At 59.0% G+C, this 57,671-nt stretch carries 45 protein-coding genes, 3 tRNA genes and 1 pseudogene (2 of these 49 cut by a window edge); 29 read left to right on the top strand and 20 right to left on the bottom strand.

All coding sequences use genetic code 11. From position 1 onward, the window contains the following. The 6 genes from LHW45_01335 to LHW45_01310 form a co-directional block, all read right to left on the bottom strand. Nucleotides 1-424, bottom strand: partial view of a hypothetical protein gene (locus tag LHW45_01335; GenBank protein MCB5284224.1) — the 5' portion only. 266 nt of this gene lie to the left of the window's left edge; 424 of the gene's 690 nt are visible here — the first part of the coding sequence; the start codon lies at nucleotides 422-424; its stop codon lies beyond the left edge, outside the window. Beyond that, nucleotides 421-1,077 (bottom strand): HAD family phosphatase, encoded by a 657-nt coding sequence (locus LHW45_01330; GenBank protein MCB5284223.1) that lies wholly within the window; start codon nucleotides 1,075-1,077, stop codon nucleotides 421-423. The genes LHW45_01335 and LHW45_01330 overlap by 4 nt, the downstream gene beginning before the upstream one ends. Before the next feature lies 1 nt (nucleotide 1,078). Continuing rightward, the gene (locus LHW45_01325) at nucleotides 1,079-3,001 is read right to left on the bottom strand and encodes a hypothetical protein (GenBank protein ID MCB5284222.1); all 1,923 of its coding nucleotides are present in this window, start codon (nucleotides 2,999-3,001) and stop codon (nucleotides 1,079-1,081) included. After that, complete coding sequence (locus tag LHW45_01320; GenBank protein MCB5284221.1) at nucleotides 2,992-3,960, bottom strand: NAD-dependent epimerase/dehydratase family protein; 969 nt, start codon at nucleotides 3,958-3,960, stop codon at nucleotides 2,992-2,994. The genes LHW45_01325 and LHW45_01320 overlap by 10 nt, the downstream gene beginning before the upstream one ends. Nucleotides 3,961-3,990: 30 nt before the next feature. Beyond that, nucleotides 3,991-4,066: transfer RNA gene (locus LHW45_01315), tRNA-Val, on the bottom strand. An 18-nt stretch (nucleotides 4,067-4,084) separates the two neighbouring features. Next, nucleotides 4,085-4,162: transfer RNA gene (locus LHW45_01310), tRNA-Pro, on the bottom strand. A gap of 239 nt (nucleotides 4,163-4,401) precedes the next feature. Between LHW45_01310 and LHW45_01305 the strand changes: the two genes are divergently transcribed. The 5 genes from LHW45_01305 (at nucleotide 4,402) to LHW45_01285 (ending at nucleotide 9,637) form a co-directional block, all read left to right on the top strand. After that, a complete protein-coding gene (locus tag LHW45_01305; protein MCB5284220.1) occupies nucleotides 4,402-4,890 on the top strand; it encodes a hypothetical protein in 489 nt (162 codons plus the stop codon). Nucleotides 4,891-4,991: 101 nt separating this feature from the next. Next, nucleotides 4,992-5,067, top strand: a tRNA-Ala gene (locus tag LHW45_01300). A gap of 76 nt (nucleotides 5,068-5,143) precedes the next feature. After that, entirely contained in the window at nucleotides 5,144-7,039 is a 1,896-nt protein-coding gene (locus LHW45_01295; GenBank protein MCB5284219.1) for a transketolase, read from the top strand. A 68-nt stretch (nucleotides 7,040-7,107) separates the two neighbouring features. Further along, on the top strand, nucleotides 7,108-7,500 hold the full coding sequence (locus LHW45_01290) for a 4Fe-4S binding protein (GenBank protein MCB5284218.1): 393 nt from the start codon (nucleotides 7,108-7,110) through the stop codon (nucleotides 7,498-7,500). A 1-nt stretch (nucleotide 7,501) separates the two neighbouring features. Beyond that, nucleotides 7,502-9,637, top strand: a complete 2,136-nt coding sequence (locus tag LHW45_01285) for an aldehyde:ferredoxin oxidoreductase (GenBank protein ID MCB5284217.1) — start codon at nucleotides 7,502-7,504, stop codon at nucleotides 9,635-9,637. A gap of 48 nt (nucleotides 9,638-9,685) precedes the next feature. Here the strand turns inward: LHW45_01285 and LHW45_01280 are convergent, their stop codons facing one another. Together LHW45_01280 and LHW45_01275 are read right to left on the bottom strand one after the other, a co-directional pair. After that, the gene (locus LHW45_01280; GenBank protein MCB5284216.1) at nucleotides 9,686-10,399 is read right to left on the bottom strand and encodes a hypothetical protein; all 714 of its coding nucleotides are present in this window, start codon (nucleotides 10,397-10,399) and stop codon (nucleotides 9,686-9,688) included. Beyond that, nucleotides 10,399-12,006, bottom strand: coding sequence for a hypothetical protein (locus LHW45_01275; GenBank protein ID MCB5284215.1), 1,608 nt, complete (start codon nucleotides 12,004-12,006; stop codon nucleotides 10,399-10,401). Before LHW45_01275 ends, LHW45_01280 begins: the two co-directional genes overlap by 1 nt. A gap of 375 nt (nucleotides 12,007-12,381) precedes the next feature. On the opposite strand from LHW45_01275, the gene LHW45_01270 reads away from it, so the two are divergent. From LHW45_01270 to LHW45_01260, 3 genes are all read left to right on the top strand, one after another. After that, nucleotides 12,382-13,035 carry a hypothetical protein gene (locus LHW45_01270; protein MCB5284214.1) on the top strand — a complete coding sequence of 218 codons (654 nt, stop codon included), beginning with the start codon at nucleotides 12,382-12,384 and terminating at the stop codon, nucleotides 13,033-13,035. Between the two features lie 433 nt (nucleotides 13,036-13,468). Continuing rightward, nucleotides 13,469-15,274, top strand: coding sequence for a hypothetical protein (locus tag LHW45_01265; protein ID MCB5284213.1), 1,806 nt, complete (start codon nucleotides 13,469-13,471; stop codon nucleotides 15,272-15,274). Nucleotides 15,275-15,417: 143 nt separating this feature from the next. Beyond that, entirely contained in the window at nucleotides 15,418-15,750 is a 333-nt protein-coding gene (locus tag LHW45_01260) for a hypothetical protein (GenBank protein MCB5284212.1), read from the top strand. Nucleotides 15,751-16,963: 1,213 nt separating this feature from the next. Here LHW45_01260 and LHW45_01255 read toward each other — a convergent pair. From LHW45_01255 to prfB, 6 genes are all read right to left on the bottom strand, one after another. Then, complete coding sequence (locus LHW45_01255; protein MCB5284211.1) at nucleotides 16,964-17,182, bottom strand: hypothetical protein; 219 nt, start codon at nucleotides 17,180-17,182, stop codon at nucleotides 16,964-16,966. A 629-nt stretch (nucleotides 17,183-17,811) separates the two neighbouring features. Further along, complete coding sequence (locus tag LHW45_01250) at nucleotides 17,812-18,750, bottom strand: DMT family transporter (GenBank protein ID MCB5284210.1); 939 nt, start codon at nucleotides 18,748-18,750, stop codon at nucleotides 17,812-17,814. A 94-nt stretch (nucleotides 18,751-18,844) separates the two neighbouring features. Beyond that, entirely contained in the window at nucleotides 18,845-20,572 is a 1,728-nt protein-coding gene (locus tag LHW45_01245; protein MCB5284209.1) for a chitobiase/beta-hexosaminidase C-terminal domain-containing protein, read from the bottom strand. A 5-nt stretch (nucleotides 20,573-20,577) separates the two neighbouring features. Continuing rightward, on the bottom strand, nucleotides 20,578-21,375 hold the full coding sequence (locus LHW45_01240; protein MCB5284208.1) for a phosphatidate cytidylyltransferase: 798 nt from the start codon (nucleotides 21,373-21,375) through the stop codon (nucleotides 20,578-20,580). Continuing rightward, nucleotides 21,372-22,115 carry an isoprenyl transferase gene (locus tag LHW45_01235; GenBank protein MCB5284207.1) on the bottom strand — a complete coding sequence of 248 codons (744 nt, stop codon included), beginning with the start codon at nucleotides 22,113-22,115 and terminating at the stop codon, nucleotides 21,372-21,374. Before LHW45_01235 ends, LHW45_01240 begins: the two co-directional genes overlap by 4 nt. 7 nt (nucleotides 22,116-22,122) lie before the next feature. Beyond that, nucleotides 22,123-23,236 (bottom strand): peptide chain release factor 2 gene (gene prfB / locus LHW45_01230; protein ID MCB5284206.1). Its coding sequence is split into 2 segments (ribosomal slippage): nucleotides 22,123-23,163 and nucleotides 23,165-23,236, totalling 1,113 coding nucleotides; the frame shifts between segments, so codons are not numbered across the junction. 192 nt (nucleotides 23,237-23,428) lie between these two features. On the opposite strand from prfB, the gene LHW45_01225 reads away from it, so the two are divergent. Then, a complete protein-coding gene (locus LHW45_01225) occupies nucleotides 23,429-25,822 on the top strand; it encodes a sodium-translocating pyrophosphatase (GenBank protein ID MCB5284205.1) in 2,394 nt (797 codons plus the stop codon). Nucleotides 25,823-25,846: 24 nt separating this feature from the next. After that, a complete protein-coding gene (locus tag LHW45_01220) occupies nucleotides 25,847-27,706 on the top strand; it encodes a T9SS type A sorting domain-containing protein (protein MCB5284204.1) in 1,860 nt (619 codons plus the stop codon). A gap of 425 nt (nucleotides 27,707-28,131) precedes the next feature. On the opposite strand, the gene LHW45_01215 is transcribed toward LHW45_01220, so the two are convergent. From LHW45_01215 to LHW45_01200, 4 genes are read right to left on the bottom strand one after another with little or no spacing between them, the layout of a single operon-like run. Beyond that, nucleotides 28,132-28,677, bottom strand: coding sequence for a 2-oxoacid:acceptor oxidoreductase family protein (locus tag LHW45_01215; GenBank protein ID MCB5284203.1), 546 nt, complete (start codon nucleotides 28,675-28,677; stop codon nucleotides 28,132-28,134). After that, on the bottom strand, nucleotides 28,674-29,423 hold the full coding sequence (locus LHW45_01210; GenBank protein ID MCB5284202.1) for a thiamine pyrophosphate-dependent enzyme: 750 nt from the start codon (nucleotides 29,421-29,423) through the stop codon (nucleotides 28,674-28,676). The genes LHW45_01215 and LHW45_01210 overlap by 4 nt, the downstream gene beginning before the upstream one ends. Before the next feature lie 4 nt (nucleotides 29,424-29,427). Continuing rightward, entirely contained in the window at nucleotides 29,428-30,516 is a 1,089-nt protein-coding gene (locus LHW45_01205) for a 3-methyl-2-oxobutanoate dehydrogenase subunit VorB (protein MCB5284201.1), read from the bottom strand. Between the two features lie 7 nt (nucleotides 30,517-30,523). After that, nucleotides 30,524-30,727: a ferredoxin family protein gene (locus tag LHW45_01200; GenBank protein ID MCB5284200.1), complete on the bottom strand. Its 204-nt coding sequence runs from the start codon at nucleotides 30,725-30,727 to the stop codon at nucleotides 30,524-30,526. 446 nt (nucleotides 30,728-31,173) lie between these two features. Here LHW45_01200 and LHW45_01195 point away from each other — a divergent pair. From LHW45_01195 to LHW45_01170, 6 genes and pseudogenes are all read left to right on the top strand, one after another. Continuing rightward, nucleotides 31,174-31,455 (top strand): annotated as a pseudogene (locus tag LHW45_01195) (septal ring lytic transglycosylase RlpA family protein). A 161-nt stretch (nucleotides 31,456-31,616) separates the two neighbouring features. Further along, complete coding sequence (locus LHW45_01190; protein ID MCB5284199.1) at nucleotides 31,617-32,552, top strand: pseudouridine-5'-phosphate glycosidase; 936 nt, start codon at nucleotides 31,617-31,619, stop codon at nucleotides 32,550-32,552. Further along, nucleotides 32,549-33,385: a M55 family metallopeptidase gene (locus LHW45_01185; protein ID MCB5284198.1), complete on the top strand. Its 837-nt coding sequence runs from the start codon at nucleotides 32,549-32,551 to the stop codon at nucleotides 33,383-33,385. Before LHW45_01190 ends, LHW45_01185 begins: the two co-directional genes overlap by 4 nt. A gap of 9 nt (nucleotides 33,386-33,394) precedes the next feature. Next, nucleotides 33,395-34,186, top strand: coding sequence for an orotate phosphoribosyltransferase (gene pyrE, locus LHW45_01180; GenBank protein MCB5284197.1), 792 nt, complete (start codon nucleotides 33,395-33,397; stop codon nucleotides 34,184-34,186). 4 nt (nucleotides 34,187-34,190) lie between these two features. After that, complete coding sequence (locus LHW45_01175) at nucleotides 34,191-35,663, top strand: methyltransferase domain-containing protein (protein MCB5284196.1); 1,473 nt, start codon at nucleotides 34,191-34,193, stop codon at nucleotides 35,661-35,663. Next, complete coding sequence (locus LHW45_01170; GenBank protein ID MCB5284195.1) at nucleotides 35,660-36,262, top strand: ribonuclease HII; 603 nt, start codon at nucleotides 35,660-35,662, stop codon at nucleotides 36,260-36,262. The genes LHW45_01175 and LHW45_01170 overlap by 4 nt, the downstream gene beginning before the upstream one ends. Before the next feature lie 403 nt (nucleotides 36,263-36,665). Here the strand turns inward: LHW45_01170 and LHW45_01165 are convergent, their stop codons facing one another. Together LHW45_01165 and LHW45_01160 are read right to left on the bottom strand one after the other, a co-directional pair. Further along, entirely contained in the window at nucleotides 36,666-37,298 is a 633-nt protein-coding gene (locus LHW45_01165; GenBank protein ID MCB5284194.1) for a transposase, read from the bottom strand. A 479-nt stretch (nucleotides 37,299-37,777) separates the two neighbouring features. Next, on the bottom strand, nucleotides 37,778-38,821 hold the full coding sequence (locus LHW45_01160) for an SUMF1/EgtB/PvdO family nonheme iron enzyme (GenBank protein ID MCB5284193.1): 1,044 nt from the start codon (nucleotides 38,819-38,821) through the stop codon (nucleotides 37,778-37,780). A 341-nt stretch (nucleotides 38,822-39,162) separates the two neighbouring features. Between LHW45_01160 and LHW45_01155 the strand changes: the two genes are divergently transcribed. From LHW45_01155 to LHW45_01095, 13 genes are all read left to right on the top strand, one after another. Then, a complete protein-coding gene (locus tag LHW45_01155; protein ID MCB5284192.1) occupies nucleotides 39,163-40,770 on the top strand; it encodes a thiamine pyrophosphate-dependent enzyme in 1,608 nt (535 codons plus the stop codon). Beyond that, on the top strand, nucleotides 40,767-41,336 hold the full coding sequence (locus tag LHW45_01150) for an indolepyruvate oxidoreductase subunit beta (protein ID MCB5284191.1): 570 nt from the start codon (nucleotides 40,767-40,769) through the stop codon (nucleotides 41,334-41,336). The genes LHW45_01155 and LHW45_01150 overlap by 4 nt, the downstream gene beginning before the upstream one ends. 57 nt (nucleotides 41,337-41,393) lie before the next feature. Further along, a complete protein-coding gene (locus tag LHW45_01145; protein ID MCB5284190.1) occupies nucleotides 41,394-44,363 on the top strand; it encodes a CapA family protein in 2,970 nt (989 codons plus the stop codon). A gap of 49 nt (nucleotides 44,364-44,412) precedes the next feature. Then, nucleotides 44,413-45,765, top strand: coding sequence for an exodeoxyribonuclease VII large subunit (gene xseA, locus LHW45_01140; protein MCB5284189.1), 1,353 nt, complete (start codon nucleotides 44,413-44,415; stop codon nucleotides 45,763-45,765). Next, nucleotides 45,758-47,215 carry a family 10 glycosylhydrolase gene (locus LHW45_01135; GenBank protein MCB5284188.1) on the top strand — a complete coding sequence of 486 codons (1,458 nt, stop codon included), beginning with the start codon at nucleotides 45,758-45,760 and terminating at the stop codon, nucleotides 47,213-47,215. The genes xseA and LHW45_01135 overlap by 8 nt, the downstream gene beginning before the upstream one ends. Continuing rightward, nucleotides 47,212-48,678 carry an oligosaccharide flippase family protein gene (locus LHW45_01130; GenBank protein ID MCB5284187.1) on the top strand — a complete coding sequence of 489 codons (1,467 nt, stop codon included), beginning with the start codon at nucleotides 47,212-47,214 and terminating at the stop codon, nucleotides 48,676-48,678. The genes LHW45_01135 and LHW45_01130 overlap by 4 nt, the downstream gene beginning before the upstream one ends. A gap of 177 nt (nucleotides 48,679-48,855) precedes the next feature. Then, entirely contained in the window at nucleotides 48,856-49,401 is a 546-nt protein-coding gene (locus LHW45_01125; protein MCB5284186.1) for a class I SAM-dependent methyltransferase, read from the top strand. A 5-nt stretch (nucleotides 49,402-49,406) separates the two neighbouring features. Next, the gene (locus LHW45_01120; GenBank protein MCB5284185.1) at nucleotides 49,407-50,741 is read left to right on the top strand and encodes a hypothetical protein; all 1,335 of its coding nucleotides are present in this window, start codon (nucleotides 49,407-49,409) and stop codon (nucleotides 50,739-50,741) included. Then, nucleotides 50,738-51,919, top strand: coding sequence for a glycosyltransferase (locus tag LHW45_01115; GenBank protein MCB5284184.1), 1,182 nt, complete (start codon nucleotides 50,738-50,740; stop codon nucleotides 51,917-51,919). Before LHW45_01120 ends, LHW45_01115 begins: the two co-directional genes overlap by 4 nt. 260 nt (nucleotides 51,920-52,179) lie before the next feature. After that, complete coding sequence (locus LHW45_01110) at nucleotides 52,180-54,738, top strand: M6 family metalloprotease domain-containing protein (GenBank protein MCB5284183.1); 2,559 nt, start codon at nucleotides 52,180-52,182, stop codon at nucleotides 54,736-54,738. A 120-nt stretch (nucleotides 54,739-54,858) separates the two neighbouring features. Further along, nucleotides 54,859-56,025, top strand: a complete 1,167-nt coding sequence (gene dnaN / locus LHW45_01105) for a DNA polymerase III subunit beta (GenBank protein ID MCB5284182.1) — start codon at nucleotides 54,859-54,861, stop codon at nucleotides 56,023-56,025. A gap of 3 nt (nucleotides 56,026-56,028) precedes the next feature. Further along, nucleotides 56,029-57,105, top strand: a complete 1,077-nt coding sequence (recF, locus tag LHW45_01100) for a DNA replication and repair protein RecF (protein MCB5284181.1) — start codon at nucleotides 56,029-56,031, stop codon at nucleotides 57,103-57,105. Continuing rightward, on the top strand, nucleotides 57,102-57,671 hold the beginning of the coding sequence (locus LHW45_01095) for an MFS transporter (protein ID MCB5284180.1). 669 nt of this gene lie beyond the right edge of the window; 570 of the gene's 1,239 nt are visible here — the first part of the coding sequence; it begins with the start codon at nucleotides 57,102-57,104; its stop codon lies beyond the right edge, outside the window. The genes recF and LHW45_01095 overlap by 4 nt, the downstream gene beginning before the upstream one ends.

The following is a 57,671-nucleotide window of genomic DNA, read 5'->3' as shown; positions in this document are numbered from 1 at the left end:
CCTTCATCCGCAGCACCTCTTCCACGCTGGAGGTGAAGGGGCGGAAGGTGTTCACCACGAAGAGCATCTCGTAGCCGCGCAGGCTGGCGGCATCAACGAAGCGGCCCAGAGTGCGGCAGCCGGCGAGATCGCCGCCGACGTCCAGGATCACGGTTTTGGCGGGGTTTTCGATGGCGCCTTTGATCCGCGGCGAGAGCATGGGCAGATCGGCGTGCTTGAACTGGCCTTCGGGCGCGATGACTTCGATGCCCAGGGCGGCGAATTCCTCCTGCACGTCGCGGGAACGGAAATAGGGATTCACCACGTCCATGTCCGCCAGCACCACCTCGTGCTCAGGGGTGTTCAGGCTTTGGGCCAGGTGGAGGGAAAATTCGCTTTTTCCGCTGCCATAGGCGCCGATGACTATGTATAAGGGTTTGTTCATATCTCAAGTAACTCGCTTAATTCTATGTAGTTGTGGGCGAAGGCATCGGCCATGGCCCGGATCCGGGGCTGGAATTCCTCGCTGTCGGGGTCGTAAATGGCCACAGCGCGCATTCCGGCGGCTTTGGCGGCCTGGATCCCGGTGAGGGTATCCTCCACCACGATGATGTCCGCGGGCTCTAAATCCAGCTCCTGAGAGCCTTTCAGATAGATGTCCGGCCAGGGTTTTCCCAGCAGCTGCTGGTCGCCGGTGACCACAGAGACAAAGTAGTTCCAAATGCCGGTCTGGACCAGCACTTTTTCCGCCAGTTCGCGGGAATTGCTGGTTCCGAGGCCGAGAGGGACCCCTTTTGCGTTCAGCTTCTCCACCAGCTTTTTGGCCCCGGGTTTTAGTTTCACGGAGTTGGCGTAGTGCCAGCCCACCATCTGGGTCCATTCGGCCATGATGGCTTCGGCGCTGTCGGGCAGGCCAAAGCGGTCCTTGAAATACTGGGCGGTCTGGATGAAGGAATTGCCGGAAGGCAGATGGTGAAAGAGGTCGCGGGGGACGGCAAGGCCTCGTTTGTGGAGGAAATCACGGTCCACCTGGCGCCAGAGTCCCATGGAATCGATCAGGGTGCCGTCGAGGTCGAAGATAACCGCTTTATAGCGCATTTTAGTTCAGGAAATACCAGCGCAGGGCGGCCTGCAGCGACCCGGGCAGGGGATCCGCGCCATAGATGCCGGAATTGAGCAGGTTTTTGTAGGTGATCTGGAACTCGAAGGGCTTGCCGATCCGCACTCCGGCCCAGAGATCGATGATCAGCGCTTCCTCTCTGAGGGTCCAATCGCGGTCGGGAGTGACGAAGGAACTGTGGCCGAGCAGGGAAAATCCGGCGAAGAGAGCGTTGTGGTGGGAAAGCAGGCGGCTGAGGTTCAGGTGGCTCTGCCAGCGCAGCTTCGGCTCGTTGAAAAGATCTTGATAGCCACCCTGCCAGACGATTCCCGGTTGCCAGTCCAGGTTCCAGTTGTTCCAGGTTTGATCGATGCGGGCGCTGAAGCGGAGATAATTCACGGGCTGAGGACTGGGCACCAGAGCGATGGTGGGCTGGGTGGAAACCACGCGCCGGCCTCCGGAGATGTTCAGCAGGGAGTTTTGGCCCCAAAGCCAATTCAGATAAAGGCCCAGATGGGCGTTGTCGTGGATATCCACCTGGACCAGCGAATCCTTGGGGCTGAAGGGGTTCGGCGCCCACAGCAGCGGCGCGGGAAGGGTGTTGCGGTAATATCCCAGCAGCCCAAAGCGGAACTGGCCCAGGCGATAGCCCAGATCGGCCAGGGCCCGGAAGCGCTTGAAGTCTTTCAGTTCCAGCTTCGCTTCCGCCTTGATCCGGGCTGTGTCAAGGCCGAGGTCCAGGCCCAGCAGGTCGGTGTGGTCGTCTGTAGCCAGGCTGAAACTCCGCCAGACGAACATCCGCTCGTAGAGGGGTGTGAGGCTCAGGCCGCCGGTCCGCAGGGTTTTTGAGGCCCGCAGGCGGAGGGCGTCGTCGCGCAAAGTATCCGCGTAAACGGTCTCGATGGAAAGATCGTGTTCATGCAGCAGGGCCAGATCCAGCCAGGGAGAACGCCAGGCGGCGAAGATGTCGCGGTGGCGGCGCTCCACGCGGTATTCTGGGTTCGACCAGTATTCAGGGCGGAGATAGAATTGCGAAAGATCGGCGCGGTGATCGGCCACAGCCAGGTCCAGCGTGGTTTTGCCCAGCGGCAGGCTGAGATCGAAAAACAGCGCTTCGCGGCCGGAATCCCGCCCCAGCCAGTCCCCGTCCTGGATCAGGAAGCCGAACCCGGCCTGGAGGCTGTCCACCCCGAAGAGGCGGTTTTTCCTCAGCAGCCCGCGCGCGAACAGCTGTTCATAGTCCCCGATGCCCACCTCGATGGCGCTGAGGGCCACCGGATAGGGATAACTGATCTGTCCGTAAGCCTGTTCCAGAGAGCTGTTCCGATCTCTCAGAAAGCCCAGGGCGAAAAGGTCCTGATAGACCGGGGAGTAGAAGGAAATCCGCTGCTCAAAGCCATGCAGGGAACGGCGCACAGAGTTATCCGGCAGTCCATAAAAATAAAACCCGGAGCGGTAGGGCTCAGTGGCACCGTTCAGGGCCGTCTCCGTGGCCGGGGAATGCGCCGGAGAGCGGAAGTTGAGGCTGGCAAAATCTTGCTGGATCCAAGCCTCGATCTCCTCCAGCAGCTGGTCCTGCTCCTGCTTGCTTTGGAGGGTGGGCGCGTCAGGCGGGGGCAGGATATCCAGGATGGCGTCGAATTCGGCCAGGGAATCGCCGCAAGGAATGTACGCGAAGGTAAGCAGATGCTGCCTGAGCAAGGATTCCAGTTCCGTTTTGCCGTCCAGGACGCTCACCAGGCCCAGGGTGCTGTCGGCATTCACCTTCACCCGGATCAGCACTTCCGGCGGCTCGTAGCTTTGGGACCAGCCTGAAGGCAGCACAAAGGCCCTGCCGCCCAGGCGGAGGGGGGTCGGCTGGGCCGTCAGCATTCCCGCGAGGATGATCAACAGCAGCCCCAGAAACCAGTTCTTTATAGCCATCCGTGCTCCCTGTACCAGGCAAAGGTCTTGCGCAGATTGGCCTCCAGGTCCGGCCGGGGATCCCAGCCCAGCAGTTCGCGGGCCTTGGCAATGCTGGCCACCCAATTCACGTTGATCAGCTCTTTCATCTTTTGCTTATTCACCAAAGTCACTTTGCCGGTGAGGGTTTCGAACAGCTCTCCGGCATAAAAGCCAGCCATGGCCAGGGGTATCGGGATGGCGATATTCAGGGTTTTCTTTCTGCCCAGAGCCTGAGCGCAGGCGGCCATGAACTCGCGGTGGGTGTAAGTTTTGCCATTGGAGGCGAAAAAGACCTCGCCCTCGGCTTGGGGATGGGTGCAGCAAAGCTCGATGAACAAGCAAAGCTCTTCGATGTAGATGAGGTTCAAATACTGTTCACGGGGGCCGATGTGGAAACTGAGGCCGGCTTTGACGGCTTTATAAAGCTGCAGAAAGTCCTTCTCCCCGGGACCGTAAACCGGCACGGGACGCGCCACCACCCACTCTTTGGCACACCCGGCCCGGATGACCCGCTCCGCCAGCAGCTTGCTGCGGCCATACCAGTCCACCGGCGCGGAGGGTTCGGCTTCGGATACCTCTTCATTGCTCCGGGAAGGGTGGGAAGCAGCCTGGGAACTGATGTAAACCAGCCTGCGCGCTGTTTCCAAGCGGTTGAAGGCTTCCATGAGCTGCCGGGTGGCGCCCACATTCGCGGCCACCATCTGGGCGAAGCTGCGCGTGCGGATGGCGCCGGCGTTGTGGATGAGGACTTCCACGCCTTCCAGAGCGGGGTCCAGATCGGTCTGATAATCCGTCCGGCGGATGGCGACGTCGGGATCGAGCAGGTCAACAGGAGATTTTGGACGCACGATCGCCACCACTTCATGCCCCAGGCGGTGGAAATGGTTCGCGAAGTTGCTGCCCACAAAGCCATTGGCCCCGGTCACGGCGATTTTCATTGTCCTTCCCAATTGCTGTAATCAAATGAATGGTGGGCGCTAAGGGACTCGAACCCCCGACATCATGCGTGTAAGGCATGCGCTCTTCCAGCTGAGCTAAGCGCCCACGTGGCAATACTTAAAGTGGTCGGGGTGAGAGGATTTGAACCTCCGACTCCTGGTTCCCAAAACCAGTGCGCTAACCGGGCTGCGCTACACCCCGCAGACTTGCCATGAATTTACGCGGCCTGTTTCTGTCAAGCGAATTGCATGGCCGGATGGTAACAAGGCGCCGGGCAAGCTCTTCCCGCAAATCCAGCTCAGTTGGCAGCAATCTGCCGGTTCTGATGCGGTCGTCTTTACGCCAGAGCAGGAAAACCGGGCCTGGACACCAGCCGTGGAAAAGTTCCATTGACAGAAACCCCTGCCAACGGGAAGTTGCGAACCGCAGAGGAGATGGTTATGAAAAAGCCAGTCTATTTGTTGTTGCTGATCGGGCTGATGTTCACCGCGGCCTGCAGCGTGCCCCAGGAAGCAATTGAGGGCAGGGCGCCGGACCAGGACCGCCCCAGGATAGTGGTGGCCGTGCTCAAGAACGCGGATACCCCCCACAAGAAAGCCCTGACAGAGATGATAAGGGCGGATTACTCTGAGTTCTACGATGTATCGGTGCTCGAAGTAGCCAAACCGGAGGACATCGCGGGCCAGACCTATGATGCCCTGGTGGTGATGGAAAGCCTTAAAGCCTGGCTGTTGTTCAACCGGGGTTTGAAGCAATTTACCGAGCTTCCGGACCAAAGCAAGATCGTGTACTTCGTATCCTCCGGCGACGGAAAATGGCGCTGGAAAGGCAGGGACATCAGGATCGTGACCGGTGCCTCAAGCAAGGCCAGACCCGAGGATTCATACATCCGGCTGAAAGAGGAATTGGACAGCATCCTCTGTCCCTGATCACCGCGCCGCCGGTCCCGCCGCGCGCGGAAGTCCGGAAAGTTTTTGTCTTGACAGAAAAGCCGGCCCTCAGGAATTGTCGCCAAAGCTATCCAGCATGTGGGGCATTAGCTCAGCTGGGAGAGCGCATGACTGGCAGTCATGAGGTCAGGGGTTCGATCCCCCTATGCTCCACCAAGCTTTCAGGCGGTTTGCTCAAAAGTCCTGTGGGACAGATATGGGGGAACCGCCATTTCTTTTTTGGAGAACCACTATGACCGACAATGAGACCATTATCCGCCTGCAAACCCAGGCCAACCAAGCCCGGGCCGCCATCCTGAGCATGACCACCCTGGCCGCCTCCGGCCATCCCGGGGGCTCGATGTCCAGCATCGATCTCCTCCTGGCACTCTACAACGTTATCCGCCACGACCCCTCCGCTCCGCAAAAGCCAGACCGGGACAGGATCGTGGTGAGCAACGGCCACATCTCCCCCGCCGTCTATGCCGCCCTGAGCCTCAACGGATACCACGACCTGGACGAGGCCGTTTCGCAGTTCAGGCTGGCGGGCAGCAAATTCGAAGGCCATATCGAGCGTGAGGTGGCGGGCGTGGAATGGAGCAGCGGCAACCTGGGACAGGGGCTTTCCGCCGCGGCCGGCATGGCCCTGGCTTCACGCATAAACAAGGTTCCCTACATGGTTTGGACCCTGATGGGCGACGGCGAGCAGCAGAAAGGCCAGATCTCCGAAGCCCGCCGTTTCGCCGTGAAGTACGGCCTCAACAATCTGGCCGCCATCGTGGACTACAACCGCCTCCAGATCAGTGGAAACATCGACGCCGTGATGCCCCAGAACATCCGCCGCAACTGGGAAGCTGACGGCTGGAAAGTGCTGGAGATCGACGGCCACGACTTCGGCGCGATCTTCTCCGCCCTGGCCAGCGCCAGCGAAGCTGACCTGCCCACCATGATCCTGGCCCACACGGTGATGGGCAAAGGCGTTCCCTGCATGGAAAACCTGGCCAAATACCACGGCTCAGCGCTCTCGGAGGAGCAGCTTGACGAGGCTCTGAGAGTTTTGGACCAGCCGAACCAGATGGACAAATACCGCCAACTGCGGGAAAGTTTCCAGGCTCCGGCTCCAGAGGCGGACACCGGCAGCTTTGAGCTGAACTGCTCGCTGCAACCGGGCCAGCCCACGGTTTATGAGCAGAGCACCGACAACCGCAGCGCCTGGGGCGCCGCCATCGCCGATCTGGCCAGTCTCAACCGGGAAAACCCCACCCCCATCGTGGTGGTGGATTGCGATCTGCAGAGCAGCGTGAAGACCGGCGATTTTGCCAAAGTGAGCCCCGACCGCTTCATCCAGGCAGGAATCATGGAACACAACGCTGCCGTGCTCAGCGGAGCCCTCTCCAGCTGCGGGATCCAGACCTTCTGGGCGGATTTCGGCATGTTCGGCCTGGACGAGGTTTACAACATGCAGCGCCTGAACGACATCAACCACACCAACCTCAAGGTGGCGCTCACCCACGTGGGCCTGGATGTGGGCGAAGACGGCAAAACACACCAGTGCATCGACTACATCGGCCTGCCGCGCAACCTCTTTGGCTTCCGCCTCATCTGCCCCGCCGATCCCAACCAGACCGACCGCGTGGTGCGCTGGCTGATCGACAAACCCGGAAACTACCTGATCACCATGGGCCGCTCCAAACTGCGCATCATCCGCGGCGAAGACGGCCAGCCCGTTTACGGCCTGGGTTACAGCTTCGAATACGGCCGGGCGGACATCCTCCGCGCCGGCAACAAAGCCACCCTGTTCGTGACCGGAACGCCGGTTGGCAATGCCGTGGAGGCCGTGGACAGGCTGCGCGAGGAAGGGATATTCCTGCAACTGGTTTACGTCTCCAGCCCTCTGGAGATCGACCTGGAAGCACTCTCCCAGGCAGCCCGCGCCGGCCAGATCTTCAGCGTGGAGGACCACAACGTCCACAGCGGCCTGGGCTCCATGATCGCGGACCGCCTGGTGGGGGAGGGGCTCAGCGCCCGCCTTGTCAGGATCGGGGTGGAAGGCTACTCCAGCAGCGGCACTTCCCAAGACCTTTACAAAGCGGCGGGGCTCGATCCCGTCTCGATCGCCGCGCGGGTCCGCGCCGAACTGCGAAAATAATCATTGACGCCGGACCGGGAAATACAGAACATGCTTTTACAAAGAGAATATATGCCAAGGAGTGGATCATGAAGAAGTTTCTTCAGACTTATCCGGAAAACTGCATCGCCTGCCACGCCTGCGAGAGCTCCTGCTCCAGCACCTACTTCAAGGTGGACGATCCCCAGCTTTCCCGCATCCGCATCAGCGAGGCGGGCGGGGCCATCCAGATGAACACCTGCAACCAGTGCGGGATCTGCGTTCAGGCCTGCCCCACCCAGGCCCTGAGCATCAATGCCCAGGGTGTGGTGATGCTCAACGCCAGGCTCTGCATAGGCTGCTACATGTGCGTGGCCGCCTGCCCCACCGGCTCGATGTTCATCAGCCAGGGCCAGACCGTGCCCTTCAAATGCGTCGCCTGTGGGATCTGCACCCAAAGCTGCCCCGCTGACGCCATCCGCATCGTGGAAAAGGAGAATTGACATGAAAGACAGGAACCTACTGGCGGAATTCAGATATGAGCTCAAGCCTGTGGACAAGGGCTACAACCGCCGCACCCTCTACGTGAACGTGGGTTCGAACCAGATCGAATCCAAGCCGGTCAGCCAGCAGATGATCGACAAGTTCGTGGGCGGCAAGGGTTTTGACCTCTGGCTGATGTGGCACGGGGTGAAGGACAACACGAAGTGGAACGATCCCGAGAACGAGATCTGCATTGGCTTTGGCCCGCTCTGCGGCAACACCAGCTATCCCGGCAGCGGCAAATCCATCGTCACCACCATCTCCCCCCTCACCGGCATCCCCGTGGATTGCAATGTGGGCGGCCATTTCGGCCCCTACGCAAAATTCTCCGGCTGGGACGCCATCGAGATCCAGGGCAAGGCGAACGAGGAAGTGATCGTTTTCATAGACGGAGACAAAGGCAGCGTCAAGATCCTCACCGCGCCTGACGAAGACACCAACAGCCACATTTTGGCAGAAGAACTGATCAAGGAATTCGCCGACAGCCCGGACGCCCACCAGTTCGTCTCCGTGGTCTCTTCCGGACGCGGCGCGGAACATGTTCCCATCAGCTGCCTCAATTTTTCCTTCTGGGACAAGCGCCGCCAGGTGGCCCGCCTCAAACAGGCCGGACGCGGCGGCACCGGCATGGTCTTCCGCGACAAGAACATCAAGGCCCTGGTGGTGAAATACAGCGGCCTCAAGGGCGACACCAACAACCCTGAAGACCTCGAAACCTTGCAGAAGACCGGCCTCAAGCTCCACCGCGAGATCGAGGCGGGCGACTCCAGCCAGTGCCACATGCGCGAAGTGGGCACCGCCCACCTTGTGGAGATCATGAACGACTACGACCTGCTGCCCATCAAGAACTTTAAATACGGCCAGGATGAGGCCTCCAAAGGCATTTCTTCCTGGGAATTCAAAAAACTCTTCACCCAAAACATGCCCGACGGCTGCTGGTATGGCTGCTCGCTTTCCTGCTGCAAGGCGGTGGACGGCTTCATCCCGCGCACCGGGCCCTACAAAGGCCAACCCGTGGTGGTGGACGGCCCGGAATATGAGACCGTGGGCGGCTGCGGCTCCAACCTCTGCATCTGGGACGCCAAGGACGTAACCGAACTCAATTTCTACTGCGACACCTACGGCATCGACACCATCTCCTTCGGCACCAGCTGCGCCTTTGCCATGGAATGCTTCGAATACGGCATCATCAACCAAGAGATCACCGGTGGCATCGACCTCAGTTGGGGCAACGCCGACGGGGTTTTCGAGCTGATCCACCAGATGGCCCGGGGCGAAGGTTTCGGAATGGTGGTCGGCCAGGGCGTGCGCAAGATGAAAGAGATCTTCGCCCGCGAATACGGCGGAGATCCAGCGCTGCTGCAGGACATGGGCATGGAAGCCAAGGGCCTGGAATATTCGCAGTACATGTCCAAGGAATCTCTGGCCCAGCAGGGCGGCTACACCCTGGCGCTTAAAGGGCCCCAGCACGACGAGGCCTGGCTGATCTTCATGGACATGGTGAACAACCACATCCCCACCTTTGAGGACAAGGCCGAAGCGCTGCACTATTTCCCCATGTTCCGCACCTGGTTTGGACTTCAGGGCCTGTGCAAACTGCCCTGGAACGACATCGAACCCGCCAACAACGCCGAAACCGACGAACCCGCCAAGGTACCGGAGCACGTGGCCAACTACGTGGACATCTATACCGCCATCACCGGCAAACCGCTGGACAAGCATGAGCTCATCCGCCAGTCCGAGCGGGTTTACAACTTCCAGAAAGTGTTCTGCATGCGCATGGGCAAAGGCCGCCGGATCGACGACGTGCCGCCCTACCGCGCCGTGGGCCCCGTAACCGAAGAGGAATACCTCTCCCGCCAGGAGCGCTACGACGGCCTGCTGCAAAGCAAACAGGGCATCGACCCCGCCGGCAAGTCCACCGCCGAAAAGATGGCCCTGCTGCGCGCCTATCGCGAAGACCAGTACCAGCAGCTCATCGACGCCGTGTACAAACGCAAGGGCTGGACCCCCGAAGGCGTTCCCACCCTCGAACACCTCCAAAACATCGGCATGGACCTGCCCGAGGTGCTGGAAGTGGTGAAGCGCTTCCTCTAGATCACCAATCCATCCAACGATAAAGACGCCGGGAGCGATTCCCGGCGTCTACCATTTCATGCCGATGGCGAAACCGTATGTGCCAAATATCTTGATCCCCTGGTCCTTGCCGTCGGCAACGCAGATGCCGATCTCGGGGATCAGATAGAATACACCGTATGTGGCCTCCACGTTAATGTTCACCTGCCCGTGCAACAGCGGTGAGAGCTCATACTCCAAAACGGTCTCACCGGAGTCAGTGTCCGTCCTCCAAAAATCCGTCCACTCGCAGTTCACCCCGGCCGAGGCGTTCAGGCTCAGGTTTCGCCAGGTATCCAGCGAATAGAGCACCGGGAGGCTGAACCCCATGACTTGGCAATGGTCCGTGGCGTAGGATCCCTGTTCCACCTTGCCTTGCGAAGCGATCAGGCTGGGCTTCACATTCAGGTGGTGCGGGCCATCCTGCCAGCACAGCACTTTGGCGTTCAGATCCCCGCCCAGATTATTGGCACCGATCAGTATGCTGCCTCCCAGCGCCAGCCTGGGATTGACCTTGAAACTCAACATCACGCCACTAAGATACCCAGCCACATTACTATTGCTCGAGGAGGACGGGACCATGATCATATATGTCGAGATCGCCGAGCCACGGATCAGGCACCAGTGTGTCTGCGTCATGGCGGAATCCAGGGTGAAGATCCCCACCTCGCCCAATGCCTGCAAGCCAACAGAGGGGATCGCTGCTGCGAGGCTCAAGCAGATGAGGATTAATGCTCTGTTCATCACCCACCTCCTGTGCTGGCGGCAAACGCGTTGATCCGGTTGCTTTCGAGCAGAGACTGGAATAATTCCCGGGAGAATCTGCCGAGGCCGCCAGGTTTCCTGATGGCGTTTATTCTGGCCAGGCTGGGAAGCCCGCCGCTTTCGCGGATGATCTTGTAATGACCCTGGCTGTGCAGGAATACCGACCTGTCCCAGCCTTCCCGGGCCGCGGGCGCCGCGAAGCTCAATTGCGTGGTGTCGCCGATCCTGGGCTGGACCAGATAGCTGTCGTCGCTGCTCAGCAGCATCCCGCTCACATCCTGGCCATCCTGGTCGGTGGCTTTGTCCAGCCTGAGGGTGGTCTGATGGAATTCCTGATCGGGCGAGAAGTCCAACCCCGCGTAGTCGATATACCAAAATCCAGCGCCATATTCCAGCTTCACTTCGATCTCATCGCCGCGGATGCCCCGCAGGTCCAGCGGCACCACCATATCCCGGTCCGCCATGGGCCCTGGCGCGGGGATGCGCTCAGCCAGTTGCCAGGCCCCGTCACGTTTTACGTACACAGCCAGGGGGATGTTTTGATCTGCGATCCACTGGGGGGCAAAGTCCCCGGCCTGCCGCGATTCGTACCAGCTGTCATAGCTGTCGCCGAACAAATCCAAACCCTCGCCGATGGTGTACTCCAGCCAGAAGGAGTTCCTGCCTCGCAAGACCAGTTTCGCAGAGCTCACGTGGCTCTCGTTGGCAAAACTCAGTTCCACGCCGTCCACGTTCATGTCCTTGCTCAGCAAATTTTCTCCCATGAATCTGGCTTCATCCCTTTCACTCAGCAGGGGCAGAACGTTGTTATATGCCAGAGACAACGCGGCCAGCGGCTGGGCGGCTGGTCCGATGGTGTGGAAGTTCCCCGCCTGATCGGCCAGAAGTTTGGTGCCTTGGGGATGGTCCACCACCTGCAGCTCAGCCAGGTTCGTATGCTGGATCTCCCGGGCTTCATTGGCCAGCTTGAGCAGATACAGACCGTCCTGCGACCGCAGGCTGGGCAGGGCGAGCCAGTCCTCGCGTTCCAGGCTGGGAAACACGGCCCCACCGTAGATCTCCCCCTCGAAGGCATAGCCCTCGCCGTCATAGGCGTGAACAAAGGGACAGGAGCTTGATAATGCCGCGATCACAAACAGAATGGCCAACACAAATACCAGGGCGTAGATCACACCGGCCACACCCAGGCCCACCAGGGTGGAGTTGAAAACCGATCTCCCCAGATCGAGGTCATACACTTCCAGTTTGCTGATCTGCGAGATGGGCAGCGCGAATTCCGAGGGCAGCGAGTCTGGAAAAGCCGCCTCCGGTTGCAGATAGGCCCGGATCATGTTCTTTTCCTGGGCGTATTGCTCGTTACCTCCCTTAAAAGCGGTGCCCTTCAGCGTGGTGCCGTCAAACTCGATCTTGGTCATGAAAGTGTGTTCATGCAGATTGTCGGGGTAGATCAATTGCAGCATTTTCCCGCTGAATTTGGGCGGATGGCTGATGGGCTGCTCAAACCAGCCATGATGAACACAGGAATTGATCAAGCTGGCTGTCAGGATGACCGCCAGCAGGCGGAATAGTATCTTGGACAGGCGCATGTCACCTCCCGCTCTGTCTGCCACTGGTCCCGCGCCAGCCTAGCCAGCGCTGCCAGTCCGGATCCATGCACCGCCGCGGCCAAGTCCCCCGCTGTATTCATCAAAGCTTTATCTGATGCGAGTTTCCAGCCCCAGCGAATCATACAGGGTTATTATGCACTTCCCACAAAATAGTGTCAAGGTATTTCTTCAGTTAATTTACATATTTTGTAGATTTTATGCCACACCACATGTGGCGGAATAACATCCAGATCTGCAAATCAGCCGCTGGTGAACAGGCTTGCCCAGCCCTTCCGAAACTACGAGGTGGAAATATCTTGACAGGAAGAGCGGTTGCGAAATAGCTTCAGCGCATAATCAGTTCAGGAGTTTTACATGCGCCGATTGTCATTGCTGCTCTTGGGAGGCTTGCTGCTGCTCGTTCTGGCCTCCTGCGACCTTCTCAACCCCGATGGGGATGATCCACTGCCCTACACCGGCGGAACTGTTTCCGAAGTCACTTTCGAGCTTCTGGGCCCCACAGAGGTCCGCCTCAACTGGGCGGAGAATTTCCCGGATGAAGACGGTTTTTTCGTGGACCGCAAGCTCTGGGACGGTGCCTGGGAACGCAAGATCCAAAGCGTGGCGGCCAACGCCACCACCGTGGTGGACACCACCGCGCAGCTGGGCAAGGTTTACTATTACAAGGTTTACGCCTTCAAGGGCGAGCAGGAATCGGTGGAGGAACAGCAGCAGTACAATTGTTACCTCCCCGCGCCCGCCGATCTGGATAATGATTACAGCTGGAGCCAACCCAACCGCGTGCGCCTGTTTTGGCTGAACAAAGCCGCCTGGGCCGACAGCATCGTGGTGGCCAAACGCCTCTCCGGCGAGCAGTGGACAGCCCATCTGGCCGCGCTGCCAGGCTCCGCCACCGAGTGGACCGATCTGGGCTATAACCACAGCCAAACCGTCACCTGGGGCTTCACCGCCTATTTCCAGGATCAGGTTTCGCAGCAGGCCACGCTCACCCTGATGCCGCCAAAATAGTCACAGCTTTGTCATTTTAGCGCACGCTGAAATCCAAGTCTTATGGAGGTTGCGCCAGCCGTAGCGCAGCGTTCCAATGCTACGTCCCGGCCTTCCGCATGATTGGCATCATGCGCCACGCGGTTCGAACCTGGCAGGGCGGACAGGACCACCCGGGTTTCCCCACCATAAGTGAACTTGAGCCTTATCTTTTCATCTGCGTTGATCCGCGTTTTCTTCCGCGAAATCTGCGTGAACCCTCTCTTTTGTCCCCATCATCGCTGAGCCATTACTTCTCAGTCCTCTGTGTCTCCGTGTCTCCGTGTCTCTGTGTTTACTTCATGCAAAGTTTCCTAACCGAACAAATCCCTTGACGAAAACTTCCCCGCCGTGAATCTGCTTCCGCTTGGAATATCCAGGCACCCAAAACACGAAGCTGATACAGGGAGACAAAATGAAGACCTTTGTGATCACAGTGTTTACCATGCTCCTTAGCGTTGCGCCCCTGGCCGCCATCGGCTATACCAGCGCCCTGGTGGAGACCGACCGGCTCTATGCCGAATGGCTGCTCGATTATATGGCCGAAGAGGAGGAAGCCAGCGGCGGCTGGAAATCCGAAACGGACGTCGTTCCCCGCCTTCCCGGAGCTCCCGGCGGCTACTACGCTTATCCCCAGGCGGAACAGCTCCAGTTGTCCATGCCGTCGCTCAACCCCCTGTCCGACACCACCACCAAGCTCATCTACAGCCTGATGGACACCATATTGCTGCGCTTCAAGCAGCAGCTTTTCATTTCCACCGTCTCCCAATGGCGCGACGAACTGCTGGTCTCGGATTACCGGCATCTGTTCCCCCATCTTTCCAGGTTGCTCACCAGCATCGATTCCGCCAGTTTCCTTTCCACCTACGACCTCTGGAAATCCGCCATCGACCGCGACCTGCAGGAAGCCCCGCTGGGGGTGCTCAGCTATTCCGTGGAACTGCTGGATGAGGCCGGGAACGTCCCGCCCGCGGAGATCTCTGTGCTGCGCGAGCTGAGGGACCTCCTCGACGACGCTTACACCTACCACAACGTGAGCAATCTGGACGAATTCATCCTCGTCTCCACCGCCAGCCAGACCCAGCGTTCCCAGCTTTTTCGCCTCATCGGGCTCATCGCCAAGAACATGCTCAACGCCGAGGGCGAACTGGCCCTGCCGGAGCTCCGGGAGCGCCTCTATGAGCCCGGCTGGAAAGAGATCTATCTGCAAACCATCGCCCGGGATTATCATAACCTCCACCTCAACGGCGATTCCCTGCGCGTTACCGAGGCCAATCTGCGCTATTATCTGGATTCCTGCGCCACGGTCTCTGAATTCTTTGCCGCCCTCGATCCCGCCGCCAGGACCGGGGAAATGGATTCCGAGGATTGGCTGGGCCTCTATCTTTCCACCGCCGACAAGCTGCTGGTGCAGTGCTCGAACCTCATCCCGCCTTCCCAGAACGACTGGAACGATTACTACCGCCTCTTCACCCGCCACCGCTTCGAGATCGTGGGATTGGCCCGCCTCATCGACTCCCATGAATACAAACCGCTGCTGAACTCCGTGCTCACCAGTTCTGTGGACATTGCCCGCGAACAAGGCCTGGTAACCGCCTCCCAGAGCCGCTTCATGAACCTGATCTCCACCCTCGCCCTCACCGGTGAAGCAGACAATGTGAACTACCGCGACCTCATGAACTCCGTGCTCGAGCCCGTGGGCAGCTATGCCTACAAACGCCAGGCCAGCTTCACCGTGGCCCTCAATTCCTATCCCGGCCTGGCCGGCGGAGCGGAAACCCTCAGCGGCGATATCCGCGATTCCAAAGCCGTGGGCGGCCTCGCCTGCCCCATCGGGCTCGAAATCAACTGGGGAACAGGCATCGCCGGACTGCGGGGCATCTTCATCTCCGCTTTCGACCTCGGCGCCGTGGCCACCTACCGCTTTTCCGCCACCGACGCCTCCTATGCCAATTCACCCCAGATCGGTTGGAAACAGCTCGTCTCCCCGGGCTTGTACCTCCTCCTCCAGCAAAAGAGCCACCCCGTGACCCTGGGCCTGGGCATGCAACTCACCCCCGAACTCCGCAAGCTCACCAGCGATTCCACCGTGTCCGCTAAAAACGCCCTGCGCATAGGCGCTTTCATAAGCATGGACATCCCCCTCTTCACCCTCTATGTGAAGCACGACTGGCGGACAAGGCCCAGACGCGGAGCCACTGCCACCATCCGAAACGAATGAACACCTGGCAAGGGAGAAAGGGGTTGGAGTTCTTGGAAAATGGAAGATGTACCTAAATCCGGCTCATTCCCGCACCGCCTCCTCCGCCGCATGCCAGCATCCGTTTATGTTGATCCCCCCATATATAGTGGGTAACAACTGATGTGTTTGCCAGGAATACTTTCGCCGCCCAATGCCTCTACCTCTGCGATTTCTACGTTGCCAACACCATCCCCTTCCTGGAGATCGTAAGCGAGCAGGATAAGCTGTCCGGAGAGAGGAAGATAGTTGAGATCCTCGTGAACAAATACAGCGGCAAAGCGCTGCATTCAACCCTGCTCAATTCAAGCCATATGAAGAAGAGGGAATTCAACGAGTGCATATCCTGCCTTCTTGAGAGGGAGGCGATAACCGTTGAAGCATACAAAATGAACAATGGCAGATCAGGCAAAGCCCACTTACTGTCTGACTTAATCAAGAACTCGTGGTGTAATTAAATAAGAACAGGGAGGGGAAACCCTCCCTTTTTTTATACCAACTGCAGTTGGTATAAAGTTGGTATAATGCCCTGTTATCCTTTCTGCGTAAGGGATACAGGCCTATTCTTTCACAATTCACCCCCCTCTATTACATGGAAATGATAGGGTAGCCAAAGTAATAATATAATATATAATCATTATATATTATATATTTATATCTATATATTATGTATATAGTTAGCATATGCTATCCCCTGCACTAGGTGCCACCCCCTCCCAGATATATAAGAGAGCCCCAATTTGTGAAAGAACTCCCTGTAATGCAGTCCCATAAAGAGTTTCAGGTGCTTATACCAACTTTATACCAACTGCAGTAGGTAGAGTATTTGGAAAAGTAATTCGTGCCGGTTCGTGTCATTCCGGGGTGGGGGCCCCGGAATCCAGAAACAACCTTCACCCGGCCCCGCCGTGTCATTCCGGGGTGGGGGCCCCGGAATCCAGTTCTTGTCTCGTTATGGATCCCGGATCAATGTCACCTCGCGGGCTCGGTGACGTCCGGGATGACGTATGTTCGGAATCCAGCCCCTTGAGGGCGCCAGAACGATAGCGAGGGTGTGAAGTGACCGGGGCCCCCGCGGAGGAGCGAAGCGATGCCGTGGGGTGGGAACGCAACCCCTCGAACCAGTACCAAATCCAATATCTGAGCCCCTTGTGGGCGACATACCCCAAATCACCTGTTCTGTCGCCTCTGCGAGGCTTTTTTGTGGCCATATACGAGGGGCTACGCTTCGCTCCGCGCCGTCGCTATCGTTCTGCCGCCTCTGCGAGGCTCTTCTCTGCCAACCACCCGCCCCAAACTGTCATTCCGGGGAAGTCGCGTCAGCGACATGGGCCCCGGAATCAACCCCTTGCGGGAATAGCCCATCCCAGACCAAGTATGAAGCGGGATCGATCCAGACGCAGTCTGAATCGACACCCTCCCAGGGCATTTCCCGGACCGCCTGGATTCCGGGACCCCGCGTGCTGGCGCACGCCTCCCCGGAATGACACCGCGGCAGAGCCATCTAGTATAAAACCCCCGGAAGGTCGACCTCCAGGTCGACCAAAAGCCCGCAGGGCTTTGTGAAAGGGCAAAAGGATCGCTACACCGGAGCGGGGTTAACGGGGACGTTAACCTTCCAGCCCCGCGTGCTGGCGCACGCCTCCCCGGAATGACAAACGTCCACATCCCTCATTTTATCCTGCTGATCCTGTCGATCCTGTCATCCGCGTTCCTATTATTCTCTTTTTTTCTGATCCCATTTTCTCTTTTTCCGCGTTTTTCCGTGACCAATCCTTCGTGCCTCGAGATAAATCTCGGGCACCCAACAAGCTGAAGCTTATGGTACATAACTCTGTCCCTCTGTCTCTCTGTTTTTATAAATCCCATTGATCCTGTCGATCCTGTCATCCGCGTTCCATTCAATCCGCGTAAATCATAATCATCCGCGTAATCCGCGTTCTATTATTCTCTTTTTTTCTGACCCCATTTTCCCTTTTTTCGCGTTTTTCCGTGACGAATCCCTGTTTTGTTACCCACTATTAGTAGAGGGAATCTTTCGCGTATCCGGCAAACATCCCCTTAACAACTCGTTTACTTCCCACTGCCGCAATGGGATGTTAATGGGTTGTTCCTGAGATGTGAACAGGCCAGACCCCAGGCTGAGATCATCGGCGTAACGCAAAACAGCATAATCCAACACTGAGGCACGGAGACACGGAGAGAAGAGGAAAAGGTGGTGGTTGGTCTGCTCACAGCGAACGCAGCGAGCATGGACGACAGGCCTCGGGGAAGGATTGTTGGGGGGATCTGCTGGCGTCGATGGTCCTGCGTCTCTCGACGCCAGCGGGAAGCTGATGTTTCAATCCGTAAATCCGTTCAATCCGTAAATCCGTATGAAAATGCGAGTACCCAGCTATGCTGTTGTCGAAGCCGTGCCTTGGTCGACGAGGACGTCGACCTTCCGGGTGCGTCCGGGGGTAAGAGATGGTTGTTTCTGGATTCCGGGTCAGGCCCGGAATGACGTTGGGGGATGGATGCTATGCTGTAGTCGATGCTCCCGCGCCGCTCGACTCCAGCGTGTTTTGGGGGCGTTTCAGCAGACGCGAGAGGGTGAGTCCAGCCACGATCACGAGGATGGCCGCGAGCTGGAGGGGGGCGAGGGTTTCGCGGAGTAGGAGCACCGCCAGCAGGGAGGCAAGGACGGGCTTGAGGAAGAAATACATGGAGGCCGGGGCGGCGCCGAGGCGTTTCATGCCCTCGAAGAACATCAGGTAAGCCAAGCCGGAAACGATAGCGCCGAGGTATAGCATGATGGCCGCCGAGCTGATGGAATGGGGGATGAGCAGCGGTTTGCCGGCCACGGCGCTGTATAGGAAGAGGACGGCCGCCCCGCCGAGGAAGGAAACGCTGTTGGTGAGCGGGTTGCCATGGCTTTGGATGAGGCGTTTGGTGAGCACGGTGTAGAGCCCGAAGGTGAGTGAACATCCCAGCCCAAACACGATGCTGAGCGGGAGGTTCAGGTATCTGGCGCTGCCGAAATCGCCTTCGCCGAGGATGAGCAGGGCGATCCCGCCCAAAGCCAGCCCGAGGCCCAGAAGCTGGGACAGGAAGAGCCTTTCCCGCAGGAGAAGGAGGGCGAAGAGGCTCACGAAGAGGGGGTTGGAACTCACCAGCACGGCGCTCACCGAAGCTTTGCCGTAGTAAACCGACATCTGCAGGAATAGCATGCTCACGCAGACGTTGAGCACGCCCAGCAGCACCATTTGGCCGAGGTCCGCGGGCCGCGGCCGGCGTGGAGCGGCCTTCAGCGACCGCAGGGCAAAGGGGAGGATCACCAGCCCGCCGATCAAAAACCGCCAGGCCGTGAGCGGATAGGGCGAAACGCCGGGGCCGAGGGCTTTGCTGCCCAGTTCGATGGTGGACCAGAACAGGATGGCCAGAAAGGTGAGCAGATGAGCGGAGGAGCGTGAAGGCATGGCTTTGTCAAAAAAGGCCGGGCAACCCGCCGGGATATCCGGCTGGCCGTCCGGCCCCTGTATCAGTCACCTTGAGGGTGGCTGGTTTGACTTCTTATTTCATCAGCACCATTTTGCGGGTGGATGAATAGGTCCCGGAGAACATGCGGTAGAAATAGACGCCGCTGCTTACGGCAAGTCCGTTGTTGTCACGGCCGTCCCACTGGACGCTGTGATTTCCAGCAGCCTTGGTTTCCAGGTTCCAGGTCTTCACGGCCTGGCCCCTGTGGTTGTAGATGGTGATCTGAACCGGATCGGCCTTGGCGGTGGAGAAGGAGATGGTGGTGCTGGGATTGAAGGGATTGGGATAGTTGCCCAGCAGCTGGGTGGGGGTGGCGATGTTGTCGTCGTTGGCCACTCCGCTCCAGTCGGAAAGGGCGCGGGCGGTAACCTGCGGGGTCTGGTTGTACTGGTTCACCAGCACCCAGATGTTGAAATTGCCGGTGGGGATGGCTTCGCCGATATAATCCACATCGTAGAAAGTGGTGCGGAACACAACGGAGCCGGTGCCGTCTTCCAGGGTGTAGTTCTGGCCGGTGGCGAAAGTGCCGGTCTCCACGAAATGGGCGTTGGCGATCTTCACCAGGCGGGCCTGGTAGGAGGCGACGTTGGCGTTGATCTGGGCGATGGTCACCACAGGCGGGGAGATATAGTTGTTGGTGGAGCTGGCAGGGCCGGGATCGGCCACGGGGGTGAACTGCAGCATGTTGTTGTAAAAGGCGATGGTGCCGGTGAGCCCGGTGATGCCGTCCATGAGGTTGTAGGTGGTGGTGATCACACCGGCGGTGTCGTCGATGAGGATGCCGGCTTCAAAGTCCTGCACGTATTTCTGGTGGCGGAAGCTTTGCTGGAAAGTGAGCATCACTTCGCCGGCCACCATGTAAACGGTGCCGTCACCGGCGGTGGCGTTGCGCAGTTGGGTCATGTTCTGCACCACCTCGGGGAAGATGTAGCTGGCGGTGGCCACATAGCTGGGGTCGAACCCGGTGGCAAAGGCGATGGCCTTCAGGGTGGTGTTCGTGCTCAGCGGGATGGGGTTGGTGTATTGAGTGGAAGTTTCGGTGGGGGTGCTGCCGTCGGTGGTGTAGCGGATGGTCGCTCCGGCGGTGGCGGAGCTGATGGATACGGATATCGCCTGGCCATAAACTCCCGCGGGGGGATCAAAGGTGGGGGTGGCGGCATTTTCGGATCCGCCGGGATCGAAGGTGTGGGCTCCCAAGTCTTCAATGTAGTCGATGGGATGCACGATCCATTCGGAGTTGTCCATGTTGGTTCCGGCGCCGGCGATCCAGTCGGTGTTGCCTTCGGCGACGTCAGGTTTGCGGATGAGGGTGTGGTTGAGGGTGGCGCCGTCAGTGCCGGCCACGGGCCAGGCGGTGCCGGGATCGGTTCCCAGAACGCCGATGATGTCAACGAGGGTGTCGCCGTGGAAGAGGCCCAGGCAGTCGTTGCCGTTGAAATAGGTAACGGTGTGGGTCATGTCCGCGACGCCCAGGATGGTGGCGTTGGCGGCGGAGTTGGCGATCACGAAGACGTCGTTGTTGGCCAGGGTTCCGGAGAGGGTGACGCTGTTGGTAGTGGACCAGGTGGCGGACCCGTTGGAGGCCAGCTTCATGGTGTAATTGGCCAGATCGACCGCGGCGCCTGTGCCGTTGTAGATCTCGATGGCCTTGTTGTTTGAGCTTCCCTCCACATATTCGGAGATGAAGAGGTCGGCCGCCTGGGCGAACATCAGGGAGATGAATCCCAGCATCAGAAGGGGCAGTAGTGTTCTTTTGGTCATGTTTTTTACCTCACTTGTGTTAAAATCAGCATGGCGCAATATAAAAAGGACCCAGCCAGCAAAATGCTGTCGCTGCGATCCAAAACTCCGCCGTGACCGGGGATCAGATTCGAACTGTCTTTCACCTGGCAAAAGCGCTTCAGCGCGCTTTCCGCCAAATCGCCAAGCTGGCCGACGATCCCGGCCGCGAAAGCCGTAAGCAGCAATACTGCCAAATCGTCGTACAACCTCGCAAAATATAATATAATCACTATCACAAAGGGGGCAAGCGCTCCGGCGATGAAACCCTCCAGCGACTTGTTGGGGCTGATCTTCACGAGACCGCGCCGTTTTCCCCATTTCATGCCCACAAAGTAGGCCAGGCTGTCGGCACACCAGATGAGGACCACCAGCCCCAAAAGGAGGCGGGGCTGGCTGTGCTCCAGTCCCAGCCTCACGCAGAGGGCGGGCAGGAAGGCGGTGTAGAGCACACCAAGGATTTCCAGGGTGGCCAGGGGCACGGAAGTTTGGGGGTCCCAGCGCAGCAGGATCTCCAGCCAGGCCAGCAGCAGCAGCGCCCAGAGAGTGATCAGCTCAAAACCCGGCAGCAAAACGATCTGGGCGTATGAGGCCAGCGCGATGGCGATCCACAGCCAGGAAACGGGATATTTGGCCCGGCGCAGCATGGAGATGTATTCACCGGAGCCCAGCAGCACCGCGGCCGCGAAAAAGACGATCAGCCAGGGCCCGCTGAACCACAGCGCGGCCAGGATCAGGGGGATGAAGACCACCGAAACACCGATCCGTTTTTGCAGCTCGGTCATGAGCTCTGAACCCCTCCGAAGCGGCGTTTGCGGCCCTGATAATCCAGCAGGGCGGTGATGAAGGCGGCTTTGTCGAAATCCGGCCAGAGGGTTTCGGTGATGTAGATCTCGGCGTAGGCGCTTTGCCAGAGCAGGAAATTGGAAATGCGGCTTTCGCCGCTGGTGCGGATGATGAGGTCCGGATCGGGCTGGCCGGCGGTGTAGAGATAGCGGGAGAAATCCTCCGGAGTGAGCCTGGTGACGGCGGCCGGGTTGTTGGCGTTTTGCTGCACAAGCTTTTGGATGCCCTCCACGATCTCGGTGCGGCCGCCGTAGTTGAAGGCCATGTTCACCGTGAGGCCGGTGTTGTGGCGGGTGATGGAGGCGATCTGCCGGATCTCGGCCAGATAGGCGGGATCGAGGCGCGCTTCGCTGCCCAGGATGTTCACATGGATGTTCTGGCGGTGAAGTTCGGGGATCTCTTTCACCAGAAACTCCTTGAGCAGCTTCAGCAGGCCCTGCACCTCCTCTTCCGGGCGGCTCCAGTTCTCGGTGGAAAAAGCGTAAAAGGTGATGCAGCCCAGTTTCAGCTCCACCCCCAGCTCCACCACCTGGCGCACGGCCCTGGCGCCGGCGCGGTGGCCATACATGCGGGGATGGTGTTTGCGGGCAGCCCAGCGACCGTTGCCGTCCATGATGATGCCCACGTGGGCGGGCAGGCGGTCCGGGTCGAGGCGGGGCATCAGCTTTTTATAGTTCACGCGGCGCTCACTGCATCCTTTGCTGGGCCTTGTATTTCAGCCAGGCGTAGATGAAGCCGTCGAGGTCGCCGTCCATCACGCGGTCCACTGTGCCCACCTCATGCTTGGTTCGCAGGTCTTTCACCATTTGGTAGGGCTGGAAAACGTAGGAGCGGATCTGGTTGCCCCAGCCGATCTCGCTTTTGCCCGCCTCCTCCTTCTTCTTCTCGGCCTCGCGCTGCTCCTCGTAATATTGGTAGAGCCGCGAACGGAGGATGGCCAAGGCTTTTTCCCGGTTCTGGATCTGAGAACGTTCGTTTTGGCAGGAAACCACAATGTTGGTGGGCAGGTGGGTGATGCGAACGGCGGAATCGGTGGTGTTCACGTGCTGTCCGCCGGCACCGCTGGAGCGGTAGGTATCGATCTTGAGGTCCTTGGCGTCGATCTCCACCTCGATGTCGTCCTCGAACTCCGGATAGACATAGACAGAGGCGAACGAGGTCTGGCGCTTGCCCTGGGAATTGAAGGGTGAGATGCGCACCAGGCGGTGGATGCCGATCTCGGCTTTGAGCATGCCGTAGGCGAAGCTGCCGGCTATCTCCACGCTCACGCTTTTGAGGCCGGCCTCCTCCCCGGGCAGGGAGTCGATGATGGTGGCGGAAAACTTGTTCTGCTCTGCCCAGCGGGTGTACATGCGCAGCAACATCTCGGCCCAGTCCTGCGCTTCCGTGCCTCCGGCCCCCGCGTGGATGGTGAGCAGGGCGTTCTCTTCGTCATACTTGTCGTTCAGGTAGCACTCGATCTCGGCTTTTTCGATGAACAGCCTCTGATCCGGCAATTCTGCCACGGCTTCAGCCAGCAGCTGGGGATTGGGGTCTTCGTCCAGCAGCATCAGATAGGCTTCCAGATCGCCCTTCAGGGCTTCCAGGGCGCGGATGTGGGCGATCTCTTCGTTGGCCCGGCTGAGCTGGCGGGTTACCTTTTTGGCCTGGTTCTGATCATTCCAGAAATCCGGCTGGTTCATCTCCTCCTGGAGGCGGGCCACCAGGGCCTCTTTCTGCTCCAGGTCAAAGTAACCTCCGGATCTCGGATATCTGAAGGATCAGGGCGTTTGCTTCCTTGCGGTAGTCTGTATATTCCATGAATGTGTTTCCTGCTTGCGTCGAAATAAAAAAATCTGTCGAGGCATTAAATCTTATCGGGCCGATTTTGTCAAATCTTTTGTTGGAACTCAGAATTTCATTGACAAATAGGCGGCATCCCGTAAAAAAAGCGCGTTTCTCGAACAAGAACGGATTTTTCCGCAAACCACAAACCAGACTGAGGTGACGAATATGATTCCTGTCCTATGGTATCTTGCCCCGGTGGGGGCTGTATTGGCGCTGATCTTCGCGGCAATATTCTTCTATCAGGTGAAAAGGGCAAATCCCGGCAACGCCCGGATGATCGAGATCGCTTCCTACGTGCGTGAGGGGGCCTTCGCCTACCTGCGGCAGCAGTACAAGGGGGTGGCATTTTTCTTCCTGGGCGCTTTCCTGGTTTTCCTGTTCATGTCGCAGGTGCTGCACGTGCTGCACTGGCTGGTGCCTTTCGCCTTCCTCACGGGAGGTTTTTTCAGCGCCCTGGCCGGTTTCGTGGGCATGAACATGGCCACCCTGGCCTCCAACCGCACCGCCCAGGCCTGCTCTGAAAGCCTCAACAAAGGCCTCAAGATCGCCTTCCGGGGCGGCGCCGTGATGGGCCTCACCGTGGTGGGGCTCGCCCTGATCGACATCTCCGCCTGGTTCTTCATCCTCTATAAACATCCCGCTTTTGAACTGCACCAGATCACGGTGATCATGCTGAGTTTCGGCATGGGCGCCTCCACCCAGGCCCTTTTTGCCAGATTGGGCGGCGGCATCTTCACCAAAGCGGCCGACGTGGGCGCGGACCTCGTGGGAAAAGTGGAAGCCGAGATCCCTGAAGACGACGTGCGCAACCCCGCCACAATCGCCGACAACGTTGGCGACAATGTGGGTGACGTGGCCGGCATGGGCGCGGACCTCTATGAAAGCTACGCCGGCTCCATCCTGGCCACCGCGGCTTTGGGCCTGAGCGCCGTAACCACTTTGGGACCGGCATTCAAGGACCAGCAGATAAACTTTGTGATCGCGCCGATGGTGCTGGCCGGGATCGGGGCGCTGCTCTCCATCCTGGGCGTGTTCATGGTAAGCACCAAGGAAAACGCCGGCCCCAAGGAACTGATGTTCGCCCTCAATAAAAGCGTTTACGGAAGCTCCATCCTGATCGCCATCGCCTCCTTTTTCATCACCCGCGAGCTGCTGCCGCCGGATTACTGGTTCGGGGTCTTCATCTCCACCGTTATTGGCCTGGTCTGCGGGATCCTGATCGGCCTCTTCACCGAGCGCGATACCTCACACAGTTACAAGCCCACGCGCGACATCGCCGCCCAAGGCAGCTACGGACCCGCCACCGTGATCCTGGAAGGGATCGCTGTGGGCATGCGCTCCACTTTGGGGCCGGTGCTCACGATCGTGGCCGGCATCCTGATCGCCTTCATCTGCAGCCACGGCTTCCAATCCATCGAAATGGGGCTCTACGGAATCGGCTTCGGCGCCGTGGGCATGCTGGCCACGCTGGGCGTAACTTTGGCCATGGACGCCTTTGGCCCCATCGCCGACAACGCCGGCGGCAACGCCCAGATGTCGCACCTGCCGGACAACGTGCGTGAAATGACGGACAACTTGGACAGCGTGGGCAACACCACCGCCGCCACCGGCAAAGGCTTCGCCATCGGCTCCGCCGCCCTCACCGCCATGGCCCTGCTGGCCGCCTACCTGGAAGAGGTGCGGGCAGCCCTGATCATGGCCGGAGGCAAGGTGGGACAATTCATGCAAATCCACTACACCAGGGACATCGTGGAGCACGTGAAGGTGGAAAGCGCCACGGTGATGGATTTCATCAACTTTTACCAGATCCACGTGCTCAATCCCAAATTTCTGCTGGGCATTTTCATCGGCGGCATGGTGGTCTTCGTCTTCGCCGCCCTCACCATCAAGGCCGTGGGCAAAGCCGCGGGCAAGATGGTGGCCGAGGTCCGGCGCCAGTTCCACGAGATCCCCGGCATCCTGGAAGGCACAGGCAAGCCGGATTATTCCAGCTGCGTGAAGATCGCCACCATCGGCGCCCAGCAACAGATGCTGCTGCCTGCCGTGGTGGGGATCGTAACCCCCATCCTCACCGGTCTGGTCTTCGGCGTGGCAGGCGTTTTGGGCGTTCTGGCCGGAGCCATGGTGAGCGGCTTTGTGCTGGCCATCATGCTCAACAATTCCGGCGGCGCTTGGGACAACGCCAAAAAATACGTGGAAACAGGCGAACACGGCGGCAAATCGTCCTCCGTGCACAAAGCCACCGTGGTTGGCGACACCGTCGGCGATCCCTTCAAGGACACCGCCGGCCCCTGCATCAACATCCTCATCAAGCTGATGAGCATGGTCTCGATCGTTTTCGCAGGGCTAATAGTGAACTATTCCCTGCGCGTGGAAAACATCCAGCCGCCCTTCACAAAACACGGAGTGGAGCTGGACACGCGCAACCAGATCGTGCCTGCTGGCGCTGACGGCCAGGCCGCCGACCCCTGCGCGGATTGCCCCGAAGACTGTCTGGACCGCCAACCCGCGCAACAGGCCAACTCAGACCCTGTGGCTCTGCCGCAACCAAGCGAATAAACCTGATACCATGGAGATAAGAACATGAAAAAACTAAGCCTCTGCCTCGTTTTGATCGGCTTCGCCCTGCTGGGCGGACTCTTTGCCCAGAACCGGGAAGTCTGGATCGAGGAAGACTTTTCTTCCGGAACCTTCCCTCCCGCGGGCTGGACCATCAGCAACAACGCCGGCAACTGGAGCCTCTTTGCCGGAGCCAACGCCGGCGGAACCACTCCGGAACTGCGTTTGAGCTGGAGCCCGCAGTTCAACGCGGCCTCCTACTTCATCTCACCCAGCCTGGACACCAGCGGCGAAACCACCATGTACTTGGATTTCCGCCATTTCGTGGACCACTACAGCACCCCCTACACCATCGGCGTGGCCACCCGCTCCAATCAGGGCGCTTGGAACGTGGCCTGGAGCATGAATCCCACAGCCAACGTGGGACCTGAGCTGCGCACCGTGGCCATCGACAACACCGACGTGGGCTCCACCGATTTCCAGTTCGCCATCTTCTTCAGCGGCTCGTCTTACAACATCGATTACTGGTATATCGACAACATCAAATTCTATACCCCCTTCTTCAACGATCTGGGCATCACAGCAGCCAACCTGCCCGCCCAGGTGGACGCCGGAACCAGCATAAATCCCTCCTGCACGGTGAAAAACCTCGGCCTCAACCCCCTCACGGCAACCGTCTCCCTGAACATCTACCGCGGCGATGAACTCCTCCACAGCCAGATTGATTATTTCTCTGCCTACCTGCAGTCCTTTGAAACAGCCACCGCCAACTTCACGGCTTTCATTCCGGCTCTTGCCAATGAGCTCTACCGCTTCGAATTCGGCGTGACTTCGATTGAAGACGTGGTGGATGACGATCCGGGCAACAACGCGCTGACGGCCTTCGTGAACACCTGGACCACACCCCGCCAGATGGTGGTGCTGGAGATCGGCACCGGCGGCTGGTGTCCCTATTGCCCCGGCGCGGCGATGGCAGCGGATGATTTCATCGACGACGGCTACAACGTTGCCGTGATCGAGAACCACAACGGCGACCCCTACGCCAACGACACCTCCAACAACCGCAATGACTATTACGGCATCAGCGGCTACCCCACCGGCTTTTTCGACGGCGTGCTCAGCCATGTGGGCGGCAGCAACAGTTCCAGCATCATCGGAAGCTACTTGCCGCTCTATAACCAGCGCAATGCCATCAAAACCCCGCTCAACCTCCATATCTACGGCGAAGAAACCCGAGAAAACTACGAGATCACCATCCGCGTGGAAAAACTGGCCCCGCTGCCCTATGAGAACCTTGTGGCTCATCTGGCCATCACGGAATCCGACATCGCCTACAACTGGCAGGGACAAAACCACTTCAATTTCGTGAACCGCATGATGTATCCGGATTGGAACGGCACCACAGTCGATCTGGTCAACGCTCCTCTGGGCTTTACTGACGTGGAGCTCTCCATCGTGAAAGACCCAAGTTGGGTGGCCACCAGCTGTGAATTGGTGGCCTTCATCCAGAATCTGGACACCAAGGAGATCATCCAGGGCCAGAAGATCATGATCTTCAACCTCACCGCGCCGCCCGTGGCCAACGATGATCCCGGCCTGCCCGCGCTTCAAACCAGCCTGGCTGGCATCGCCCCCAATCCCTTCTCCGAAAAAACCAGCATCAGCTACAGCGTGAAGGAAAGCGCTCCCGTGAGCCTGGGCGTGTACAACCTCAAAGGCCAGCTGGTGAAAACCCTGGTGGCCGAAACCAAGGCCGCCGGCACTTACCAACTCAGCTGGGACGGCCTCGACGCCAGTGGAAACCAGGTTGCCAACGGCGCTTACATCCTTCGCCTCAGCAGCGGCCAGGATGTCTCCACCCGCAAACTCATGCTGATCAAATAAGCCCGACAGCTGTTTTATACAAGGCCGGAGCGACCCTCCGGCCTTTTGTTTGGCTCTCTTTCAAATCGGGTGGGTAAAGCCCCATGCGTAATACGTTGGCGTGAGAGTGCAGCGCCTGGGACCTTGTGGAGGTGCGAAACGGTGCCCTCTGGCCATCAAGGCCATTTCCCGGGTCCCGGACGCGCCTCCCGCCTGATCGCCGCGTTTGATGCGATGATCAGGCGGGGGGCGTGGGAGGGGGATGGAAGCAAGCGCTCAAGGCGTGACTGACAGGACATGGAGGTGGGTAGGCATTTCTGTTGCCCCCAGGCTTTACCCACCCGGTTTGAAATGGAGCCAAACAAAAGCGCGGAAGAAAATTCCGCGCCTTCTGATATCATGGGCCGGCGGCTTACTTTATAAAACGAGGAAGCGCCGGCGGGATGCTACTGCTGCTGGCCGATCTCCATGCCGCGCTTGATGGCGATGAGGTTTTTTTCCAAGAGGTCGGGGTCCTTGGCCTTGAGGAAGGCATTCAGGTCCTCCTCCATGGTCTCGTATTTGATGAGGCCGGTCTTGCCGATCACGATGCCGATGGCCAGCATGTTCATCACCCGCATGGAGCCTATCTCCAGCGAGATGTCGCTCATGGGGGCGGCCACGATCTTCACGTCTTCACGTTTGCAGCCATGGGGACAGGCGTTGGTGTTGATTATCACCACTCCGCCGGCGCGGACGCTGGGGCCAAACTTGTCCAGAGAAGGCTGATTCAGGGCCACCAGAACGTCTGGGTAGCTCACGATGGGAGAGGCGATGGGGCCGTCGGAAACCACGGTGGAGACGTTGGCCGTTCCGCCGCGCATTTCGGGTCCGTAGGACGGCAGCCAGGAAACGTTCTTTCCTTCCTTCATGCCCGCTTGGGCGATGAATTTGCCAATGGTGAGAACGCCTTGTCCGCCGAATCCGGCGCAGATCATTTCAGTGGTCATCATTCCACCCCCTCGCCCTTGTCCCGGAACACACCGGGTTTGAAGAAGGGCAGCATGTTTTCCCGCGCCCAGTCGCGCGATTTAACGGGATCGATGCCCCAGTTGGTGGGGCAGGTGCTCACGAATTCGATGAAGGTGAAGCCGCGGCCTTCCTTGTTATAGCGGATCGCTTTGTCCACGGCCTTCTTGGCCTTGATGATCTCGGCCGGGCTGAGCAGCGACACCCTTTCGATGTAATAGGGCGCCACCAGGGTGGCCAGCAATTCGCAAACGCGGATGGGATGGCCAATATCGTCCACATTGCGGCCGTAGGGACTTGTGGTGGTCTTCATTTCGGGCAGGGTGGTGGGGGCCATCTGTCCGCCGGTCATGCCGTAGATGGCATTGTTGACGAAGAAGACGCTGATATGCTCGCCACGGTTGGCGGCGTGAACGATCTCGGCGGTGCCGATGGCGGCCAGGTCGCCGTCACCCTGATAGGTGAAGACATGCATGTCCGGCCGGGCGCGTTTCATGCCGGTGGCAACAGCTGGAGCGCGACCGTGGGCTGCCTCGGCCATGTCGAAATTGAAGAATTTGTAAGCGAAGACAGAGCAGCCGACCGGGGCGACTCCAGCCATGGAATTGATGAGGCCATGTTCGTCAATGGCTTCCGCGATGAGGCGGTGGGCAACGCCGTGCAGGCAGCCGGGGCAATAGGTGAAAGGTGTTTTGGTGAGGGTTTCGGGTCTATTCGCGATAACTTCCATTGATTTACTCCTTATCAAAACAGGCTTCCAGCTTGGCCTGGATCTCCGCGGGGGTGAACACGATCCCGCCAACCTTGCCCCAGAACTTGACCGGGACCTTGCCATTCACAGCGATCTTTACGTCGTCCAGCATCTGGCCGGTGTTGAGTTCAAACACATAGACTTCCTTCACCTTGGGCCCGATGGCGGCGGCGACAGCCTCGTAGGGATAGGGCCAGCAGGTGATGGGACGGATGAGGCCAACGCTCTTGCCGGCAGCGGTGAGCTCGTTGATGGCGGATTTCACCACGCGGGAGGCTGTCCCCCAGGCCACGCAGAGCACCTCGTTGGCGTCGGAGAGGTTGTAGGTGTCGTACTGGATCTCGTTTTTCTCGATCACGGCGTACTTTTCGTAGAGCTTTTCCACGTGCTTTTCCAGCATGGCGGGGTCGATCTCCAGAGAGTTGATCTCGTGGTGGTGTTTCCTGTCGCCGTCTTCATTGGGGCAGATGCACCAGGAGTTGTGCTGTTTCCCCAGGGCGTCGATCTCCGCCTGGGTCTTGGCTTCCCGGAATTCCACCGGTTCCATCATCTGGCCCAGCATGCCGTCGGCCAGGATCATCACGGGGTTGCGGTATTTATCCGCCAGATCGAAGGCCTCGGAGGCCATGTCCGCGAATTCCTGCACGGAACTGGGAGCGAGCACAATGAGGCGGTAATCGCCGTGGCCGCCACCTTTGGTGGCCTGAAAATAGTCCCCCTGCGCGGGCTGGATGTCGCCCAGGCCCGGTCCTCCGCGCTGAACGTTCACGAGCACCGCGGGCAGCTCCGCGCCGGCGATGTAGGATATCCCCTCCATTTTAAGGGAGATCCCGGGCGAGGAGGAGGAGGTCATCACGCGTTTTCCGGCCCCGGCAGCCCCGTAAACCATGTTGATGGCCGCGACTTCGCTTTCGGCCTGGAGGAAGGTTCCCCCCACCTTGGGCATCATCTTGGCCATGTATTCGATAAGCTCGCTCTGAGGGGTGATCGGGTAGGCGAAATAGTGCCGGCAGCCAGATCTGATCGCCGCTTCGGCCACAGCTTCGTTGCCTTTCATCAATATTTTCGACATCTCAACCTCACTTCTCGACCGTGATCGCCACATCTGGGCAGGTCATGTAACACATTTTGCAGGCGATGCATTCATCCTGCTTGAAACACTCAGCGTAGTGGTATCCTTTCGCGTTGATGTCCTCGGAAAACCGGATGATCTTCTTCGGGCAGGCCGCGATGCAGAGTCCACAACCTTTGCAATAATACGGGTCAACCGTCATTCTGGGCATGGCCGTACTCCTTTTCCACAGTAATTTTCTGATGCTGCGATAGAGCCGGAAACAGGTGATTTCTGTCAAACTATTTCTTCCGCCGCCCGCTGGACCGGGGTTTTTGGGGTCGGAGGAAAAATCCGGCTTCAGGGAGGATGGCTTCCGGGTTCCCAAGTTGGCAAAGCTGGTCTTGGACCACCAGCTCAACATGCTGCCGCACAGTTGGTTAACCCAAAAATACAAAAAAAAACCTTGACAGAAATGAGCCCTCCAAAAAGTTCAGCGGCGAGACTTAAGCAAAACATGGAACAAAAAAAATGAGAAATCAATCTAAGAAAATTCTCTCCACTGTTTTCGCGATCTGGGTGATGTTCATCGCTCCGATAATCGCGCAGACCGTGGCGGGACAACCGAGCACGGAAGAGCTCACGATCCCTGAGTCACAGGCGGTGGTGATCGATTCCCTGCACACCCAGGAACCTCCGGGAGTGGAAGAAACACCGCCGGGCGAGACCTGGGTGGCCTCCTACTATGGAAAAGGCTTCCACGGTCGCCGCACAGCCAGCGGTGAAGTTTACAACCAGTACGCGATGACCTGCGCGCACAAAACCCTCCCCTTCCAAACCCTCCTTAAAGTTACCAATCCCAAAAACGGCAAGAACGTGATCGTTCGCGTTACCGACCGCGGTCCCTTTAAACGCGGACGGGATATCGACCTCTCCTTCGGCGCGGCCAAAGAGATCGGCATGATCGCGGCCGGCGTGATGAAGGTGGAAGTGGTGAAACTTCAGGACAGGAAAGAATACACCGAGCTTTAGCTCAACAGTGCCTGAAACAAAACACGGAATCAATCCTTGCCCTTATGCCAGAGTAAAGATTGATTCCATTTTTGTATGTGGAGGAAATCATGCCCAGATCTATGGATGATTTGGCCCTGTCCCCGGCGGTAAGTTCCGCGCTGGCGAAAGGCCGGCCGGTGGTGGCGCTGGAATCGACGGTGCTCACGCACGGACTGCCCTGGCCGCAGAACCTGGCTGTGCTGAGGTCTCTGGAAGAGATATTGGTGAACGCGGGGGTGACCCCGGCCACGATCATTGTATTGAACGGTACCGCGCGAGTGGGAGTGGACGAAGAGCTCATCGATAAGATCACTCCCCTGCTTAAGCGGCCGGGATCCTTTCTCAAACTTGGCGCGCGCGATCTGCCCCTGGCCTTCAGCCTCGGCCACAGCGGCGGGACCACGGTTTCCGCCACCATGAAACTGGCCGCGCTGGCCGGGATCCGGATCTTCGCCACCGGCGGGATCGGTGGCGTGCATCGCGGCTGGGAGAACACCCTGGACGTGTCCAGCGATCTGACCGCCCTCGCGTCGATTCCCGTGGCGGTGGTTTCCGCCGGCTGCAAAGCCATCCTGGACGTTCCGGCCACGCTGGAATATCTGGAAACCCTGGCCGTTCCTGTGCTGGGCTGGCAAACTGACAGCTTTCCCCTCTTCTACACGGCCCAGAGCGACCTCGGCATCGACCGGATCGACAGCGCGGAGGATTTCGCCCGGCTCTGGAAAAACCATCTGGACCTGGGTGGCCAAGGCCTGCTCATCGCCAATCCCATCCCTGCCGCGGACAGCATTCCCGCCCCGCAAATGGAAGCGTTCATCGATCAGGCTTTGGTGGCAGCCCGACTTCACGAGATCGGAGGAAAAGCGCTCACGCCTTTTCTGCTTGACTTTCTGGCCCAGGCCACGAAAGGTGGTTCCGTAAGTGCCAATCTGGCGCTGCTCCGCGCCAACGTGAAAGTGGCGGCGGAACTGGCCAAGGCGATCGCCAAAAAGGAACAAACATGAGAATTTACATCTCGATCGACATGGAAGGCATGCCCGGAACCTTCAACTGGGAACAGGAAAAAACCGACCGCCCGGCCGTGCGCAAATGCATCACCCAACACGTGACCACCGCACTGTCAGCGGCTTTGGGCAGTCCCCAGGCTTCTAAAATTGAAGAGATCACCATTGCCGATTCCCACAGCGCGGGCGACAACCTGGACTATGGGATCACCGAGCTGGATGCCAGGATCAACCTGATCTCCGGCTGTCCCCGGCCCCGCTACATGATGCCGGAGCTCAGCGCGGATTACAGCCAGGTTTGGCTGCTCGGCTACCACAGCGGCACCGGTGCCCTGCGCGGCAACATGGACCACACCTATTCCAACAGCCGCATCCACAACATCTGGATCAACGGCCAGAAGATGAGCGAAGCCCTCATCAACGCTGCCTTCGCGGGTTACAAGAACATCCCCGTGACCCTGGTTTCCGGAGACGAAGCCCTGAAAACCGAACTGGCAGGTCCCCTGCCCTGGCTGGAATTTGTGGCCACGAAGCAGGCTGTGGCGAAGTTTTCCGCCAAGAACTATTCACGCCTGGCCGTGGATGAGTGCACCCGCGCGGCCGTTTTGAACACCCTGGCCAAAGACAGTGCCAGCCTTCCACTGTACAGGTTCGAAGCCCCCATCACCCTCAGGATCGAGTTCAACCACACTTCCATGGCCGACCAGGCCGCCCTGATGCCATACACAAAACGCCTCGACGGACGCACCCTCGAATTCACGGCTGACGACTATGAGATCGTTTTTGAGACCATCATGGTGCTGGTCTATCTGGCCTCAACCACCTCAATGTAAGGAGCAACAATGGATCCCGTGCTCGTAACCATCGCCAGGTTCAGAGATAACTTTGAAGCCGACCTCGCCCGCGAATTCCTCGCGGACAAAGGCATTCAGGCCTTTTTGCAAAACGAACTCGTTTACTCCATGCTGCCGGGCATCCTGCCGGGAAAATTCGACATCGAACTGCAGGTGGGCTCCGGTGACGAGACCCGCGCCCGGGAACTTCTGGCCGAACAGCAGAACACGCCTGAGGTTAGGAACATTCTCATCGCCAACGGCGCCATCCTTGAAGGCCACTTTCTGCTCACCTCCGGGAAACACAGCGGCACCTACGTGGAAAAGATCAGGCTGCTGCAGGATCCTGCGGCCACCCTGAAAGTTTGCGAACTGCTGGCTGAACTCCTTGAACCCTATGAATTCGACACCGTGGCCGGCCCCGCTTACGGCGGGATCGTGCTGGCTTTCGAAGTGGCCCGGCTGCTGGGCAAAAACTTCGTCTTCAGCCAGCGCAAGGACGGCCAGATGACCATCCGCGGCGGTTTTGACCTCTCTGGGGTGAAACAGGCCGTGGTGATCGAGGACATCATCACCACCGGCGGTTCCGTGCGCGAGGTGATCGACTGCCTCAGCCAGCGCGGGATCAAGGTCCAAGCCGTAGCCGGGATCGTGGATCGCTCCGGCGGCGCGGCGGATTTCGGCTGCCCCTTCGTATCATTGCTGAAGATGGACGTTCCCGTCTTTAACGCCGATGCCTGCCCGCTGTGCGCGGCCCAAACCCCGCTCACCCGCCCCGGCGCCAGCGACAAACTGCTCTGAAGCCTTGAACGACCTCGCCGTGATCGCCCTCACCCGCTGGGAGCGCCAGCAACTTGCCGCGATCTGGCAATTCTTTCCTTTTCGCGCCGGATCGCGCTGGCACTATCTTTACGCCGGACAAGAGGACTCGGAAGAACTGCCCGAACATCCGGCCTTCCTGCCCCAAGCTTTTTCAGGGGCGGATCCTGTTGCCGCGATGGAGGAATTTGTCGCCACGGCAGGGATCACGGAGCTCTGCTTCGCCAGCTTGGGCACACAGCAGCGCTGGGCCCGTGCCACCGGAACTTCATCCATTACGCTCTACGACAGCGCCGGCCTCTCTTTGGCCGATCTGAGCGCGCTGGATGAGGGTTTCACGGCGCGGATCGACGAACTCTGCCAGGCCCTGGATCGCCATCCGGCCATCCTCCGCGCTGAGGTTCCCATTTTGGGCTCACCGAAAGACGGCAGCATCTACGTGGATTTTGACGCTTACCGCCGCGCCTGCTACGGTGAGCTGCTCTGCACCCGCAACCACGATCTGGTCTCCGCTGTCTGCCACTCCAGCCTGGCCTCGTTCACGGTCCGCCACCACTGGCGGGGACGGCAGGCGCTAAACCTCGCCCTGGATGAAGAAAAGGTGGACTTTCTGGCCGCCCTGAACCGTCTGCGCCAGGCCGGGGCCGAAGCCGCGGAAAACACTGAAGGAAACAGTCCCGGAACTCCCTCCGCGTATCAGGCCTCCTATTCCCTCTTCGCGCAGTATTACGATTCTTACATGTCCCACGTGAATTATGAGCAGTGGGTGGACCTGATCCTGTCCTGGCACAAGCGCGTGACGCGAACAGCCCCCAAACGCATTCTGGAACTGGCCTGCGGAACTGCCAACGCGTCTGAGATCCTGGTTTTTAGAGGCTTTGAGGTGGATGCCTGCGACCTTTCGCCCTACATGCTGCACATCGCTGAAAGCAAGCCCTTCAAACCCTCCCTCTTCCTCAATTCCCTCACCGATCCCATCCCCGGTGGCGGCTACGACCTCGTCTTCTGCCTCTTCGACAGCTTCAACTACCTGGTGAAAAAAGCCGAGGCCGCCCAACTGCTAACCAACGCGTATGCTGCCCTTAATCCCGGCGGGACCTTCATCTTCGACATTTCCACCCTCCACAACAGCCTGGAAAATTTCTGCGACACCACTTCCTTCAACCGCGTCCGCGACGGTTATCTGATCCAGATCTCCAGCTACGAACCTCTCACCTACCGCCAGATCACGCATTTCTTCCTTTTCCGCAAAAACCTCAACGCCTATGAGCGCTTTGAGGAACGCCACGTGCAGCGTGTGTACAGGACTTCAGAACTGATTGAGCTCTGCGCCGCCTCCAAACTGCAGCTCAAGGCCATCTTCGCCCCGGATACCAGGCCCAATCTGCTTTCCCGCGACGGCAACGACCTCGACAACCGCTACTTCCGCCTCTTCTTCCTGCTTCAAAAACCGCTGTGAGCGCCCTCTTCGCCTACGACCTGGCCCTGCCGCGAACTCAAGGCCGCCTGATCGGGGTGGACGAAGCCGGACGCGGCGCCCTGGCCGGACCGGTGGTGATCGCCGCCGTGGCGCTGGATTACTCGCGTCCCATCGAAGGAATCAACGACAGCAAAAAACTCTCACCCAAACGCCGGGAGCAGTTGTTCGCGCAGATCACCGCCACCGCTGTGGCCTTCCACATCGTGGAAGTTGACGCCGCCTGGATCGACGCCCACAACATCCTCCTGGCCACGCTGAAAGGCATGCGGGAAGCGGTTTGCGCCCTCGCCGCGCCATCCGGTCTTTGCCTCGTTGACGGCAATCAAATGCCGTCTGGCCTGCCCTGTCCGGCCAGGTGCCTGATCCGCGGAGATGCTCTCTCAGCCTGCGTCGCGGCCGCTTCCATCCTCGCCAAGGTTCACCGGGACCGCCTCATGGCCGGCTACGATCCCCAGTATCCGCTCTACGGCTTTGCCCAACACAAAGGTTACGGCACCGCCGCGCATCTTCTGGCAATTTCAGACCACGGACCCTGTCCCCTCCACCGTAAAAGCTTCGCGCCCATTTCCCAAATGTGATTGGGCGTTTAGCCATTTTCCAAAGATCTCCCTCCCACCGCTCCCAATATCAATACGGTATCAATACGGAATCATTACGGATGAAATCCGTATTGATTCCGTATTGATACCGTATTGATATTGGGAGCGGGATGGGAATTCTGGGCGGATTTGGCTGCGGAACACCGGATTTATCCGGTCGGACCGCCGGATTTATCCGGTGCGCATCGGATCTCACAAAGCGGAGCGCGCCACACATGAAACAAGTTCCCTCAATTCGAAAACCAGATGAATCTGGTGGACCGACCGGATGAATCCGGTGTTCCGGTGTGAGGATAAATCTGGTGGACCGACCGGATAAATCCGTTGTTCCGGTATTAGGATGAATCCACTGTTCCGGTGTTCGATCAATGCTGCGTTCCGGTCATTCCTCCTGCCATAGCTCGGGATTCAGCCAAGTCCAATGCCACTGCCGGGCCTCCTTCACCAGACCAGCCCTCACCGGATTGTTCCTGATATACTCGATCACATTGATCAGTTCCTGCTGGCTGCGCACCCAATGATCATGGTATTCCCGGAACCAGAGCTGTCCTTCGCGGTGCATCGACAGATTGATCAGGCGGGCGGTGGATCCTTTGAATTGTTTGATGATGTTCGACATGCTGACCTGCACTCCCTCGCGCAGCAAAGGCCGGATCAGCATATGCACATGATTGGGCATGATCGTGAAGGCATAAAGATATAAGAGGTCACCGTTCATCTCCAGCAGTTTATTCTGGATGATCCCAGCCGCTGGATCATTGGTCAGTGTGACCCCATCCCCGCATTTGTCAAAGAGATCGTCCTCAAAGGCAAAGACCTTCTTCTTGATGATTTCTTTGCTTAGGGCCACATCCTCAGGCTTGGCATGGTTTTTCCGCAGCGATTCGCGGTATCTGTTCAAAGCCTGCAGATACTTTTCCGGAATGTCAAACGCCAGACGCAGCGTGATGAAGAATGTGCCGCCTCGGGGTTGGAAGTGCGGCAGTTTGCGTTTGTAAAGTAGGGTGTATTGCATCTGTCACACCATAGCACAGGCTATTCCTGAGCTGCCAGTCCCCGGAACACCGGATCTCACAAAGCGGAGCGTGCCAAACATATGATAAGCTACCTCTCAACGGAACACCGGATTCATCCGGTCGGAACGCCGGATTTATCCGGTCGGAACGCCGGATTCATCCGGTGCGGATCAAATTTCGCAAAGCGGAGTGCGCCACACATGAAACAAGTTCCCTCATTTCAAAAACCAGATGAATCTGGTGGACCGACCGGATGAATCCGGTGTTCCGGTATCAGGATGAATCTGGTGGACCGACCGGATGAATCCGGTGTTCCGGTATCAGGATGAATCTGGTGGACCGACCGGATGAATCCGGTGTTCCGTAAATGCGGAGGGCAGGGGAAAAATCCCCCTGCACCCCCAGGTTCATTTCCGCCTCGGATCTGCTTCCCTGCGCTCTGTAGCCTGCAAAAGGCAATAAGGGAAAAACCCAAAAATCAAGGGGAAACCCTGCAGATGCGGAAGCCTATGCTGCAGCCGCTGTACGTAGCGTAGTAGTCGATCCGATACGAAACGGTGCAGCCGCAGGCATAGTAGCTGAAGTTACCGCCGCGAGGCACACGGCCGGAACTTGTTGGCGAGTAGCGATCCCAGCACCATTCCCATAGGTTTCCGCTCATGTCGTAGGTCCCCAGTTCGTTGGGAGCAAGCTGTCCCACGGGATGTGATGTGTAGCTGCTGTTGCCAGAATACCAGCCCACCAGATCGAGGTCATTGCTACCGCTGTAGGTGTAGCCATGCGTCTGCAATCCACCCCGGGCAGCATACTCCCACTCAGCTTCAGAGGGAAGCCGGTAGCCGATGGCGGTCCAGACGCAGGAGACGTTCAGATGATTGTTGATGTCGGTGTTCCATCCGGAAGGCCAGTCGTCGGGGTTGCTGCCGTAATCCAGATAGCTGTAGCAGGGAGGCAGGTCCTCCATCAGGCTGCGCCGGTTGCAGTATTCGATGGCGCCAAACCAGCTTACATAGGCATGGGGATAATCGTCCCCTCCGCCGGTTCCCATCACCGCGTTCCACTCGGCGTTGGTAAGCTCGTGTTTGCCGATGTAGAATGATGGAACAGTGAGCCCATCGGTGTAGATGCCAGTTGTAGGATAGATGGTGCCGCCGGGCACAAAGACAAAATTCTCAGGTGGAGGTGGCAGTTCGATGGTGTAGTTCGCTGTGGCGATGGCGCTGTCCTGGAGGCCGCTTCTGTAGGCTTTGGCTTTCAGGGTTGTGGTTTGTGCAACGTGGATTGGACCACTGTACACGAGAGAATTGGAGTTGGGATCGCTGCCGTCGGTGGTGTACAGGATGGTCGTGCCCAGAGTGGCTGTGGTTATAACAACTTCAACCACATTATTATAAGTTCCTCCGGGAGGACTGAAGACCGGCTTGGACACTTGTTCTGTATCCGTCAGCAGGTGGCAGCCTGCCAACACAAGCCCGGTTAACAATGTGACCAGGATCAATACTCGTAACTTGCTTGATCTCATTATCTACCTCCCATTATCAGATGCATGAAAATCTGTGCTGTTGTCGCATGATCATATCCATGGTTTGCGTCCTGATATGATAAGATCCATCCTAATCTGGGGCATGAATTGTTGTCAAGCGAAAATTTGGCTTGGCTGAGATCTCTCAGAATTGCCGATATAAATGCAATGTGTTTGGATCGCCACAGGTTGGGACACGAATTATTGCTTGACTGATTTGGCGTTTCCAAACACCATGGCAAAAAAGACAAGATGCTCACGCACAGGGAGTTGCCTATAGTTCCAAGCGCTTTGCCAGCCAAGATTTGAGATCAAAAACATAAGATAAAGGAGTTCCAGATATGGAAAAACTGATGCTATTGGGCGACGAAGCCCTGGCGCAGGGCGCTCTGGATGCCGGGATCAGCGGATTCTACGGCTATCCGGGCACGCCCAGCACGGAGATCATCGAATACGTGCAGCGCAGCAAACAGGCCGAGGCCGGAAAGGTACACCGGAATTGGTCCTCAAACGAAAAAACGGCCATGGAAGCTGCGATCGGGATGAGTTATGCCGGCAAACGCGCCCTGGTTACGATGAAGCACGTGGGGTTGAACGTGGCGGCGGATCCCTTCATGAATTCGGCCTTCACCGGCGCCCACGGCGGCCTGGTGGTGGTTTCGGCGGACGATCCCAGCATGCATTCCTCGCAGAATGAGCAGGATTCCCGCTTCTACGGCAAGTTCGCCATGATCCCGGTTTTGGAGCCCTCGAACCAGCAGGAATGCTACGACATGGCCTTCCACGCCTTCGTGCTCTCCGAGAAATACCATCTGCCGGTGCTGCTGCGTCTCACCACCCGGCTTTCGCACTCCCGCAGCGGGGTGAAGACGCGTGAACCCCTGCCCCAGAACGGGATGAAGAAACCGGAGGACCTTTTCCAGTTCATGCTGCTGCCGGCTTTCGCGCGCCGGAAATACAAACACCTGATCGAGATCCAGCCTGATCTGGTGAACGAAGCGTCCGTCTCACCCTTCAACTCACTCAATCTGAAAGCGGATGACCATTCCCTGGGGATCGTGGCCACCGGCCTTGCCTACAACTATCTCCGTGAGGTATACGGCGGCCAGCCCATCCCCCATCCCGTGCTGAAGATCTGCCAGTATCCGCTGCCCACGGAAGCCTTGCACCGCCTCTATGAAAGCTGCGGCAAGCTGGTGGTGTTGGAGGAGGGCATGCCGCTGGTGGAAGAGAGGATCAAAGGCCTGGCCTGGAGCGGCACAAAGCCCATCCACGGCCGTTTGGACGGCACCATACCGCGCGATGGCGAACTGAATCCCAACAAAGTTGCGCAGGCCCTGAATCTGCCGGATACCATCGGCGCCGCTGTTCCGGAAGTGGTAAGCCCCAGGCCGCCCGCGCTCTGCGTCGGCTGCCCCCACGCGGACAGTTATCAGGCCCTGAACGAAGCTCTGAAAGAGTTTGGCCGCGGCCACGTGTTTTCGGACATTGGCTGCTACACCCTGGGCTTCATGCCGCCTTACAACGCCATCAATTCCTGCGTGGACATGGGCGCCAGCATCACCATGGCCAAAGGCGCCGCGGATGCCGGGCTGTATCCCGCCGTGGCCGTGATCGGCGATTCCACCTTCTCGCATTCCGGGATGACCGGGCTGCTGGACTGCGTTTACGAAAATTCCAACGTGATGATCGTGATCCTGGACAACTCCACCACCGGCATGACCGGCGGACAGGACTACACGGGCTTTGGCAAGCTGGAACAGATCTGCCTGGGCCTGGGCGTGGCCAAGGAACACATCCGCGTGTTCACACCCTTGAAAATGAACTGGGATGAGATGGTAAGCGTATATAAGGAAGAGCTTGCCTACGAGGGCGTGAGCGTGGTGATCCCGCGCCGCGAATGCATTCAGACCCTGATGAAAAAGAACAAACTGGAGAAGCCGCAATGAAAAAGGACATCATCCTCGCCGGAGTGGGCGGACAGGGCATCCTGACCATCGCCACCATCCTGGGTGCGGCCGCCCTCAATCGCGGCTGGCACCTCAAACAGGCCGAAGTGCATGGCATGAGCCAGCGCGGCGGCGACGTCCAATCGCACCTCCGACTCTCTGACGCGCCCATCTGGAGCGACCTCATCCCCCTGGGCAAGGCAGACATGATCCTCTCCGTGGAGCCGATGGAAGCCCTGCGCTACCTGCCCTATCTGGCTGCCGACGGCTGGCTGATCGCCAATATGACCCCCTTCAAAAACATAAGCAACTACCCGGACGCCGAAGCTGTTTACGCCGAGATCCGCAAGGTGCAAAAGCACGTGCTGATCGACGCAGACAGCATCGCCAAAGAGGTGAAGGCGCCCCGGGCCATGAATATCGTGATGCTAGGAGCCGCCGCCACCCATCTGGGTTTCAGCGCGGAGGAACTGGGCAAAGCCATAACGGACAGCTTCAGCCGCAAGGGCGAGCAGATCGTGGAAGCGAATCTGCGGGCCCTGGCCGCGGGCCTGGCTGCCAATTAGCAACTTGCGGGGAGCGTCGGAAACGGGGCTCCCTTTTTCAAACAAAGGAGGTGTGGCATGAATAACAGGATCAGAACGGGCATTTGGACGCTCCTGGCCATTCTGGCCTGGATGCCGCTCTCCGCACGCTTTTCGGTGATCGAGGATTTCGACAGCGGAAGCGTGAGCCTGCTTTCCTGGCTGGATGAGGACGTTAACCCCAGCGCCTGGCAACTGACCAACAGCGACACCCATCAGGGCAGCGCCTGGGCCCTCCAATTGACCGGCAACACCTGGAAGCAACAGCTGATCACCCCCGTGGCGGTGGATTCCGGCGCGGTCTGGCAGGTGGCGGCCAAAACCTCCTCCGGCGCCAAAGTTCAGGGCATCGGCTTTTCCGACGGCACGCACACACTCTTCTACTCTTTTTCCGGTACCCTCACCCTGGATATCGAAACCTGGGTGCCAGTCTATCAGGGCGCTTTCCCCAACGGGGTCTGGATTACTTTCCGCCTTCCCATCGCCGACGACTGGTATGCCTTTTTTGACTATCTGCCCGTGATCACCAGCCTGGTTTACATCAACGATCTGGACGGTGTGGCCAACCGCAGCCTGTGGCTGGATACCATTTGGAACATCTCCGACGAGCTGGGGGCTGCCCCCGCGGTGGTGGTCTCGCACCAGATCACCTGGCAGGGGGCAAACGCTTACGGAGCAAGGGATGTGGGCGTGCAGTTCACATCCCAGGTGAGCGATCCCGACAGCGACAGCTTCCTCTATCACTGGGATTTCGGCGACAGCCTAGGCAGCACTGAGGCCAATCCCTACCATCTCTACACCGTGCAGGACGGGCATCCTTACCGGGCAACGCTGCGCGTAACTGATCCCACCAGCAGATGGGGGCTGGGCTCCACCTTGGTGGGAGTGGACCCCGGAGACGACTCCCTGCCGCTGCGCATCAACTTTGTGGGTGACATCATGCTGGCCCGGCGCTATGAATATGCCGGCGGGATCATCCCCACCCAGGGCGTGAACGCGATCTTTGAACCGACTTTGAACCTGCTGGGCAACGCGGCCGACCTCACGGTGGCCAATCTGGAGGTGGTGCTCACCAACCAGGGCAGCCCGCATCCCACCAAGAGCGTGGTTTACCGTGGCAGCCCGGACAACGTGAGCGGCCTGGTTTACGCAGGCATCGACAGGGTGAGCCTGGCCAACAACCACGTGCTCGATTACGGCTGGGCCGGCCTGGACCAGATGCTTGGCGTGCTGGAGCAGAATGGCATCGTCCACAGCGGGGCGGGCATCGATTCCTACCAGGCCTACACCCCTTCCTTCATCAACCGCAGCGGGCTCAACCTCGCCTTTTTGGCCAGCAGCGACCGCACCGGCCAGTACAACAACGCCCAACCCTATCTGCAGGCGGGCTACAACAAACCCGGCTTCGCCTACATGACCCCGTATTACATCCAGCAGCAACTGAACGCCGTGGATGACGTGGCCGACCTGAAGATCGTGGAAATGCACGGTGGAAGCGAGTATTCTCTGACTCCCGGCTCCGGCTACGACAAAGCAGCCAATCCTTTCCTCGGCGACGACCAGGATGAAGACTACGCGCCCAAAACAGACGTTCCGCACCTCTGGGATATCGCCATACGCCACTGGGCTGTGGATGCCGGCGCGGACCTCGTGGTGGTGCACCATCCCCACATCATCCAGGGTTTCGAAGTTTACCAGGGCAAAGTGATCGCCCATTCCCTCGGCAACTTCGTTTTCGACCTCGATTATCCCGAGACCATGCCCTCGCTGATCTTCTCCGCTGACGCCGATCACAGCGGCTTCTCGAACTTTCTGGTCCACCCCATTTACATCGACGGCTACATCCCCAAACCCGCCACCGGGCAGTTGGGGATCCACATCCTGGACTATCTGGCCATGCGCAGCCGGGAACTGAACACGCTGGTGATGGTGGACAACAACCGCATGTCTGCCAGCGTGGTGGTCGATGACAGCCAGCTGCAAACCAGCAGCCACCCCTACACCTACAACCTGCTGCTGGAACCGGTGACAGGCCAGGGCAACGTTTCCAAACCGCTGAAACTTCCGCGCTACGGCAGCATCAGCGCCGTGAACGCCATCGAACCCGTGGGCAGCGCGGATTACAGGCTGGGCGCCGAAGCCATCTGGTACGGCAATTTCGAGGACGAGGGCTCCTCCCTCTGGGATGTGGAGGCATGGTCCACCACCGACGTTTTTGACGGCGCCCGCAGCGCCCTGATCGCCCCGCCCGCCGGCCAGACCAGGACGGCCACCATCAAAAACCGCTGCAAGCTGTATGACAATACAAAAAAGTACATCCTCCACGGCTGGATCAAGACGGTGAACGCCACCGCCGCCAACATTCTGCTGCGCTACTACAACAGCCGCACGGGATACCTGCTGGGCAGCGTGTCCCTCACCGCCGACATCGACGGCAATACTGACTGGGCCTGGTATCACCAGGAAGTCACCTTCCCCGCCAACGCCTGGTATTACGACATCCGCCTCACCTGCACAGGCTCCGCCTCCGGTCAGACGCAGGCGCTGTTCGACAACGTGGGCCTGATCGAATGGACGCCCTGGACCACCTGGGAAGCCAATTCCAGCGTCATCAATCCCAACGACTATTACTGGCTGCAGGTACGCACTCCGGAAAACCCGAAGTCCGTGAACGTTCATCTCACCGAGCGGCGCTACAACCCGCTTCCGGACAGGTCCAAACCCCTTCCCCCAGCCAGTCTGGAGCTGGCCGTTTACCCCAATCCTTTCCGCGACAGCGCCCAACTGGTTTTTGATGTGGGCGGCAAAGGCCCGGTCTCGCTGGCCGTGTACAATCTACGTGGCCAGAAAGTGGCCGTCCTGGCGGAAGGCGAACTTCCCGCCGGCAAACATCAACTGGCCTGGAACGGAAAGGACCGGCAGGGGCACAGGGTGGCTTCCGGCCTCTACTTCATCCGTCTGGAGCAAAACGGAAGAGCGGTGAACAGAAAGGTGGTGCTGCTGCACTGAGCACAGCCGGGCATTGACAAATATCCGCGCCCGGATTTAATGGCTTTTCATGGATGATCTGATCGTATTCAGCGTTTTTGAGATAACCCGGCACTTGAAGCAGGTGGTGGAAACGCAGATCGAGCCGCTCTATGTGCGCGGCGAGATCAGCAACTTCACCCGCCACGGTTCCGGCCACATCTATTTCAATCTCAAAGACCCCAACGCAACCCTGCGCTGCACCTATTTCCGCTACGCCAACCTCAACCTGAGTTTCGCTCCGGAAGAGGGGATGGAGGTGGTCTGCTTCGGCCGCCTGACCGTGTATGAAAAAGGCGGATATTACAATCTGAACGTCCAGAGCATGGAACTGGCCGGCAAAGGCGACCTCGCCCGGCAGTTCGAGCTGCTGAAAACCAAGCTGCAGGCGGAAGAGCTCTTCGAGGCGGAGCATAAACAACCCCTGCCACCTTTCCCGCAGCGGATCGGCATTGTCACCTCCCCCACCGGGGCGGCTTTGCAAGACATTCTGAACATCCTCGCGCGCCGCTGGCCGGCCGAAGTTTGCGTTTATCCCGCTCTGGTGCAGGGTCCGGAGGCGCCCCCGCGCCTGATCGAAGGCCTTGAGTATTTCAACGCCGGCAACGAGGTGGACCTGATCATCCTCACCCGCGGAGGCGGCTCGCAGGAAGACCTTTTCTGTTTTAACGACGAAGCCCTGGCCCGCGCCATCTTCGCTTCGCGCCTGCCGGTGATCTCCGCCGTGGGGCACGAGATCGATTTCACCATAGCGGATTTCGTGGCCGACCTCAGGGCACCCACACCATCCGCCGCCGCCGAACTGGCCGTGCCCGACAAGAAGGACATGCAGGCCCATCTTACAGCTTTGGCCGGCAGGCTGGGCCTGATCTTATCCAGGTCCACCGAAAGCAACAAGCGCCGCCTGGGCGAACTGCAGCTCAGCCTGGAGCGCTATCACCCCGAAAAGCTGTGGCAGAGCCTGCAGATAAGGGTGGACACCGCGGCCATGGACCTGCTCCGGTCTAGTTCCCGCATCCAGAGCGCCATCCAGCGGGCCCAATTGCGCCAAAGCCAGGCCCTGCAAGAGATGCAGGGCCAGCTGAGGTTGAACTTTCAGATCCTCCGCCAGCGCCTGGGTGAATTGCGACTCACCCTTGGAACCGAGGGCCAGGCCCGGCTGATGGAGGTCAAAAACCGGCTGGAAAGAGCGGAGCTGAATCTGCGCAACCTCTCTCCGCTGAGCGTGCTGGAGCGCGGCTACAGCCTGGTCACCCACGGTAGCCGGATAGTGAGCTCCGCGAAGGAACTTAGCCCCGGGGACGAACTTACTCTCAGGCTCAAAGACGGAGCGGCGGACGTGGGAGTGAGAACAGTGAGGCCTGATGGGGAACCCGGTGCGTAAGGTAATGCTGATTCTGGTCCTGGCGGGCCTGGCGCTTTGCCTTGGCGCTCAGGTTCCGGAGGTGCGCGCCATCTGGGTGCTGCCCTGGAGCATGAACACCCCGGAGCGGGTGGACGCCTTCATTGCCAGCGCCGCCGCCTCGCAGCAGACGGACATCTATGTCGAGGTCCGCTATCGCGCGGACGCCCTGTATCAAACCAACCGGCGACGCGACGCCTATCCCAATCCCGAATACCGCAGCCACGTGCTGGACGAAGCAAGCTTCGATCCCCTGGAGCTGATCCTGCGCGAAGCCCACAAACGCAACCTCCGTGTGCACGCCTGGATCGTTGTGCTGAACGCCACCCCTGCCGATCCGGAACTGATGCAGCGAAACTATGTTTACCGCAACCACCGTGACTGGATCACCTTCGACCGCAACCTGATGCGCCCCTCCGCCGCGGAAAACTCCGGCCATTTCATCGATCCGGGCATCCCAGCGGTGCAGGAGCATATTTTGAACGTGGCCGGCGACCTGCTCAGCGGCTATCCCGAGCTCGACGGGCTGCATCTGGATTACATCCGCTATCCCAATTCCAGCCTGGGCTACCACCCCATTTCCATGAGCCGCTACAACGACGTCAAGGTCCCGCAAAACCTGGACTGGAACGAGTGGCGCGTCCTGCAGGTGACCTCCCTGGTGGAAAAGCTCCGCCAGCTGGTGGATGAGGTCTCACCCAGCCTGATCTTCAGCGCCGCCGTGATGCCGGACCCGGCCAGCGCCGCGCGCTATTACGCCCAGGATTGGAAAGACTGGCTGGAACGCGGTTTGGTGGATTACGTCTGCCCCATGAACTACGCCGCGGATATCGCCAAATTCCGCGATAACCTGGACGCCGCGGCTGAAACCGACCTCAGCGAGCGGATCGTGATGGGGGTCCGTGCCTGGAACGACAACGGCGCATCGCTGGCCCCGAGCACCCTGGCCTGGAACTACAACATCCTGGACGTGGCGGAAAGGATAGGAGAGATCCGCAGGCGCGGCTTTGCCGGCATCGCCCTCTTCAGTTACGACGGCCTGCTCAAGGACAGCGCTCTGCAGCATCTTTCCCGGGTGGCCTATTCCGATGAGCTGGTCGCTGAACTGGCCGCGCTGGACCCCCTGGGCGAAAGCACCGCCAGAACAAGGTTCGCGGCGGACGTGAAGGTGCACGGCGAAGGCCGGCTCTACTCGCTGGAACTGCTGGTGCCGCTGGAAGGCAGATGGACGCTGGAACTGAGGGATCCCTTCGACCGGGTGCATTACCGGCGGGAACGCTTTTACCTGAAAGGGCTGAATCAGGACCACTGGAACGGAGTGCTGGCCAACGGCGCGCAGATCGTGCCGGGCACCTACCTGATCAGCCTCTACCGCGATCTGGACCGCTTTGAGTATGTGATCCCGGTATCGCTGCCGGAGTTGGTGCCATGAGCACGGACCGCAGCAAACAGGCCGGCCTGCTTACCTCTGTGGAGTTCATCCGCTTCGGCCTCAAATCGCTGGTGGGAATCATTCTCGCCCGGATCCTGGTGCCCGCGGAGCTGGGCTCCTACCGTCAGCTCTTCCTGATCTACAGCACTTTTTCCACCCTGCTGCTGCTGGGAATTCCCCAAAGCGTGCTTTACTTTCTGCCCAAACTGCGGCATATCGATTCCAAGCGCGAATTCATCAGCCGCGCGGTGAATCTGGTGAGCGCCCTGGCCTTCGTTTTCGGCCTGGCCATCTTTCTGCTGCGGGGTTTCATCGCGCGGGTCTTCAGCAATCCCCAGCTCGAACTGCTACTCATCCTTTATGCCGTCTATCCGCTGTTCATGTTCATCACCCAGATCTACAGCCAGATCATGCTGGGCCTCAAGCAGCCGGGCAAAACGGCGGTGTTCACCCTCTTCAGCGTGGCGGCCGATTTTGTGCTGATCCTGGGCGTGGCGCTACTCACCCACAACCTCTACCACATTGTTCTGGCCCTGATGGTCTCCGCCCTGCTCCAATGGGGCTTCGCGCAGTTCCAGCTGCGGCACTGGCTCACCAAGGCCAGTTTCGATCCCGGCTTTTACCACGAGGTTTTCCAGTATTCCCTGCCTTTGGGCCTGGCCTCCATCATCGGCATGCTCTCCGTTCAGCTGGATAAACTGGTGATCTCCGGCTTTTTCACTCCCGCCCAATACGCCGTGTTCTCCATCGGCGCGATGGAACTGCCTTTCATCGCCATCCTGAACAACTCCGTGAACGCCATCCTGCTGCCGCACATCAGTTCTGAACCGGCCAAAATGACCGAGGTCTATCGCGCCGCCGTGCGCAAAAACGCCCTCATCATCTTCCCCTTCGCCGCCCTGGGACTGATCTTCGCCCAGCCGCTGATCACGCTGCTTTACACCGAGACCTACCTCGGCTCGGTGCCCTTTTTCCGGGTTTATCTGCTCAATCTGCCCCTGCGCGTGGCCACCTACGGCATTATCTTCATGGCCCTGCACAAAACCCGCTACATCATGCTCAATTCGATCATCACGCTGGGGCTGAACCTGGTGCTGAACCTGATACTGGTGCGCCTGATCGGGATGATGGGGGCGGTGATCGCCACCGTGATCGTCACCTGGATTTCCGTGGCCGTTTACCTTTACTGGATGCGCCACAAGCTGGGGCTGGATCTGAAGGAACTGTTCCCGCTGAAGGCCCTGCTGAAAACCGCTTTGGTGGCTGCAATTTCCGCCCTGCCGGCCTATGCGGCACTCTGGATCTTTGGCCGCGGCTGGACCCTCCAGTTCGTCGCCCTGCTCTGCTATCTTACGGCGTTCGTGATCCTGGGAAAACTGAGCAATGCCATCCTGCCCTATGACATCGCTTACGCGCAAAAGCTCTGGGCGCAGCTCAAAACGAGGTTTGTGAAGGCGCGCTGATGGACATTTTCGCTGCTGAAACCTGGGCCGCCTACGATCCCGAAGGACTGATCACCCTGCGCTTGGAGCAGGTGCTCAAGACCATCCCTGCGGGCGTGGAAAGCATTCTGGACGCCGGCTGCGGCAACGGTGTGATCACCAACGCCCTGCATCCCGGCTTATGTCCAGGCTCCCAAAGTGACTGCCTCGGTGACCGCCATTCCCTTTCCAGACCGCTCTTTCGACCTGGTGATGTGCAACGAGGTGCTGGAGCATCTGAACGACGCGGACCTCGCCCAGGCCCTGTCTGAGCTGAAAAGATGCGCCTCCGGATATCTGCTGCTCTCCGTTCCGAACCGGGAACAGCTGAACGCGGAGCTGGTGCGCTGCGCGAACTGCGGCCAGATTTTCCACGCCTATGGCCATCTGCAAAGTTTCAACCTGGCCAGATTGGACGCCATCACCGGCTGGCAGCGGCTCTGGAGCAAGGAGTTGGGACCTGCCCACCGGAACTTCTCCCCCGCTCTGTTGAAATTCCGCCAGCAGCGCTTGCGGCAGTGGTTCAAGCCCGATGTGCCGCTTGCCTGCCCGGCTTGCCAGGGCCGGGATTTCCTGGTGCGAAGAAATCTGCTCACCAAAGCCGTGAACGCGCTGGGACAGCTGGGACGGGCTGCCCGGCCCTACTGGCTGATGGCGATGTACGCGGCTCCGGAAGGACCGGACCCAGGCCCCGCGAGGTCTTGACCGCCATGCCAGAAGCTGCCAGGCACATCCTGTTCATCGCCTACTATTTTCCGCCTCTGGGCGGCATCGCCTCCCTCCGCAGCCTTAAACACGTTAAATACCTCACCCAGCTTGGCTACCAGGTGCAGGTGCTCACCGTGCGCACCGGCCTCATTCGGCATCCCAAGGATCCCACCCTGCTGGCGGAGATTCCTGCTGGCGTGAAGGTTTGGCGTGCTTTTTGCCCCGACGCCACCTGGCTGTTCAAGCTCATGTGGGGGCTGAAACTCAACTCCCTGGTCCGCTTCCTCCAGCAAAGGGTGCTGATCCCCGATCACGAGGTGCTGTGGCGGCCTTTCGCGAAAAGGATGCTGCGCCGGGTTGTCCGCCGCGATCCGGAGCTCAGCCTGGCCGTGATCTCCTCCGGCCCGCCTTCCTCACTGTCGCTGGGGCTGCTGCTCAAACACCGCTTCCGAGTCCCCTTCATCTGCGATTTCCGCGACGAATGGACCAACAACCCGGAACGGATCAACATCGCTTTCCCCGCGGCCACCCAGAGCCGGGAACTGCTGATGGAATCGCGCGTTGTCTCAGCCGCCGCGGGAATCTCCTATTTGAGCCAGTTGATGCGGGACAACTTTTGCCGCAACTACCCGTTTCTGGAAACCAACCCCTCCGCCATCATCCCCAACGGCTTTGACGACAGCGATTTCGAAGGGCTCACGGCCTCATCCGACACTGATGTTTTCCGCCTCGTTTACTGTGGCAGCTTCTACGATCGGCGGCAGCCGGACCCTCTCTGGCAGACGATCCTGGGCCTTGTCAAAGCGGGAAAGCTGGATCCGGAGAAGTTCCGCGTGGACATCCACGGCAGAAACACCCCCGCTTTCGTGTTGGGCAGCTACGCTTCCGATCCGGTTCTGGCGCGGATATTGAGCCTGCATCCCTTCCTGAGCTACCGCGACAGCCTAAAGGAACTCATGCGCGCCACGGCCCTCCTTCTCTACATCCCCTCGGGGAAAAATACCGCTTCGGTGCTCACCGGCAAGATCTTCGACTATCTCCGGAGCGGCAAACCGGTGCTGGCGATCGTCCCACCCCAGGGACTGGCGGCGGAGCTGCTCACCCAGGCCGGAACCGGCTATATCGCCGATCATCAGGACCTTCCGGGTATCGCGGCAAAACTGCTGGAGCTGTACCGGCAATGGGAAAACGAGGCCCTGGGTGAATTGCGCGTGGATCATGGCTTCATCGCTGAGTTTTCCCGCCAAAGCCTGGCCCGGAAGCTGGCCGGGCTCATCGACGAGGTCGTTACCGGACAGTCTGCCAGCCCCGCAAGCACTCCGGAAGCGCAACCGTGAAAGTTCTGTTCATCCCTTCCTGGCTGCCATACAGGGGCGACCCCCTGGCCGGCAAGTTCTTTCTGGATCAGGCCAAAGCCCTCGCTGCAGCTGGCGTGGCCGACATTCTGCTGCTTGATTGGGGCCAAAACGAATATCAACTGGCCCTTAGGCATCCCCTGGCCAGCCTGCAAAAGCTGTTGCGGTCAGTGGGACAGCGCCGCGGCCTGCGCGACCTCGCAGCCGGCCTGAATGAACTTCGCGTTCCGCACCTAACCTGGACCAGTCTGGTGGCCAAAGGCAACATCGCCTCCCTGATCCCCAGGATCGAGCTGCCGGATAAACCCGACCTCATCCACGCCCAGGTCACCTTTCCCGCGGGATATGTGTCCATGCGGCTGGCGGAAAGGCTGGGAGTTCCCTTTATCATCACGGAACACAGCGGCCCCTTTCCCTTTCCCGAATTCCTGAAACGAGGCACCATTTCACCGCTGATAACGGAGCCGCTGCGGTCCGCGCAAAGGATCGTGGCTGTAAGCAGCCACCTCAAACAGGAAATCAGGGCCCGAACCGGTTTGGAAGCGCTGGTGATACCCAACCCTGTTGACACGGATTTCTTTGTGCCCCCGGTGAACCCGCGTCCGGAAGGGCCTTTGCGGCTGTTTACCCTGTCCACGGTCAGCACGAACAAAGGGGCCACCGATCTGCTTCAGGCGCTGAAGCTTTTGAAATCCCGCGCGCGGGACTGGCACCTGTTCTGGGGCGGAGCGGGCCCCCTGCTGTCCCAGGCCCGGAAAACGGCGGAGGATGAGGGTTTGCTGAACCACATCACGTGGCTGGGAAGGCTCACCCCAACCCAAGCCCGGGAGCAGTATCAGCTCTGCGACTGCTTTGTGATGCCCAGCCGTTTCGAAAGCTTCAGCCTGGTCATCACGGAGGCGCTGGCCTGCGGAAAACCGGTTGTCGCCACCAACTGCGGAGGGCCCAGGGATATCCTGAACGAGCATTGCGGCATCCTGGTTCCCAAACAGAATCCTTCCGCCCTCGCGGAGGCTCTGCTAAAAATGAGCTCCAGTTATACCAGCTATGCTCCACAGGCCATCCGCGAACATTGCGTAAGAAATTTCGGCCACGCCAGCGTCACCGCCCGGATCGGAGACCTTTATCGCTCTGTTTTGAACGTAGAAGTAACTTCATAAACCGTTCCCAGCCATCTCCAAATTTTCCCGGTTGACCCGCCCTTAGCCTCATCCCATTCACCTCCCTTTCGCCTCCCGTTGAGTTCCCGCCCTTTCAACGGGAAGTGTGCGGGAGGCGAAAGGGAGGTGAACAGGAAGGGGCTAAGGGCGGAACAAGGCGGTATCACCCTGCGGAAAAGAGGGTTGCGCGGGAAAATTCATTGACGGATATGGCGGATCTGAGAGCATGCGAAAAAGTTTTCAATATGGGAGAACGAGAAGTGAACAGATTTGCCCAGCTTGCCGCCATAACCTTCATTGTGGCCTTTCAGGCCCTGTCCTGCGGATTGCAGGCGGCCTACATCAACAAGATCGCGGTAAAGGTTGACCAGCCTGACGGAACCACGTTGGAGCTCTTTGCCAGCGGCGACGAATTCCACAACTGGCTGCACGACGCGGAAGGCTTCACCATCATCCGCGATCCCCAGACCGGCTGGCTCTGCTACGCCGTGAAGAACGGCGACGACGTGGCCGCCGGAACGCTGATCGCGGGCCGGGACGACCCCCGCGGCCAGGGACTGGAGCCCGGGATCAACATCAGCGAGTCTCTTTACAAACAACAGCGCCAGGAACGTTTTGCCATGCCGGCCGAGCGGGACGCCCCCACCACCGGCACCATCAACAACCTCGTGATCTACATCCGCTTCTCCGATGAAACCGAATTCGGCCAGCTAAACAGCGTTTATGACGGCTGGTTCAACTCATCCACGAATTCCCAGAAAAACTACTATCTGCAAGCCAGCTACAACCAGCTGACGGTGAACACCCACTTTTATCCCGCCCCCTCGGGAGGTTATGTGGTCTCCTGGCAAGACAGCCACCCCCGGGCCTATTTCCAGCCATACAACGTGACCACCAATCCCACTGGCTACGATGGGGACACGGAAAGGAGGCTTAGAGAATTTACTTTGTTGCAGAATGCCACAAACGGCGTTTCCGCCCAAATCCCCAGCAGTCTGACCATCGATTCTGACAACGATGGCCGGGTGGACAACGTGGTCTTTGTAGTCAAAGGTACCGCCGGAGAGTGGGCCAGCCTGCTCTGGCCGCACCGCTGGTCCCTCTACGACCGCTATGTGTACATCAACGGCAAACGGGTCTATGACTTCAATTTCCAACTTCAGGATTTTCTGGCCGATCGCGGGGTGGGCGTGATCTGCCACGAATTTTTCCACACCCTGGGCGCGCCCGACCTCTATCACTACACCAGCAACGGGATCTCCCCCGCCGGGGCCTGGGACCTGATGAATTCGGACCAAAACCCGCCTCAGCACATGACCGCCTTCATGAAATACAAATACGGTGATTGGATAGCCTCCATCCCCACCCTCAGCGCCGACGGGGTTTACACGCTGAATCCGCTGACCTCGGCCACGGGACAGGCATACAGGATCAACTCGAACAACCCGAACCAGTATTACGTGGTGGAATTCCGCAAGAAAACAGGCACCTTTGAAAGCTCGGTCCCGGGCTCGGGAATCCTGGTTTACCGCATCGACACCTCTTGCGGAAACGGCAACGCGGACGGGCCTCCGGACGAGCTATACATCTACAGGCCGGGTGGAACGACCACAGTTAATGGCACCGTAAATTCAGCAAACTACAGCTTGGAAACAGGCCGCACCGCGATCAACTCAACAACCAATCCGACGCCATTTTTACAAGACGGGTCGGCCGGAAACCTGTTCATCTGCGAGATCGGCTCCAGCGCCGGCAGCACCATGAGTTTCCGGCTGGGGCCGCCTGTATTCGATTTCGCCGTGAACCCCCATCTGCAGAGCTTCGACGCCACCACTTTCCCACCCCTGGGATGGACCAGCGCTGCCCAAACCGGAAGCTACACTTTCACGCGGGTTACCTCTGGAACCAATCCCACCTGCAGTCCCCAATCCGGGGCCGGAATGCTGCGCTACTACAGCGACATCGCTCCCACGGGGAGTTCAGCGCTGCTGGTTACGCCCAAGATCGTGGTCAGCGATGCCGTCAACCACGCCCACGCGGTGAATTTCTGGATGTACCGGGACGGAAACCAAAGCACGGCGCAGGACAAGATCGAAGTGTACCTGAACTCCAGTTCTGGCCTGAGCGGAACGCCCACTCTGCTGGGAACCATCTTCCGCTACCGGCTGCAGGAACCAGCGGAAAGCTCTCCCGCCTGGAGAAACTACTCCTTCGCCCTGCCGATAAACGCCGCGGGCGACTATTACGTGATCTTCCGGGCCGTGAGCGCGGCTGGATACAACATGTTTCTGGACAACATCAAAGTGGCGCAGGTTCCTTTCCCGGCCAGCTACCTGAGCCCGGCAGATCAGGCCACCCACGTGGCCACCGATTGCCAGTTCAGCTGGCAGCCGGCTTCAGGATCCCCCAGCGGATACAAGCTTTATCTGGGAACCAACAACCCTCCCACCAATCTGCTGAACGGGCTGAACCTGGGCGTTGCCACCGTTTATGAACACTCCGCGCCGCTTGCTTCCGAAGCCACATATTATTGGAAAGTGGTCCCTTACAGCTCGGGTGGAGATGCTGTCGGCTCCGCTGTGTGGAGTTTTGGCACCCTGAGCTCCGCCCCGCCGGAGGTGGCGATCTCCGCGGGAACAGCAGGTCTGAACCTTGTTTGGTCGGCACTGCCAGGCTACAGCGGCTACCATGTCTTTGCCAGCGACGATCCCTCCGACTGGCCGGAAACCCCGGTGGCTACGGTCTATGAGACCCACTACAGCATCCCCGCTGGCACGGCACGCCACAAATTCTACAAGGTGCAAGCCTTCACGGAATGAGAGCCGCGTGAACCCTGGCTTCGATACCGGAAAAATGCCAAGTCCACAAATCAGTTGACAAACAGCCAATTGCCAAATTTGGTGGCCTGACGATATAATTACTGTAAACAAGGGGAAGACATGAGATTAGCGATAGAGCAGAAAGAGCTTGTCCACCACATCCAGCACTTGGTGGGGATAGTATCCGCCAAGACCACCTCTCCCATTCTGACCAACTACCTGATCGAAGCCAACGCCGACAAAGGCGAGGTGAAGATCACGGCCTCGGACCTGGAGATAACCGTGGACGTGCGTTTCAACGCCGCCGTGAGCGAAGGCGGCACCATCGCCGTTTCCGCCAAGCATTTCAACGAGATCATCCAGCAGATGCCTCCCGCGGTGATCGACCTCTGGAAAACCGAGGACCTGCTGATGATCCAGTGCGCCAAGATCGATTTCAACATCCTCTGCGCCGACCACACCCTGTTCCCTATCCTGCCGGAACCCAAGCTGGAAAACGCCACGACCGTGAACGCTGAGACCTTCAACCGCATGATCGGCAAAACCTCTTTCGCCGTTTCCACCGACGTGAACCGCGCGGTGCTCACCGGCGTCTGCTGGAAGATCATGGAAAAGACGAACCTGATGGCCGCCACCGACGGACGCAAGGTCGCGGAGATCGTGGTGCCGAACACCGCCCCGGTGAAGCAGGAAAAAGCTGAAGGCGAGGAATCCCTCTTCCAGGACACGCCTTCCGAGCAACTGCTGGAAAAGGTGATCCCGGTGAAGACTTTGAGCTTTTTGCAAAAGGTTTTCGACTCTTCCATAAAGGAAATGAAGGTGCTGATGGAACGAAATAAGATCGTCTTTGCCTACGGCGCCTTCACCATCGTTTCAAACATCATCGAGCATAAATACCCCGAATATCAGAAAGCCTTCATGGCCGATCTGCCGAACCAGATCCTGGTGGACAAGAAGAAATTGCAGGAATCCATCCGCCGCGTGGCCCTGGTTGCACCGGAAGACAACAACCGCATCCGCTTTGAGATCGATTCCGAACGCTTCGAGATCAACACCAGCGACCGCGATACCGGCGACGCCAAGGAATTTGTGGAAACCTTCAAATACACCGGCTCCGAGACTTCCATCTCCTTCAATTTCCGCTATATGCTGGCGATCCTGGACGCCATCGACACCGATACGGTCTGCATCAAGCTGGGCGGCGCCAAAGAACCGATGATGGTTTACAACGAACCGCTGCCTGAAAATCAGAAGATCACCTTCCTGTTGATGCCGCTGCGGTCGTAGCGCTTGATCCTGAAACAGCTCAGCCTGGCCAATTTCCGAAATTACGCCAACGCCAGTTTCAGCCTCCGTCCAGAGGGGAATCTGGTGATCGCGCCCAACGGCTGGGGCAAAACCAATCTGCTGGAATCCATTGCCTATTGTGGCCTGGGCAAATCCGTGCGCTTTCACCGCGATGACGAACTGAAGCGGGAAAACACGGATTTCTTCAGCGTGCGCGGCGAGTTTGCGGATGACGCCGGTCTGGACCTTAGGGTGCAGATCAGCTGGCAGCAAGGCAGGAAACTGCTGAAGATAAACGACAATCCCGTGAAGCAGCTGAGCCGGATCTTCGAGAACGTGAAGGTGATCTACGCCGCCCCGGAAGACATGAACCTGGTGGGCGGATATCCCCGCTTCCGGCGCCAGTACTTCGATCTGGCCATTTCCCAGATCTACCCGCCCTACATCACCACCCTGCGCGAATACCTGCATGTGGTGGAACAGCGCAACAGCCTGTTCAAACGCCCCTACACCCGGGAGGAAAAGCTGGCCTGGGACACGAAGTTTTGCGCCCTGCTGCTGGAGGTGCTGGAATACCGCAAGCGCTATCTGGACCTGGTGAACGGGGCCTTCGCGCAGCACTACCCTGCCGTTTCCGAACAGGTGAAGGACATCCGCGTGGCCTATCTGCCCCACCATCACGAAGACTACCCCGCCACCGCGGAGCACCTGCTCGCGACCCTGGTGGCCCTGGAATCCCGGGAAAAGCGCTATCAGCGCAGCCTGGCCGGTGCCCACATCGACGATTACGAGTTCCGCCTGGACGGCCATAACCTTAAAAGCTACGGCTCCCAGGGCCAGAAACGCATCACAGTGATCATCCTCAAGCTGATCCAGGCCACCCTGATCCAGAACCTCACAGGCATCCGGCCCATCCTGCTCTTCGACGATGTTTTCGCCGAACTGGACAAGGACCACGCCCACCGCGTGGCGGAATACGTGGATTACCGCTACCAGATCTTCATCGCCAGCCCCAGGGAAGACCTCTGCCTTCAGTGGCCAGGCCTGCAACGTTTGGAACTTAGGGAGGATACCGCGTGAAACTGAGTAAAAGCTCACTCGGCTGGATGTTCTACGACTTCGCCAATTCCGCCTTCACCACAGTGATGGTGACGGTGGTGTTCAGCGTCTTTTTTGTGAACAGCATCGCTTCCGGACGTCCCGAAGGCGGTGAATGGTACTGGTCGCTGGCAGTTTCGTTATCCATGACCCTGGCCGCGATCGCTGCCCCCATCCTGGGCGCGATGGCCGATTATTCCCACTCCAAAAAGAAATTCCTCTTCGGCTTCACCTACCTCACCATCACCTCCACGGCCCTGCTCTTCTTCGCCGGCAAAGGCGATTACCTGCTGGGCATGATCCTCTTCATCATCGCCAATTTCTCCTTCAACAGCGCGCTGGTCTTTTACGACGCCTTTTTGCCGGAGGTGAGCACCCCCGCGACCATCGGCAAAGTCTCCGGTTTCGGCTGGGGCCTGGGCTATCTGGGCGGACTGGTTTCCCTGCTGGTATCGCTGGTTTTGGTGAACAAAGAGGCCTACCGCTGGATCTGGCCGATGATCGCCGCGCACATCCTCCTCTTTTCGCTGATCACTTTCATCCTGCTC

It is taken from the genome of Candidatus Cloacimonadota bacterium (assembly GCA_020532085.1).
In the GTDB taxonomy this organism is placed as follows: domain Bacteria; phylum Cloacimonadota; class Cloacimonadia; order Cloacimonadales; family Cloacimonadaceae; genus Syntrophosphaera.
This window is presented reverse-complemented; position numbering and strand designations above follow the sequence as displayed.

Coding starts and splice junctions, on each gene's coding strand:
- LHW45_01275 (MCB5284215.1), bottom strand. CDS start 12,006: ATGCGCCTGTCCAAGATACTATTCCGCCTGCTGGCGGTCATCCTGACA.
- LHW45_01160 (MCB5284193.1), bottom strand. CDS start 38,821: ATGAGATCAAGCAAGTTACGAGTATTGATCCTGGTCACATTGTTAACC.
- LHW45_01210 (MCB5284202.1), bottom strand. CDS start 29,423: ATGGAAGTTATCGCGAATAGACCCGAAACCCTCACCAAAACACCTTTC.
- LHW45_01270 (MCB5284214.1), top strand. CDS start 12,382: ATGCGCCGATTGTCATTGCTGCTCTTGGGAGGCTTGCTGCTGCTCGTT.
- LHW45_01200 (MCB5284200.1), bottom strand. CDS start 30,727: ATGCCCAGAATGACGGTTGACCCGTATTATTGCAAAGGTTGTGGACTC.
- LHW45_01245 (MCB5284209.1), bottom strand. CDS start 20,572: ATGACCAAAAGAACACTACTGCCCCTTCTGATGCTGGGATTCATCTCC.
- LHW45_01280 (MCB5284216.1), bottom strand. CDS start 10,399: ATGAACAGAGCATTAATCCTCATCTGCTTGAGCCTCGCAGCAGCGATC.
- LHW45_01220 (MCB5284204.1), top strand. CDS start 25,847: ATGAAAAAACTAAGCCTCTGCCTCGTTTTGATCGGCTTCGCCCTGCTG.
- LHW45_01255 (MCB5284211.1), bottom strand. CDS start 17,182: ATGACAGGATCGACAGGATCAATGGGATTTATAAAAACAGAGAGACAG.
- LHW45_01155 (MCB5284192.1), top strand. CDS start 39,163: ATGGAAAAACTGATGCTATTGGGCGACGAAGCCCTGGCGCAGGGCGCT.
- LHW45_01205 (MCB5284201.1), bottom strand. CDS start 30,516: ATGTCGAAAATATTGATGAAAGGCAACGAAGCTGTGGCCGAAGCGGCG.
- LHW45_01240 (MCB5284208.1), bottom strand. CDS start 21,375: ATGACCGAGCTGCAAAAACGGATCGGTGTTTCGGTGGTCTTCATCCCC.
- LHW45_01295 (MCB5284219.1), top strand. CDS start 5,144: ATGACCGACAATGAGACCATTATCCGCCTGCAAACCCAGGCCAACCAA.
- LHW45_01285 (MCB5284217.1), top strand. CDS start 7,502: ATGAAAGACAGGAACCTACTGGCGGAATTCAGATATGAGCTCAAGCCT.
- LHW45_01120 (MCB5284185.1), top strand. CDS start 49,407: ATGCCAGAAGCTGCCAGGCACATCCTGTTCATCGCCTACTATTTTCCG.
- LHW45_01265 (MCB5284213.1), top strand. CDS start 13,469: ATGAAGACCTTTGTGATCACAGTGTTTACCATGCTCCTTAGCGTTGCG.
- LHW45_01145 (MCB5284190.1), top strand. CDS start 41,394: ATGAATAACAGGATCAGAACGGGCATTTGGACGCTCCTGGCCATTCTG.
- LHW45_01215 (MCB5284203.1), bottom strand. CDS start 28,677: ATGATGACCACTGAAATGATCTGCGCCGGATTCGGCGGACAAGGCGTT.
- LHW45_01165 (MCB5284194.1), bottom strand. CDS start 37,298: ATGCAATACACCCTACTTTACAAACGCAAACTGCCGCACTTCCAACCC.
- LHW45_01190 (MCB5284199.1), top strand. CDS start 31,617: ATGCCCAGATCTATGGATGATTTGGCCCTGTCCCCGGCGGTAAGTTCC.
- LHW45_01185 (MCB5284198.1), top strand. CDS start 32,549: ATGAGAATTTACATCTCGATCGACATGGAAGGCATGCCCGGAACCTTC.
- LHW45_01130 (MCB5284187.1), top strand. CDS start 47,212: ATGAGCACGGACCGCAGCAAACAGGCCGGCCTGCTTACCTCTGTGGAG.
- LHW45_01305 (MCB5284220.1), top strand. CDS start 4,402: ATGAAAAAGCCAGTCTATTTGTTGTTGCTGATCGGGCTGATGTTCACC.
- LHW45_01330 (MCB5284223.1), bottom strand. CDS start 1,077: ATGCGCTATAAAGCGGTTATCTTCGACCTCGACGGCACCCTGATCGAT.
- LHW45_01250 (MCB5284210.1), bottom strand. CDS start 18,750: ATGCCTTCACGCTCCTCCGCTCATCTGCTCACCTTTCTGGCCATCCTG.
- LHW45_01320 (MCB5284221.1), bottom strand. CDS start 3,960: ATGAAAATCGCCGTGACCGGGGCCAATGGCTTTGTGGGCAGCAACTTC.
- LHW45_01150 (MCB5284191.1), top strand. CDS start 40,767: ATGAAAAAGGACATCATCCTCGCCGGAGTGGGCGGACAGGGCATCCTG.
- LHW45_01325 (MCB5284222.1), bottom strand. CDS start 3,001: ATGGCTATAAAGAACTGGTTTCTGGGGCTGCTGTTGATCATCCTCGCG.
- pyrE (MCB5284197.1), top strand. CDS start 33,395: ATGGATCCCGTGCTCGTAACCATCGCCAGGTTCAGAGATAACTTTGAA.
- xseA (MCB5284189.1), top strand. CDS start 44,413: ATGGATGATCTGATCGTATTCAGCGTTTTTGAGATAACCCGGCACTTG.
- LHW45_01290 (MCB5284218.1), top strand. CDS start 7,108: ATGAAGAAGTTTCTTCAGACTTATCCGGAAAACTGCATCGCCTGCCAC.
- LHW45_01225 (MCB5284205.1), top strand. CDS start 23,429: ATGATTCCTGTCCTATGGTATCTTGCCCCGGTGGGGGCTGTATTGGCG.
- dnaN (MCB5284182.1), top strand. CDS start 54,859: ATGAGATTAGCGATAGAGCAGAAAGAGCTTGTCCACCACATCCAGCAC.